General features: G+C 57.6%; 58 protein-coding genes (2 of these 58 running past the window's edge). 32 read left to right on the top strand and 26 right to left on the bottom strand.

The genetic code is table 11. The annotated features are described in order from the left end of the window. Positions 1–1,541, bottom strand: the 5' portion of a protein-coding gene (locus Q9R35_RS06370) for an ABC-F family ATP-binding cassette domain-containing protein (protein WP_311219559.1). The gene continues 73 nt to the left of window position 1, outside the view; 1,541 of the gene's 1,614 nt are visible here — the first part of the coding sequence; the start codon lies at positions 1,539–1,541; its stop codon lies off the left edge, out of view. 489 nt (positions 1,542–2,030) lie between these two features. Here Q9R35_RS06370 and Q9R35_RS06375 point away from each other — a divergent pair, with 489 nt between their 5' ends. After that, positions 2,031–2,672, top strand: coding sequence for a DsbA family protein (locus Q9R35_RS06375; protein WP_109088860.1), 642 nt, complete (start codon positions 2,031–2,033; stop codon positions 2,670–2,672). An 85-nt stretch (positions 2,673–2,757) separates the two neighbouring features. Here Q9R35_RS06375 and Q9R35_RS06380 read toward each other — a convergent pair whose 3' ends face one another. Further along, positions 2,758–4,557 (bottom strand): autotransporter domain-containing protein, encoded by a 1,800-nt coding sequence (locus tag Q9R35_RS06380; protein WP_311219560.1) that lies wholly within the window; start codon positions 4,555–4,557, stop codon positions 2,758–2,760. Positions 4,558–4,819: 262 nt separating this feature from the next. Further along, a complete protein-coding gene (locus Q9R35_RS06385; RefSeq protein WP_042483063.1) occupies positions 4,820–5,470 on the bottom strand; it encodes a carbonic anhydrase in 651 nt (216 codons plus the stop codon). Between the two features lie 108 nt (positions 5,471–5,578). Here Q9R35_RS06385 and cynR point away from each other — a divergent pair, with 108 nt between their 5' ends. Continuing rightward, positions 5,579–6,466, top strand: coding sequence for a transcriptional regulator CynR (cynR, locus tag Q9R35_RS06390; protein WP_042483066.1), 888 nt, complete (start codon positions 5,579–5,581; stop codon positions 6,464–6,466). 45 nt (positions 6,467–6,511) lie between these two features. Here the strand turns inward: cynR and Q9R35_RS06395 are convergent, their stop codons facing one another. Next, positions 6,512–7,048 (bottom strand): ureidoglycolate lyase, encoded by a 537-nt coding sequence (locus Q9R35_RS06395; RefSeq protein WP_042483068.1) that lies wholly within the window; start codon positions 7,046–7,048, stop codon positions 6,512–6,514. A 222-nt stretch (positions 7,049–7,270) separates the two neighbouring features. On the opposite strand from Q9R35_RS06395, the gene ccmA reads away from it, so the two are divergent. The 10 genes from ccmA to Q9R35_RS06445 are packed head-to-tail and all read left to right on the top strand — an operon-like array spanning position 7,271 to position 14,489. Beyond that, positions 7,271–7,891 carry a cytochrome c biogenesis heme-transporting ATPase CcmA gene (gene ccmA / locus Q9R35_RS06400; protein WP_063688745.1) on the top strand — a complete coding sequence of 207 codons (621 nt, stop codon included), beginning with the start codon at positions 7,271–7,273 and terminating at the stop codon, positions 7,889–7,891. Continuing rightward, positions 7,885–8,553: a heme exporter protein CcmB gene (ccmB, locus tag Q9R35_RS06405; RefSeq protein WP_311219561.1), complete on the top strand. Its 669-nt coding sequence runs from the start codon at positions 7,885–7,887 to the stop codon at positions 8,551–8,553. Before ccmA ends, ccmB begins: the two co-directional genes overlap by 7 nt. A 5-nt stretch (positions 8,554–8,558) precedes the next feature. Beyond that, positions 8,559–9,290, top strand: coding sequence for a heme ABC transporter permease CcmC (gene ccmC, locus Q9R35_RS06410; RefSeq protein ID WP_042483075.1), 732 nt, complete (start codon positions 8,559–8,561; stop codon positions 9,288–9,290). Further along, entirely contained in the window at positions 9,290–9,475 is a 186-nt protein-coding gene (gene ccmD, locus Q9R35_RS06415; protein ID WP_081045431.1) for a heme exporter protein CcmD, read from the top strand. The genes ccmC and ccmD overlap by 1 nt, the downstream gene beginning before the upstream one ends. Continuing rightward, complete coding sequence (gene ccmE / locus Q9R35_RS06420; RefSeq protein ID WP_311219562.1) at positions 9,468–9,917, top strand: cytochrome c maturation protein CcmE; 450 nt, start codon at positions 9,468–9,470, stop codon at positions 9,915–9,917. The genes ccmD and ccmE overlap by 8 nt, the downstream gene beginning before the upstream one ends. Then, positions 9,914–11,881 (top strand): heme lyase CcmF/NrfE family subunit, encoded by a 1,968-nt coding sequence (locus Q9R35_RS06425; protein ID WP_311219563.1) that lies wholly within the window; start codon positions 9,914–9,916, stop codon positions 11,879–11,881. The genes ccmE and Q9R35_RS06425 overlap by 4 nt, the downstream gene beginning before the upstream one ends. Further along, positions 11,878–12,408 (top strand): DsbE family thiol:disulfide interchange protein, encoded by a 531-nt coding sequence (locus tag Q9R35_RS06430; RefSeq protein WP_042483080.1) that lies wholly within the window; start codon positions 11,878–11,880, stop codon positions 12,406–12,408. The genes Q9R35_RS06425 and Q9R35_RS06430 overlap by 4 nt, the downstream gene beginning before the upstream one ends. Next, positions 12,405–12,878: a cytochrome c-type biogenesis protein gene (locus tag Q9R35_RS06435; protein ID WP_063688736.1), complete on the top strand. Its 474-nt coding sequence runs from the start codon at positions 12,405–12,407 to the stop codon at positions 12,876–12,878. Before Q9R35_RS06430 ends, Q9R35_RS06435 begins: the two co-directional genes overlap by 4 nt. Continuing rightward, positions 12,875–13,750, top strand: coding sequence for a c-type cytochrome biogenesis protein CcmI (gene ccmI / locus Q9R35_RS06440; protein ID WP_042483085.1), 876 nt, complete (start codon positions 12,875–12,877; stop codon positions 13,748–13,750). The genes Q9R35_RS06435 and ccmI overlap by 4 nt, the downstream gene beginning before the upstream one ends. Before the next feature lies 1 nt (position 13,751). Further along, complete coding sequence (locus tag Q9R35_RS06445) at positions 13,752–14,489, top strand: cytochrome c biogenesis CcdA family protein (protein ID WP_172400420.1); 738 nt, start codon at positions 13,752–13,754, stop codon at positions 14,487–14,489. Positions 14,490–14,553: 64 nt separating this feature from the next. Here the strand turns inward: Q9R35_RS06445 and Q9R35_RS06450 are convergent, their stop codons facing one another. The 4 genes from Q9R35_RS06450 to Q9R35_RS06465 all read right to left on the bottom strand — a co-directional run bounded on the left by Q9R35_RS06450 (position 14,554) and on the right by Q9R35_RS06465 (position 17,417). After that, positions 14,554–15,303, bottom strand: a complete 750-nt coding sequence (locus tag Q9R35_RS06450; RefSeq protein WP_311219564.1) for an SDR family oxidoreductase — start codon at positions 15,301–15,303, stop codon at positions 14,554–14,556. Positions 15,304–15,418: 115 nt separating this feature from the next. Continuing rightward, the gene (gene ada, locus Q9R35_RS06455; protein ID WP_063688730.1) at positions 15,419–16,483 is read right to left on the bottom strand and encodes a bifunctional DNA-binding transcriptional regulator/O6-methylguanine-DNA methyltransferase Ada; all 1,065 of its coding nucleotides are present in this window, start codon (positions 16,481–16,483) and stop codon (positions 15,419–15,421) included. 227 nt (positions 16,484–16,710) lie between these two features. Then, positions 16,711–16,905 (bottom strand): heavy-metal-associated domain-containing protein, encoded by a 195-nt coding sequence (locus Q9R35_RS06460; RefSeq protein ID WP_022983238.1) that lies wholly within the window; start codon positions 16,903–16,905, stop codon positions 16,711–16,713. Positions 16,906–16,979: 74 nt separating this feature from the next. Continuing rightward, the gene (locus tag Q9R35_RS06465; RefSeq protein ID WP_063688727.1) at positions 16,980–17,417 is read right to left on the bottom strand and encodes an Ivy family c-type lysozyme inhibitor; all 438 of its coding nucleotides are present in this window, start codon (positions 17,415–17,417) and stop codon (positions 16,980–16,982) included. Between the two features lie 325 nt (positions 17,418–17,742). Here Q9R35_RS06465 and Q9R35_RS06470 point away from each other — a divergent pair, with 325 nt between their 5' ends. The 7 genes from Q9R35_RS06470 to serA all read left to right on the top strand — a co-directional run bounded on the left by Q9R35_RS06470 (position 17,743) and on the right by serA (position 25,041). Continuing rightward, complete coding sequence (locus Q9R35_RS06470; RefSeq protein ID WP_042483093.1) at positions 17,743–18,912, top strand: ABC transporter substrate-binding protein; 1,170 nt, start codon at positions 17,743–17,745, stop codon at positions 18,910–18,912. Between the two features lie 20 nt (positions 18,913–18,932). Continuing rightward, positions 18,933–19,853, top strand: coding sequence for a branched-chain amino acid ABC transporter permease (locus tag Q9R35_RS06475; protein WP_022983237.1), 921 nt, complete (start codon positions 18,933–18,935; stop codon positions 19,851–19,853). Between the two features lie 3 nt (positions 19,854–19,856). Beyond that, complete coding sequence (locus tag Q9R35_RS06480; protein ID WP_042483097.1) at positions 19,857–20,819, top strand: branched-chain amino acid ABC transporter permease; 963 nt, start codon at positions 19,857–19,859, stop codon at positions 20,817–20,819. Continuing rightward, positions 20,816–21,637 (top strand): ABC transporter ATP-binding protein, encoded by an 822-nt coding sequence (locus Q9R35_RS06485; protein ID WP_063688723.1) that lies wholly within the window; start codon positions 20,816–20,818, stop codon positions 21,635–21,637. The genes Q9R35_RS06480 and Q9R35_RS06485 overlap by 4 nt, the downstream gene beginning before the upstream one ends. Continuing rightward, the gene (locus Q9R35_RS06490; RefSeq protein ID WP_009462239.1) at positions 21,630–22,334 is read left to right on the top strand and encodes an ABC transporter ATP-binding protein; all 705 of its coding nucleotides are present in this window, start codon (positions 21,630–21,632) and stop codon (positions 22,332–22,334) included. The genes Q9R35_RS06485 and Q9R35_RS06490 overlap by 8 nt, the downstream gene beginning before the upstream one ends. Before the next feature lie 272 nt (positions 22,335–22,606). Continuing rightward, positions 22,607–23,608, top strand: coding sequence for a cytochrome-c peroxidase (locus tag Q9R35_RS06495; RefSeq protein WP_042483105.1), 1,002 nt, complete (start codon positions 22,607–22,609; stop codon positions 23,606–23,608). A gap of 224 nt (positions 23,609–23,832) precedes the next feature. Continuing rightward, on the top strand, positions 23,833–25,041 hold the full coding sequence (gene serA, locus Q9R35_RS06500; protein ID WP_042483108.1) for a phosphoglycerate dehydrogenase: 1,209 nt from the start codon (positions 23,833–23,835) through the stop codon (positions 25,039–25,041). Positions 25,042–25,223: 182 nt separating this feature from the next. Here the strand turns inward: serA and Q9R35_RS06505 are convergent, their stop codons facing one another. Next, positions 25,224–25,676 (bottom strand): Rrf2 family transcriptional regulator, encoded by a 453-nt coding sequence (locus Q9R35_RS06505; RefSeq protein ID WP_045930876.1) that lies wholly within the window; start codon positions 25,674–25,676, stop codon positions 25,224–25,226. Positions 25,677–25,678: 2 nt separating this feature from the next. Continuing rightward, positions 25,679–26,083 (bottom strand): group III truncated hemoglobin, encoded by a 405-nt coding sequence (locus Q9R35_RS06510; RefSeq protein ID WP_311219565.1) that lies wholly within the window; start codon positions 26,081–26,083, stop codon positions 25,679–25,681. A gap of 344 nt (positions 26,084–26,427) precedes the next feature. Here Q9R35_RS06510 and Q9R35_RS06515 point away from each other — a divergent pair, with 344 nt between their 5' ends. Together Q9R35_RS06515 and Q9R35_RS06520 are read left to right on the top strand one after the other, a co-directional pair. After that, entirely contained in the window at positions 26,428–27,447 is a 1,020-nt protein-coding gene (locus Q9R35_RS06515; protein ID WP_063688712.1) for a glycosyltransferase family 2 protein, read from the top strand. Between the two features lie 124 nt (positions 27,448–27,571). Then, positions 27,572–29,242: a glycosyltransferase family 39 protein gene (locus Q9R35_RS06520; protein ID WP_233249624.1), complete on the top strand. Its 1,671-nt coding sequence runs from the start codon at positions 27,572–27,574 to the stop codon at positions 29,240–29,242. Here the strand turns inward: Q9R35_RS06520 and Q9R35_RS06525 are convergent. After that, a complete protein-coding gene (locus tag Q9R35_RS06525) occupies positions 29,181–29,558 on the bottom strand; it encodes a GtrA family protein (protein ID WP_311219566.1) in 378 nt (125 codons plus the stop codon). The genes Q9R35_RS06520 and Q9R35_RS06525 overlap by 62 nt on opposite strands. 60 nt (positions 29,559–29,618) lie before the next feature. Between Q9R35_RS06525 and Q9R35_RS06530 the strand changes: the two genes are divergently transcribed. Then, positions 29,619–30,377, top strand: coding sequence for a ChbG/HpnK family deacetylase (locus Q9R35_RS06530; protein WP_270119029.1), 759 nt, complete (start codon positions 29,619–29,621; stop codon positions 30,375–30,377). A 9-nt stretch (positions 30,378–30,386) separates the two neighbouring features. Here the strand turns inward: Q9R35_RS06530 and Q9R35_RS06535 are convergent, their stop codons facing one another. After that, a complete protein-coding gene (locus tag Q9R35_RS06535) occupies positions 30,387–30,983 on the bottom strand; it encodes a GNAT family N-acetyltransferase (protein WP_080723722.1) in 597 nt (198 codons plus the stop codon). A 50-nt stretch (positions 30,984–31,033) separates the two neighbouring features. Here Q9R35_RS06535 and Q9R35_RS06540 point away from each other — a divergent pair, with 50 nt between their 5' ends. Together Q9R35_RS06540 and Q9R35_RS06545 are read left to right on the top strand one after the other, a co-directional pair. Further along, positions 31,034–31,375, top strand: a complete 342-nt coding sequence (locus tag Q9R35_RS06540; RefSeq protein WP_042483118.1) for a TIGR01244 family sulfur transferase — start codon at positions 31,034–31,036, stop codon at positions 31,373–31,375. An 87-nt stretch (positions 31,376–31,462) separates the two neighbouring features. Then, the gene (locus Q9R35_RS06545) at positions 31,463–31,924 is read left to right on the top strand and encodes a universal stress protein (protein ID WP_045930880.1); all 462 of its coding nucleotides are present in this window, start codon (positions 31,463–31,465) and stop codon (positions 31,922–31,924) included. A gap of 61 nt (positions 31,925–31,985) precedes the next feature. Here the strand turns inward: Q9R35_RS06545 and Q9R35_RS06550 are convergent, their stop codons facing one another. From Q9R35_RS06550 to Q9R35_RS06570, 5 genes are read right to left on the bottom strand one after another with little or no spacing between them, the layout of a single operon-like run. Then, complete coding sequence (locus tag Q9R35_RS06550; protein ID WP_045930881.1) at positions 31,986–32,237, bottom strand: formate dehydrogenase subunit delta; 252 nt, start codon at positions 32,235–32,237, stop codon at positions 31,986–31,988. After that, complete coding sequence (gene fdhD / locus Q9R35_RS06555) at positions 32,234–33,100, bottom strand: formate dehydrogenase accessory sulfurtransferase FdhD (RefSeq protein WP_311219567.1); 867 nt, start codon at positions 33,098–33,100, stop codon at positions 32,234–32,236. Before fdhD ends, Q9R35_RS06550 begins: the two co-directional genes overlap by 4 nt. A gap of 32 nt (positions 33,101–33,132) precedes the next feature. Beyond that, on the bottom strand, positions 33,133–36,054 hold the full coding sequence (gene fdhF, locus Q9R35_RS06560) for a formate dehydrogenase subunit alpha (RefSeq protein WP_042483129.1): 2,922 nt from the start codon (positions 36,052–36,054) through the stop codon (positions 33,133–33,135). A 13-nt stretch (positions 36,055–36,067) separates the two neighbouring features. Further along, positions 36,068–37,636: an NADH-quinone oxidoreductase subunit NuoF gene (locus Q9R35_RS06565; RefSeq protein ID WP_063688702.1), complete on the bottom strand. Its 1,569-nt coding sequence runs from the start codon at positions 37,634–37,636 to the stop codon at positions 36,068–36,070. Next, positions 37,633–38,139, bottom strand: coding sequence for a formate dehydrogenase subunit gamma (locus Q9R35_RS06570; RefSeq protein ID WP_063688699.1), 507 nt, complete (start codon positions 38,137–38,139; stop codon positions 37,633–37,635). Before Q9R35_RS06570 ends, Q9R35_RS06565 begins: the two co-directional genes overlap by 4 nt. Before the next feature lie 201 nt (positions 38,140–38,340). On the opposite strand from Q9R35_RS06570, the gene Q9R35_RS06575 reads away from it, so the two are divergent. The 3 genes from Q9R35_RS06575 to mobA all read left to right on the top strand — a co-directional run bounded on the left by Q9R35_RS06575 (position 38,341) and on the right by mobA (position 41,374). Next, a complete protein-coding gene (locus Q9R35_RS06575; RefSeq protein ID WP_042483138.1) occupies positions 38,341–39,447 on the top strand; it encodes a substrate-binding domain-containing protein in 1,107 nt (368 codons plus the stop codon). 74 nt (positions 39,448–39,521) lie between these two features. After that, positions 39,522–40,766 carry a GTP 3',8-cyclase MoaA gene (gene moaA, locus Q9R35_RS06580; protein ID WP_226791466.1) on the top strand — a complete coding sequence of 415 codons (1,245 nt, stop codon included), beginning with the start codon at positions 39,522–39,524 and terminating at the stop codon, positions 40,764–40,766. After that, complete coding sequence (gene mobA / locus Q9R35_RS06585) at positions 40,763–41,374, top strand: molybdenum cofactor guanylyltransferase MobA (RefSeq protein WP_042483141.1); 612 nt, start codon at positions 40,763–40,765, stop codon at positions 41,372–41,374. The genes moaA and mobA overlap by 4 nt, the downstream gene beginning before the upstream one ends. A 79-nt stretch (positions 41,375–41,453) precedes the next feature. On the opposite strand, the gene glp is transcribed toward mobA, so the two are convergent. From glp to Q9R35_RS06620, 7 genes are all read right to left on the bottom strand, one after another. Continuing rightward, entirely contained in the window at positions 41,454–42,659 is a 1,206-nt protein-coding gene (glp, locus tag Q9R35_RS06590; protein ID WP_311219568.1) for a gephyrin-like molybdotransferase Glp, read from the bottom strand. Positions 42,660–42,759: 100 nt separating this feature from the next. Further along, positions 42,760–43,290: a molybdenum cofactor synthesis domain-containing protein gene (locus tag Q9R35_RS06595; protein ID WP_311219569.1), complete on the bottom strand. Its 531-nt coding sequence runs from the start codon at positions 43,288–43,290 to the stop codon at positions 42,760–42,762. Beyond that, positions 43,283–43,762 carry a molybdenum cofactor biosynthesis protein MoaE gene (locus tag Q9R35_RS06600; protein ID WP_270119048.1) on the bottom strand — a complete coding sequence of 160 codons (480 nt, stop codon included), beginning with the start codon at positions 43,760–43,762 and terminating at the stop codon, positions 43,283–43,285. Before Q9R35_RS06600 ends, Q9R35_RS06595 begins: the two co-directional genes overlap by 8 nt. A 1-nt stretch (position 43,763) precedes the next feature. After that, the gene (moaD, locus tag Q9R35_RS06605; protein ID WP_042483151.1) at positions 43,764–44,021 is read right to left on the bottom strand and encodes a molybdopterin converting factor subunit 1; all 258 of its coding nucleotides are present in this window, start codon (positions 44,019–44,021) and stop codon (positions 43,764–43,766) included. A gap of 19 nt (positions 44,022–44,040) precedes the next feature. After that, positions 44,041–44,544, bottom strand: coding sequence for a cyclic pyranopterin monophosphate synthase MoaC (moaC, locus tag Q9R35_RS06610; protein WP_009463872.1), 504 nt, complete (start codon positions 44,542–44,544; stop codon positions 44,041–44,043). A gap of 80 nt (positions 44,545–44,624) precedes the next feature. Further along, a complete protein-coding gene (locus Q9R35_RS06615; RefSeq protein ID WP_311219570.1) occupies positions 44,625–45,263 on the bottom strand; it encodes a response regulator in 639 nt (212 codons plus the stop codon). Further along, positions 45,256–47,226, bottom strand: a complete 1,971-nt coding sequence (locus Q9R35_RS06620) for a PAS domain S-box protein (RefSeq protein WP_052362913.1) — start codon at positions 47,224–47,226, stop codon at positions 45,256–45,258. Before Q9R35_RS06620 ends, Q9R35_RS06615 begins: the two co-directional genes overlap by 8 nt. Before the next feature lie 115 nt (positions 47,227–47,341). On the opposite strand from Q9R35_RS06620, the gene Q9R35_RS06625 reads away from it, so the two are divergent. From Q9R35_RS06625 to Q9R35_RS06645, 5 genes are all read left to right on the top strand, one after another. Then, entirely contained in the window at positions 47,342–48,325 is a 984-nt protein-coding gene (locus Q9R35_RS06625) for a TRAP transporter substrate-binding protein (protein WP_063688686.1), read from the top strand. Between the two features lie 119 nt (positions 48,326–48,444). Beyond that, positions 48,445–49,080 (top strand): TRAP transporter small permease, encoded by a 636-nt coding sequence (locus Q9R35_RS06630; protein WP_042483164.1) that lies wholly within the window; start codon positions 48,445–48,447, stop codon positions 49,078–49,080. Then, entirely contained in the window at positions 49,077–50,402 is a 1,326-nt protein-coding gene (locus Q9R35_RS06635; RefSeq protein ID WP_042483167.1) for a TRAP transporter large permease, read from the top strand. Before Q9R35_RS06630 ends, Q9R35_RS06635 begins: the two co-directional genes overlap by 4 nt. Before the next feature lie 368 nt (positions 50,403–50,770). Next, the gene (locus Q9R35_RS06640; protein ID WP_009463866.1) at positions 50,771–51,280 is read left to right on the top strand and encodes a peroxiredoxin; all 510 of its coding nucleotides are present in this window, start codon (positions 50,771–50,773) and stop codon (positions 51,278–51,280) included. A gap of 165 nt (positions 51,281–51,445) precedes the next feature. Beyond that, positions 51,446–52,954 carry an MFS transporter gene (locus tag Q9R35_RS06645; protein WP_199265417.1) on the top strand — a complete coding sequence of 503 codons (1,509 nt, stop codon included), beginning with the start codon at positions 51,446–51,448 and terminating at the stop codon, positions 52,952–52,954. 101 nt (positions 52,955–53,055) lie between these two features. Here the strand turns inward: Q9R35_RS06645 and Q9R35_RS06650 are convergent, their stop codons facing one another. Together Q9R35_RS06650 and Q9R35_RS06655 are read right to left on the bottom strand one after the other, a co-directional pair. Next, positions 53,056–54,075: a BMP family protein gene (locus Q9R35_RS06650; protein WP_311219571.1), complete on the bottom strand. Its 1,020-nt coding sequence runs from the start codon at positions 54,073–54,075 to the stop codon at positions 53,056–53,058. 164 nt (positions 54,076–54,239) lie between these two features. After that, on the bottom strand, positions 54,240–54,324 hold the 3' end of the coding sequence (locus Q9R35_RS06655; protein ID WP_042483175.1) for a hypothetical protein. The gene runs 767 nt beyond the window's last position; 85 of the gene's 852 nt are visible here — the last part of the coding sequence; its start codon lies off the right edge, out of view; its stop codon occupies positions 54,240–54,242.

Here is a 54,324-nt window from a genome sequence, read left to right on the forward strand (position 1 = left end):
GCATCGTCATGCGACACCACCATCAGCGTGCCTTGGTAGCTGCTCAACATGGTTTCCAGGGCCAAGGTTGAAGGCAGATCCAAATGGTTGCTGGGTTCATCCAGAAGCAGCAGTTGTGGCGGAGGATCAGCGTACAGCACGCAGGCCAGGGCGGCTTTCAGGCGTTCGCCACCGCTCAAGGCACCGCTGGGGCCGGTGACTTTTTGGGCATCCAGTCCCAGTTGCGCCAGACGCATGCGCAAGTCGCCCTCGCTGCTTTTGCGGTTGACGGCCTGTATCTGTTCCAGCACGGTTTGCTGTGGATCCAGATCGGCCAAGCCCTGATCCAGATAAACATGTTGTGGCATTACTATGCAGTGGCCAGCAAGGGGCTCCAATTGGCCTGCAATGACCTTGAGCAGCGTGGATTTGCCGCAGCCGTTCGGACCTATGACTCCTACTCGTTGCTGGCCGCTTAACAGCAGTGTGACCGGGGCTTGGTTGGCCGGAACATAGGGGAGCTTCACCTCATCCAGTTCCACAACGCGCTGGCGGGTCAGCGGCATCAAGGGCAGGGCGTGAAGATTGATAGCGGTGTCCTGCTCGATCAACTCGGCTGCCTCCTGTACGCGTTGTGCCAACTGCTTTTGGGCCGTCACGTGTTGCTGACGCAGTTTGCCGGTGGTGGCTTCACTGCGACCCTTTTGCCTGTCCAGCAGAATCTTGGCCTGATTGGCTTGCTTGCCCTGTTGATTCCCGCGTGCCTGTCTACGCTCTTGCCGTTGGCGTTGCTCTTGCATGGTGCTTTCTGCACGCTGACGTTCCAGTTTGCGGTGCTCCAGCTGGTCCAGGGCGTTTTGCTGCTCCAGGGCTTTCTGCTCGGCGTAGTGGCTGTAATTACCGCCATAGCTACGCAGCCCCAGGGAAGACAGCTCCACAATGCGCTCCATCGTGTCCAGCAGTTGGCGGTCATGGCTGATGACCAGCAGGCCGTGGGGCCAGTGTCGTAACTGCTCAATCAGGGCAAGCCGGTTGTCGCGATCCAGGTGGTTGCTGGGTTCATCCAGAATCAGGAAATCGGCCTGAGACAGCAAGGCATTGATCAGCGACAGCCGCATGGCCTGGCCGCCGCTTAATGTTTCGGCAGGTGTCCCGGCAGTCAGATGACCCAAGCCATTGCGCTCCAGCGCTTCCTGTAATTGCTGCCGAATATCCCAACGGTCTTCGATCAGATTGAAGTCTTCCATGGCGCTACTGCCGGCTTCAATCCGGGTAAGTGCGTCCAGCGTTGGCCCGACACCCGCCAGATCAGCGACGCGCAGGCCGCTGACAGACGCCACTTGCTGTGCCAGATAATGGACTTTGCCGGAGCGCAGGCAACGGCCACTGCTGGGCTGGAGTTGCCCGGCCAGGATTTGAGCCAGAATGGTTTTGCCCACGCCATTACGTCCGACCAGGCCGGTGCGCCGCGAGTCGAAGGTTTCGTTCAGTTGGGAAAACAGAGTCTTGCCCTGCGGCAAGGTATAGGACACGCCTTCCAGCGTCAGATAAGGATTCGTCATACGTGATGCTTCCATTAATGCCAAGAACTCCCCCTGCGTTGTGGGGGCTGGTGGAGACTGGCCGTCTAGGGGACGGCGGCATTAGTGGCGCATTGGACGAATACCTCACGGGAAATGAATCGAAGCCACACTATAAAAGCATTGTGCCGGGAAGGTAAAGTCGGCTGGGCTTCTCAAGGAAGCGATGAAGGTCGTGTGATTCCATCACAGGAGCGGGTTTGGGCTCAGAAGCCTGGGCTTGTCTCACGGTTGTGGGGTCGTGATTTACAAGCTTCAGCGCGGTGAGGTCTGTACTGCTGCAGGTCGCTTGAAATACCGAGCCGCGAGAGATGGCCACCCAGCAGGAAATGAAGTTTATTTCCTGACGTTTATTCAATAAAGTGGAGTCCTCGGCTTTTCATCCTCTGTATCGCTTCATGTCTGGAGGATAGAGCCAGGACTGCCTTTTCTCTCCCAATCCGGGAAGCCGCACCATTTTGAAGGAATGTCATGAACACATTCAATTTACCCGCTCGTTCGATTGTGTATGTGCAGGATGTGTATTGCGGTTGGTGCTGGGGTTTTGCCGAACGCATGGTCGAGTTCGAGGCGGCCAACAAGCATCGCATTCCTTTTACCGCTGTCTCGGGTGGCTTGTTCGTGGGTGACCGGGCTGCGCCCATGTCCCGCTACCCTTATATTTCCGAATCCAACGAGCGCATCGCGCAAATGACGGGGGTGACGTTTGGGGCTGCTTATAAAGCCTTGGCCGAGGAAGGGACCACGGTTATGGACTCTTTGGATGCGGCGACAGCCTTGGCGGTGCTGCGAGCGCAAGATCCGGAGCAGGCCATTCATTGGGTGCACGAATTGCAGCAGGCTTTCTACTTGAACGGACGCAGCTTGTCTGATCAGGAGGTCTGCCTGGGAATTGCTGCTGCCAATGGCCTGGATGTAGAGGCTGTGCGACGCCATTTAACTGACGGTTCAGGCCGGGAACAAGCCTTGGCTGATTTTGCCCTGGCACGGGCTTTGGGCGCGCAATCCTATCCGACCTTGCTGTTTGTGGATGGTCGAAAAGTGACAAAGCTACCGGCGGTTGGTACTCCTTTGGAAACGCTGAATCAGACACTGGATTCCTTATTGGGCTGATTAGCAGTTCGGTACATAAAGCAGATTGAAATTGCGGCATCCGGGCCAGGCCAGGATGCCGCATTGGTTTTTACTGCAAGCAGGCTTAGAAGCGGTAAGCCGTATTCAGATGCACGGCCGTTTGTGCGTTGGTGCCTTTGCCTACTTGGGCGCTGATACCGGCCCCCAGCGTCCAGTTATTGCTTAACTGGCCCACGGTTCCCAATTCTAGCAGACCTGTGTCACGCACTCGCTTTTGGTCGGTAGGCAGATAAAACTGGCGATTGTTGTAGACGCCATCCTGCAGGTGCGCGCCCAGTTGCTTTGCTGGTTTCTTGAACTCGTGCAGCCACTCTGCAGAGGCATACACAGCCCATTGATTGCTGAGCGCCACATTGATTTGATAGCCCAGGCCACTTTGTACAGAGGTCTGATCCTGGGCGTCGAAGCCCATGGAGGTGGACAGACCCTGCCCGTCCTCGGACAGGGATTTGATCTTGGCTTTCTGCAGACTCAAGCTCAACAGCGGACCATGGGTGACAGTACCGACCTGCCAGTCGTAGCCTGTACTTATCTTGCCACCGTATTGGCTGCCGCCCGCTTTGGCCTGGTGCTCGCGTGTGGCGGCACCAAGACGCAGGTGGCGGCGGGTTTTATTGTCCAGATCGCTGTAGAACAGCTGGGCGTTGAACCATAGATTGCTGGCTTGCCAACGTCCGTACAGGCCGGCTGACTGACGTTTTTGGCTGTAACTGCCGTTGTTGGCGGTTTTGCCATCCAGGTCCTCGTAGGACAGGTAAGCACCTGCCGTCCAGTCGTTCATGCGCTTGTCCACACCGAGCTTCCATCCCGCCTGGGTACCGTCCAGACGCGAGTTCGAGCTGCTGCCATTGCGGCTGATGGCTTCCCCCTGGAACCAGACGGACAAACCTGGGTTCCCGGACGAGCTGACAGTGTGCAGGCGACGATCAATATGCTGCATTTGCATTTGCCCGGCGGTATTGGCGGAGGAGGCCAGTACGGCTACCTGACTGGGAGCGCTCAGGACAGCATGGGCATAGTCAGCAATCGTTCTATGGCCGCCTGAACTGGGGTGTACGCCGTCGGCAAACAGATAGTGTTGATCTGCTCCGGCTGCGACCAGATCGGCGGGGGTGCACAGGCGGGAGGAAACACTGCCGCAGGCGGCAGTGTTGACGTTGCTAAAGCCATAGGCTTGGGGATCTGCGGCCACTTCATGCAAGAGCGCCGAGACATTCAAAGGAATGATGTTGGCTGAGCTTGTTGCCAGTTGCTGGGTGAAAGCCTGGTTGTAGCTGTCACTGAGCAAGGTGGCGATACCTGCGCTGATCGGTGAGCCGGAGAACTCCGGAGTCATGCCCAGGTCAGGGATGTTGGGGACCAGAATATAGCGCGCGCCTGCTTGCGATAGCGCGTTGACAAGGGCAGCTTGATTGCCGACGGAATCAGCCACGATCTGAGACATATTGAACGGATCTTTTACGGCGGCAAACAAGTCATTCGCGCCACCCCAAACGGTGTACAGGGCCTGCCCGTCCAAACGCCCGTTGCTCATGGCCAGCAGTTGGTTGGTCTGGGTTGTCATGGCGGGCAAAGGTGGATTGGTGGGGCCGGGAGGGCTGCTGGGGTCCAGCAGCTCATCGACGGCCACGCGAGCACCACCGACAGCATAGTTGCTGCCGCCCTGGCTGCTAGGTGAGGCGTCGGTTTCCAGCTTTTGAGCCAGAACCTGGGACCAGACCTGGCCAGGATTGGTGGTAAAGCGCGAGCCGAACTGTCCACTGTCAGTCAGGCTGTCGCCGATGAAGTAGGTATTGGAGAACGCTTGGGCTTGTGTCCCGGCATGCAGGGTCATCAAGGCCAAGGCAAGACATGTTTTTTTCATTGCGCAGTCATTAAAAAGGCGTTCCCCAAGCAGCACCTTTTGAACAGCCCTTTGCTTTTTGTGTCGTGGCGTTCAAGGTCAATCAGCATCTCGGATGGAACAGGTGGATGAAAAGATCATCGGATCAGGACCATCATAGTCAGGAGGCGTTTATTTCTGACACAGACAGGCACAGGATTGTGCGGTCAGGATAAACGCGGGCAATGGGCAAAAAAAAAACGCCATGCAGTTGCATGGCGTTTTGGTTCAATCCTGATTGGGCTTAGCCGCGGACCAGGGGGGCGACACAGACATTGGGGTTGTCGGCCAAGGGCACAAACTTCATGCTGCCACCGTCATAGGCGTCGATGGTGCCAGACTCAATGTCGTAGACCCAACCATGCAGCGTCAAGCGGCCTTCGGACATGGCCAGGCGCACGGAAGGGTGGGTCTGGATATTGGCCAGTTGGGCAACCACGTTTTCCCGCACCATGGAAGCAATGCGATCTTGCTCGCTGGCGTGCGTGCGGGCTTCATTGACCAGACGTGCCGAGTCGGCATAACGCAGCCAGTGCTCCACAGCAGGCATGTGATCCAGGCACTGACAGGAGGCAATGGCGGTCATGGCGCCACAGTCGGAGTGGCCGCAGATCACGACATCGGATACACGCAGGGCGGACACGGCGTATTCCACGGAGGCGGTCACCCCACCGGGTTCTGGACCGTAGGACGGGACGATGTTGCCAGCGTTACGAATCACGAACAGATCGCCGGGTTCACGTTGTGTCACCAGCTCTGGGACCAGACGGCTATCGGAGCAAGAGATAAACAAAGCGCGGGGGTTTTGTTGTGTAGCCAGATTTTTGAAGAGCTTGGCGCGCTTGGGGTAGGCTTCCCGTTGAAATTTCAGGAAACCGTCGATAATGTCTTTCATCCTTGTCCTTGTAGTTCGGCTTGGATAGAAGATTAACTCTTCAAGGTCATAAGGTAAAATACCGATTTCTGATGCTTTTCATTGGCTTTGCTTATACGAAGGCCCCTTATGCTCTTGCGCCATCTTAATTACTTTCTGGCGGTTGCCCAGTATCAAAGCTTTACCCGCGCCGCGCGTGCCTTGCACGTGTCTCAGCCGGCCCTGTCGCAACAGGTGCGTCAGCTTGAGGAGCATTTGGGCGCGCAATTGTTTGACCGCACCGGGCGTCTGGTGCGTTTGACCGATGCCGGTGAGGTCTATCTGCGTTATGCCCGGCAAGCCTTGCAGGATCTGGAGGAAGGGCGGCGGGCCTTGCACGACGTCAGTGATCTGAGTCGAGGCTCCTTGCGGGTGGCGGTGGCACCGACCTTTACGTCCTACCTGATTGGTCCTTTGGTGGAGGCCTTCTACCGGCGCTATCCCAATGTGCGTCTGGTGATTCAGGAAATGTTGCAGGAGCGCGTGGAAACGCAGCTGGTCGAGGACGAGCTGGATATTGGTATTGCGTTTGAAAAGCCTACCTCGGCTGCAGTGGAGTTCCAGCCTTTATTGGTGGAGACGCTGGCCCTGGTGATGAGCCGTACGCACCCCTTGGCCGAGCGGCGCAGCATTGATAGGGATACCTTGACGCGTGAATCTCTGGTCTTGCTGACCCCCGAGTTCGCCACGCGCGGACAGATCGAACGTCATTGTCGTCAGCATGATCTGGACTTGAAGGTATCGATGGAGTCCAACTCGCTCAATGCGGTCATTGAGGTGGTGCGGCGCACAGGTCTGGCGACCTTGTTGCCCGCTGCCATTGCCAGCAATAGCGAGTATTTGGTAGCGGTGAGTCTGGACCCGGCACCGCCGCAACGGCGGGCCATTCTGATGCAGCGCAAAGGCGCATATCAATCTGCTGCGATGCGCGCCTTTATTGAGCTGGCGCTGAAATACGGCGCGGCATCGACGTTTTAATACGGGTGTCCGGCAGAGCGGTAGTCACGCTCTGCTGCGGGCACTTTACAGCGCCACCACCACACTTTGTTCCAGCGGACGCAACTCGCTTTCCACAGCAGGTTTGCCCTCGTTCAAATGGGCGACCAGATCTACCGTGGTAGAGATACGCGTCAACATCAAACAGGCCACTTCACCCCCGGCAACACGGCTGCTATGCCAGCAACCGGGACGCATGCATACACCTTGCCCTTGAGGGATGCGGAAGGCTTTCAGGGTGGACAAGTCCGGGCCGCCTTCTGGCTTGCTCTCGGCCACGATATGGATCACTTCACCGGTCAGCGGGATCAGTGCCTGTTGTGTCAGCAGGTGGTTTTCCAGCGTCGTGATGTTGCGATCCTGAATCCGGTAATTCACCCACAACACTTCGGTCTGACCGCTTGGACCTGTGTCAAACGCATGTTCATGCCAGAAATCGGTAGCGGCATTGCTGAAGGCTGCCGTCGCAGGCGCCGTGGCCAAACCTTTGCCCAGCATCCAGCCATAAGGGGCAAAAGCCTCGGGGCTCAGGGGCTGGGGAGTCAGGGTGATTGGGGTGCTCATGGTTTATTGCTCAAAGAAAGTACTAAGGCAGCATCTTATCAAGAATGTAGCCTCGAACCCGGATTGGCCTAGATCAATAAGCTTGAGTTTCTCGTGGGTATTGTGGAACTAAGTAAAACATCCCCTGTCTTGAAGAGGGCTCGTCTTTACTTAGCGAGCTAAGCAAGCCGCCTTTTTTCATGGGCGGCTTCGCTCTGTTTGCTTTCTTGACAAGGGGTTGCTGTGCTTCAAGCTGTTTCGCTGACCTGTAGACGGGGCCAGCGTCGTGTGTTCTCCGAGCTGAGCCTAAGGCTTGAAGCTGGCCAATGCTGTTTGGTCAGTGGGCCCAATGGCAGCGGCAAAACCAGCTTGCTGCGCATCCTGGCCAATATCGCCCAGGCCGATGAAGGTCAGTTGATCTGGCGCGACCGCCCCGTGCAAAGCAACGATAGCGATTACCGACGACAACTGGTGTACGGCGGACATGCGCCAGGGCTTAATGGCAGCTTGTCGGTGCAAGAGAATCTGGACAGCCTGCTCATGCAGGATCGTGTGCCGCTGGAACGGGAGGCCTGTGATCAGGCGCTGCTGGCAGGCGGTTTGCTGGCTTACCGTCGCGTGCCTGTACGGCAGTTGTCGGCTGGACAACGCCGCCGCGTGTTTCTGGTGCGCCTGTCCCTGAGCAACCGACCCTTGTGGATTCTGGACGAGCAACTGACTGCGCTGGATAGCGCTGGTCAGAAGTTTCTGGGCGAGTTGATTGCGCAGCATCTGCACAAGCAGGGCGCTGTCATTCTGACCAGCCACCAGACCTTGCCCTGGGATTTGGAGGTGCAGCATCTGGATCTGGGGCAGGCATGTTGAGCCTCTTTTTAGCCTTGATGAAGCGCGAGTGGCGCCTGGCGATGCGTCGCCCCGGCGACGTTCTGATCCCTCTGGTTTTCTTCCTGGTGGTGTGCAGCCTGTTCCCCTTGGGCGTGGGGGCGGATGCGGCCTTGCTGTCCAAGATGGCCCCCGGTGTGCTGTGGGTGTCGGCCTTGCTGGCCACCATGCTGTCGTTAAGCCGCCTGTTTGAGCAGGACGAGCAGGACGGCGCGTTGGAGCAGGTGCTGTTTTCGCACTTGCCGTTGAGCCTTTGGGTCTTGGGCAAGGTGTTGGCGCATACCTTTTTGACAGGGGGGCCTTTGCTGTTGCTGGCGCCGATTCTGGGGCTGCAATTCAGTCTGCCTACGTCCAGCCTGGGTGTGCTGATGGTGTCTCTGGCGCTGGGCCTGCCCGTTCTGACCTTGCTGGGGGCGATTGGTGCGGCCTTGGTACTGGGTCTGCGCTCAGCCGGGGTCTTGCTGGCTTTATTGATTTTGCCCTTTTACGTTCCCGTGCTGGTCTTCGGGGCGGGGGCGGTGCAAGCGGTTCAGGCCGGATTGGGTGCGCAAGCGCATCTGTCCGTTCTGGCCGCTTTTTTACTGTTGGCTTTGTTCTTCGCGCCACCTGCTACGGCGGCGGCGCTGCGCCTTGCTCTTGAGTAAATTCCATGAACTTTTTGTATCGCTACGCTGCCCCGCAGAATTTTTACTTCCTGGCCGGACGCATTGTGCCTTGGGCATCCGCTCTGGCTCTGCTGCTGTTCGTAGTTGGGGCGTATGTAGGTTTTTTCCTGGCTCCAACTGATTTCCAGCAAGGCGAGGGCTACCGCATCATTTTTCTGCATGTGCCGGTCTCATGGATGTCCATGCTGATCTATCTGGCCATGGGCTTCTGGTCCTTGATCTGCCTGGTTTTCAATAGCCGCACGGCGGCCATGATGGCGGCCGCGCTGGCACCGACCGGAGCCATCTGTACGGTCTTGTCTTTAGTCACGGGGGCTTTGTGGGGCAAACCCATGTGGGGCGCCTGGTGGGTCTGGGATGCTCGTCTGACTTCCGAGTTGCTGCTGCTGTTTCTGTACATGGGTTTCATGGGATTGCGCGGTGCCATCGATGACCCGCGCCGTGCCGATAAAGCCGCTTCCATCCTGGCCTTGGTCGGGGTGGTGAATGTACCCGTTATTTATTTCTCGGTGCAATGGTGGAACACCTTGCATCAGGGGGCTTCGGTATCGCTGACCAGCTCGCCGTCCATGGCCACCGTCATGCTGACGGGCATGTTGCTGATGAGTCTGGCCATGTGGTGCTACAGCATTGCCATCGCACTGTACCGGGTGCGCAATTTGATTCTTGAACGTGAGGCGCATACCGCCTGGGTTCGCAACTTGACGGAGGGCTGATGATGCATTGGTCGAGTGTGGGCGATTTTTTCGCTATGGGCGGCTATGCCGTGTATGTGTGGGGCTCGGTGCTGGCCTGTACCGTGTTGATGCTGGGCGAAGTGCTCAGCGTCCGGGCAGGGCGGGCACGGGCCTGGCAGCGGGTACGTGACGAGCGCGCCCTGGGGGATAGTCGTCATGACTAAGCGACAGAATCGTCTGGCCCTGATTCTGGGCGCCCTGGTCGTGCTGGGGGCAGCGACGGCCCTGATCTTGAACGCTTTTCAAAGCAGTCTGGTGTTCTTCTTTACCCCCACGGAAGTCAGCCAGGGACAAAGCCCCGAGAACCGGACTTTCCGAGTCGGTGGCATTGTGCAGATGGACAGCATCCGTCGTGGTGGCAATCAAGGTATGGCTGTGAACTTCGTGGTGACGGACGGCGCGGCCCAGGTGCCTGTCAGCTACACCGGAATTTTGCCGGACCTGTTTCAAGAAGGGAAAGGCGTGGTGGCCCAAGGGCGCTTGAACGAACAGGGGCATTTTGTGGCGGAAGAAGTGCTGGCCAAGCACGATGAAAACTACATGCCACCGGAGGCCATGCATGCCATGGAGCAGGCCGAGCGTGCGAAACAAGGAGCTCAGCCATGATCCCGGAGCTTGGGCACTTTGCCCTGATTCTTACCTTTGTGCTGGCGCTGGCCCAAGGCATTGTGTCCTTGTATGGGGCCTGGCGCGGCAATCTGGCCTGGATGGCCTTTGCCCGTCCAGCGGCCCGCTGGCAATTCGGTTTGGTGACCTTCAGCTTGCTGTGTCTGGCCTGGTCTTTTGTCAGCTTTGATTTTTCTGTGGCCTATGTGGCACAGAACTCCAGCACCAAACTGCCTTTGTTCTACCGCATTGCCGCGGTGTGGGGCGGGCATGAAGGCTCGCTGCTGCTGTGGATGTTCATGCAAACGGGCTGGGCTTTTGCCGTCAGTGTTTACTCGCGCTCCTTGCCCGAGGCCATGCTGGCTCGTGTGCTGGGCGTACTGGGTCTGATTACGGCCGGTTTCCTGCTGTTTGTGCTGATCAGCTCCAACCCCTTTGAGCGCATGTTCCCGATTCCGGCAGAAGGTCTGGATCTGAACACGCTCTTGCAGGATATTGGCCTGATTGTTCATCCGCCCTTGCTGTACATGGGTTATGTGGGTTTCTCGGTGGCCTTTGCCTTTGCGATTGCTGCTTTGCTGGCAGGCCGTCTGGATGCCAGCTGGGCGCGCTGGTCGCGCCCCTGGACAACCTCGGCCTGGCTGTTTCTGACCCTGGGTATCGCCGTAGGTAGCTGGTGGGCCTATTACGAGCTGGGTTGGGGCGGCTGGTGGTTCTGGGACCCGGTGGAGAACTCCTCCTTTGTGCCGTGGTTGGCGGGCACCGCCTTGATTCACTCTTTGGCGGTCACGGAAAAGCGCGGCAGCTTCAAGAACTGGACGGTTCTGCTGGCAATCAGCACCTTCTCGCTGTCCATTCTGGGCGCTTTCCTGGTGCGCTCCGGTGTGTTGACTTCAGTGCATGCATTTGCCACTGACCCGGCACGTGGTGTGTTCATTTTGAGTCTGTTTGCCGTCATTGTTGGCAGCTCTCTGATCCTGTTTGCCTGGCGTGCACCGCGCGTTGGGGCAGGTGGGCAGTTTGCCGTGGTGTCTCGTGAGTCCTTGCTGCTGGTCAATAACGTTTTACTGGTTGTGGTGACGGGCACGGTCTTGCTGGGGACTTTGTATCCCCTGATTATGGATACGCTGGGCCTGGGCAAAATTTCCGTGGGGCCACCTTATTTCAACAAGGTATTTGTGCCTTTGATGATCCCGGCCCTGGTTCTGATTGTGTTTGGCGTCATGGCGAATTGGAAGCGTGCCAGCATGATGGATATGGTGCGCCAACTTGCCCTAGTGATTGTGTTCAGCGTCGTGCTGGGTGCAGCCATTCCTTTGCTGTACGGCCAGTGGCAGGGTACAGCCGCTTTGGGAGCCGGTCTGGCCATGTGGATTGTGCTGGGCAGCTTGTTTGATGTGGTCAAGCGTGTGCGCGCTACGCGTTCCGGTGTGTTCTCTCAGCCGCGCAGCTGGCTGGGCCAGCATCTGGCTCATATCGGCGTGGCTGTCTTTGTGCTAGGAGTGACCATGGTCAGCCACTACGAGACAGAAACCGATGTCTTGTTGCAGCCTGGCCAGACGGCGCAGGTAGGCGCGTATGACGCGCGCTTCCAGGGCGTACGCATTGTGCCCGGCCCGAACTACTCGGCCGAGCGTGGCACAGTGGAGCTGCTGCAGGACGGCAAAGTGGTGTCGACCTTGTACCCGGAAAAGCGTACCTATCTGTCCTCGGCCTTGCCCATGACGGAATCGGCTATCAATGCCAATGGTTTGCGTCATATTTACGTGGCGCTGGGCGACAACTTCGACCAGGGCGGTTGGAGTGTTCGCCTGTACTACAAGCCCTTGGTGGACTTCATCTGGCTGGGTTGTTTGTTGATGGCCTTGGGCGGTGCTTTGGCCATCAGTGATCGACGCTATCGCGCCAAGCAAACCCGCGCCGCCGTTCAAAACAAAGCCATGAATACGCAGGTGCAGGCATGAACCGTTTTACCGTCCCTTTGATCGGCTTTGTATTGCTGCTGGTGTTTTTGGGCATTGGCTTGACCTTGAAGCCTAGCGAAGTGCCTTCGCCCTTGGTTGATAAACCGGCCCCGGCGTTCAGCCTGCCTCAATTGCACAATCCCGAAGCCCGTTTTTCGGGGGAGCAAATGAAGGGCCGTGTCTGGCTGCTGAATGTGTGGGCCTCCTGGTGCTACCCGTGTTTGACGGAACATCCTTTTATCAAGGAACTGTCCACCAAGCACAAGGTGCCGGTGGTGGGTCTGAACTACAAGGACGTGCCCGAGGAAAGCCGTGAGTGGTTGCTGCGCAATGGCAATTCTTACGAGGTCTCTGTCATGGACCGGGATGGTCGCGTGGGCATTGATTTCGGTGTGTACGGTGTGCCGGAGACCTTTGTGATCGACAAGCAGGGCATTGTGCGCTTCAAGCATATAGGCCCCGTGTCGCGTGAATCCATGGAGGAAACCTTGTTGCCCTTAATTCGTCGTTTGGAGCAGCAGCCATGATGATGCGTCAATGGATGGCGGCATTAGCTACCAGCGTGTGGCTTTTCATACCCTCTGCCCAGGCCCAGTCGGGGGCGCAAGGGGAGCAGGAGTCGGTAATGCTGGAAATTGCTGCTGAGCTGCGTTGTCTGGTGTGCCAGAACGAGTCTATTGCAGCTTCGCGTGCCGAGCTGGCTGTGGACTTGCGCCATCAGATCATGGAGCAGTTGGGGCAGGGCCGTAGCCCGGATCAAATCCGCTCGTATATGGTGGACCGCTATGGCGACTTCATCTTGTATCGCCCGCCCTTCAAGTCCACTACTGCACTGCTCTGGCTGGGACCAGCCCTGTTGTTGCTGACAGGCTTTCTGGTCTATGCCTTTACCCTGCGCCGTCGACGCCGTGCGGGTGATGAAACGGCCCTGACTGATGAGCAACGCCGCCAAGCCGATGCTCTCTTGCAAGGCTCTTCTCGGGATGAACAATCGTGACTATTGTTTTTTATATTGTGGCCGCGCTGCTGGTCCTGGTGTGTGCGCTGTATTTGATGTTGAGCGTCAAACGCAAACCCGCCTTGCAGCGTGTGGTTGAACACAAGCAGGCGAACCTGGCGATCTTGCGCGAGCAGTTGAAAGAAATCGAGCGAGACAAGCAGGCTGGTGTCTTGTCCGCTCAGGATTTCGAGCAGGCGCAGATGGATTTGCGTCAGCGCGTCCTGGAGGAGAACGAGGGATTGAAAACGGAGTCGGTGCAACAAGCCGGCGCACCAAAACTGGCCTGGACCTTGATGGTCAGCATCCCGGTTGCGGCCATTGCTTTGTACTTTTATCTAGGCAACCCGGTGATGCTGGACCCAGCCGCCGTGCAGCAACAAGCCAATGCGCAGCCCGTGGATATTGAGGCCATGGTGGCCCGTCTGGAACAACGTCTGAAAGAAAACCCGGATGATCCTGGCGCCTGGCTGATGATGGCCCGCTCGCACCGTTACTACGGTCGTCATCAGGAAGCGGCAGAGGCCTATGCCAAAGCCATGCCGGTGGTGGACGGAGATCCGACTGCCCTGGCTGAATATGCCGAGTCCATGCTGCTGGCTGGAGTCGACACTCTGGATGGCTTGCCCGGCCGTTTGGTCAAGCGTTCCCTGGACCTTTATCCGGAAGAGCCTTTGGGCCTGATGCTGGCAGGAGCTGCCGCCTTGCACAAGGAGCAGTATCCCGAGGCAATCGATTATTGGCAGCGTTTGCTGGCGCAATTCCCGGCGGATTCGGAAACTGCCAAAGTGGTGAATCAGGGCTTGCAGTTGGCGCGTGAGCGTATGCGTATGCCAGCGAACTCGGCACCGGAACCTGCCGCGGCCCCCTGATATGGAAATTGTGTCTTTGGATTTGGGGCTGGTCGCCCTGATAACGGCTTTTCTGGCGGGGATGGCGTCGTTTCTGTCCCCTTGCGTCCTGCCTTTGGTGCCCGGCTATCTGTCGTATCTGGCCGGGGATGGGCAAGCCTATACGCAGGTCAAGCGTAGCCAGTTGCTAGGCCGCAGTGTTTGTTTTGTTGCTGGCTTTTCGCTGGTGTTCATTGCACTGGGGGCGAGCCTGTCGTACCTGGGCCAGTTGTTGATGGCGTATCGCTATCAGCTCAATCTGGCAGCAGGCGTGATGGTGGCCTTGGCCGGTTTGAGTGTGATGGGTGTGCTGCGCATGCCCATGAGCCTGCAACGCTACTATCGCTTTGAGTCCGGCAAGGCGGCTGGTCCTGGCGGTGCAACGGTGATGGGCCTGGCCTTCGGCTTTGGCTGGACGCCGTGTATCGGCCCGATTCTGGCTGGCATTCTGATGATGGGGGCCAGTACCGCCAGCGCAGGCAAAGCCAGTATTCTGCTGTCCGTTTACGCCTTGGGCCTGGGCGTCCCTTTTATTCTGGCTGCCTGCTTTGTGACGCCGTTTTTGCAACGCATGACGCAAATCAGGAAGATCGGGCGCTATGTGCGCTGGGGTGCGGGACTGGTATTGATAGTGATGGGCTGGGCCATGGCAACGGGCGAGCTGGCACGTTTTGCTATCTGGGTTCTCAAGACGTTCCCGGTTTTAGGGCAGTTGGGCTAATAAGCGTCAGTATTTTTCGGTAGGCGCTGCGGTGCTTTATCTGCTGTCAGGAAGCACCGCCTTGTCATTTCACGGCCGCATTGCCGCCATCGGCAAACAGGGCAGAGCCAGTAACAAAACTGGACAGGGGGCTGGCAAGAAAAAGTGCAGCGGACGCAATTTCTTTGGGCTGGGCGATTCGCTTCATGGCGTGCAGTCCTGCCGCCCATTCCTTGGTGCTCTGATCTCCGGCGATATCGGTATCGGTTCCGCCCGGTAACAGCGCATTGGCCCGTATTCCTTTGGCTGCATAGTCCGCTGTGATGCCTTTGACCAGTCCCATGAGTGCCGCTTTAGCAGCACCATAGGCGCTCATGCCGGGCAGGCCGACACTGGTGCCGACAAAGCTTGATGTGAAAACGATCGAACCGCCACCGCGCTTGAGCATGGCTGGAATCTGGCTACGCGCACCCAGAAAGGCTGCTCCAAGATTGGTATCCAGTGTTGCTTGCCATTCTTCCAGCCTCATCTCGGCCAGCGGCTTGAGGGCACCGACAATACCGGCGTTATTGATTGCAATATCCAGCCCGCCAAATCTGCTGGTCGCGGTGTCGATCAACTGCTCATGGGTTTCAGCCCGTGTAACGTCGCCCGCCACAAGCTCAGCGCGGCCGCCATGCTGCCGGATTTCCTTGGCGACGTCCTCAAGCAAAGCGCTGCGCCTTGCTGTCAGGACAACAGCTGCTCCGTGCTCGGCAAACATCAATGCCGTGGCGCGGCCAATGCCGGAGGATGCGCCAGTAACCAGGGCAACCTTGCCATCAAGTAAAGCCATGAGTGAAATCTCCTGTGGTCCCATTGAGAGTTCACATCGTAGTTATCCTGGCCTGACAGGGAACTCCGTTTCTTGCCCTCAAACCTGTTCTTGAGCTTTGGGCCGCCAGCCGATCTCAGTCTTGCACTTCACGGCGCAGCAGTTCACGCTTGCGATCTATGCCCCAGCGGTAGCCGGCCAGATCGCCATCGCGCCGCACAACGCGATGGCATGGGATGGCGACGGCTATGTGGTTGTTGGCGCAGGCCTGGGCCACGGCGCGCACTGCTTTGGGCGAGCCTATGCGTTCAGCAATCTCGGTGTAGCTGACGGTGGTGCCTGGCGGGATCTCGCACAGTGCGCGCCAGACACGTTCCTGGAAGGCCGTGCCTTGCACATCCAGCGGCAGGTGCAAGCCAATGGAAGGGGTTTCGATAAAGCCTACGACCTGGGCGATCAATTGTTCGAAATACCCGTCGCTGCCAATGATCTCGGCTTTGGGAAACTGGTCCTGCAAATCGCGTACCAGTTGTTCGGGGTCCTCGCCCAGCAAGATGGCGCAGATGCCGCGCTGGCTCTGGGCGACCAGAATCGCCCCCAATGAACACTGGCCCACCGCGAAACGGATAATCGCACCGGCACCACCGGCCCGGTAGTCGCGTGCACGCATGCCTAACAACTGTTCAGAGGCTTCGTAAAAGCGGCTGTTGGAGTTGAAGCCGCTGTCGTAGATCGCACTGGTGATGGACGTGTCCGGGCTGCTCAGTTCTTCGCGCAGTCTGCGAGCCCGATAGGCCGAGCTGTATGCCTTGGGCGTCAGGCCCGTTTCCGCCTTGAAAAGACGGTGGAAATGAAAGGGGCTTTTGCCTACCTCGGCCGCCAGCTGCTCCAGCGATGGCTGCGTCTCCGAAGTTTCGATCAGGCGGCAGGCGCGCGCTACGATGGCGGCCCGTTCGGCTGCCGCACTGGTCTGATCGCCATGAAGGCGACGGCTGTAGCGATAACCCGCTGCTTCAGCGTCCTGGGCTGAATCGAAAAACTCGACGTTCTCGCGCTTGGGAAGACGCGTTGCCGAACTGGGCTGGCAGTACACGCCTGTGGTGCGTACCGCATAGACGAATTGACCGTCGGCAGCGGGGTCTCGTGCTTGCACGGCTGCCCAGCGCTGATCCTCGGTTTCGTACGCACGCTTTGTAGTCATGGGGCATATGTCCTGACATCATTCATTACGAAGCCAGAATACGCTGGTCTTTCATCGCAAGCACTCCGATTCTTGCGGCCAATATTGGCAGGTCTGACCGGTATTGTCTCAGAGGTGGGCAGCGATTGCCGGTATGCTTGTGCCCGCCAAGTCCGCCATAGAAAAAGGCCGGTATCAACCGGCCTTTTACGCTCTGCTGGATTAACGCCATGAAAGGCGTTGCAGGCTTACAGGGCGCTGGGGGTGTAACCCGCTTCTTCAATCACTTTCAGGGCTTGCGCGCCATCCAGACCTTGAACGGTAACCTGGTGTTTTTCCAGATCCGTGCTGACAGTGGCTTGAGGGGCGACAGCCTGAATGGCTTCGGTGATGCTGCGCACGCAGTGGCCGCAGGTCATGTCGGGTACGGAGAAGGTGGACATAGCTGACTCCTTTGATAAAAACAATGGAGTCAGCTTAAGGCTTGCCACGGGGGCAAGGTCAAGCGCTGTTTTCTTTAAAACAGGGCTGGCGACATCAAACGGATCTGATCAAACTCGGGATTGCCTAGCCATTGAATCTGGCTGCTGGCCAAACCTGGGCCTGATTCCTTGTTTTCAACAAAGGCACCGTAGGGGATGGTCTGTTTTTGTGTGTCCAGCAGGACAACGTAGCTGGAACTGGTGCAGTCATGGGGCTTGCAGCCCTGGAACAACTGATAGTCGCGGCCATCCAGAGAAACTGTTTCGCCTGGCGAGGCTGTACCAAAGTCTTTAACCCAGCTGGCGTGTTTGGCTACGTCCTGCATCAGGCTTTGATACTGCTGGGCCACTTGCTTGTTGGACTTGGCCAGGTCAGCCAGATAAACGGATTCCGAGGATTGTGCATGGCCCAGGAAGGGAACGAGCAACGCGCTGCCAAGGACCAGACGGCACAAAGAATGGGAAATACGCATGGGATCTCCAATAATGAGGCGAGCCCCCAGTTTAGCAGCGCGTCCGGCGCGGCATTGTTAACAAAATCAAGGAAAACCTGCATAAACGGCTCTTCGTACAGTCGTTATAGTGCTTATCCGTCCATGGGATTGGCAGGGGGCTTTGTTTCCGGTCGAATTACCAGGACATTTGAGGGGTGTAGGTAAAAACCACAGCTTGCCAGCAAAATTGTTTCATAACTAAACTATTTATAAATGAATGGTTGGCATAGTTGAATTTGTAGTTCGATCTGCTGTGCATCTTAATTAAAGACAGCCTATAAGCGCGGTGGCGCAAGGAGATAACATGAAACGTATTGCATTGACTGTGGCTTTGGCTGCGGCTTTTGGCGGTTCTCTGGCTCACGCCGAGACCATCAAAGTGGGGATGGCAATGGACACATCCGGTCCGTTCGCTGCCGTTGGTGGTGAGGTTCGTGATGGCTTTAATCTGGCCATCAAACAACTGGACGGCAAGCTGGGTGGTTTCCCGGCCGAGTTCATTCAACAGGATATGGCCGGTAATCCCGACCAGGCCCGCCAATTGGTCAATCGCTTCGTGCAGCGCGACAAGATCGACTTCTTTACTGGCCCAGTGGGTTCCAACGTAGCTCTGGCAGTGGCTCCCGCTCTGTTCTCGGCCAAAGTGCCTTACCTGACCAGCAATCCGGGTCCCAGCCAATTGGCCGGTGCCGGTTGTAATCCGTACTTCTTTGGCGTGTCCTACCAGAACGACGCCTTTGACGAGGCCGCCGGTAAAGTGGCTGCGGATCGCAACTACGAAAAAATGTTCATCATTGCCCCTGATTATCCAGCCGGCAAGGATCACCTGAACGGCTTCAAGCGTGGTTACGGCAAACCCGTCAACGACGAGCTCTACACCAAGCTGGGCCAGATCGACTACTCGGCTGAACTGGCACAGATCCGTGCGGCCAAGCCGCAGGCCGTGTTCTTCTTCCTGCCCGGCGCCATGGGCATCAACTTCATCAAGCAGTTCGTGGCTGCTGGCCTGAACAAGGATGTGGTCTTGCTGGGCCCGGCCTTCTCGGGTGACGAGGACATCATCCCCGCCGTGGGCGAGCCTATCCTGGGCATGTTGAACACCGCCCAGTGGTCGCCTGACCTGGATGTTCCCGCCAACAAGACCTTTGTGGAAGAGTTCCGCAAAGCCTACGACGGCCGCTATCCATCGGTTTACGCTGCTCAGGCTTATGACGTGATTCTGGCTATCGACGCTGCCGTCAAACAGGTTGATGGCAAAGTGTCCGACCGCGAAGCGGTGCTCAAGGCATTGAAAGCCGCCGACTACAACTCGGTTCGTGGCCCATTTACCTACGGCAACAACAACTTCCCCGTGCAGGCTTACTACCTGCGTGAAGTGGTCAAGGATCAGGACGGACGTCTTGTGAACCGCATGGTCAGCAAGGTGTTTGACTCCTACCAGGACGTCTACGCCAAAGAATGCAAACTTAATTAAGATTCACAGGTGGTAAAAGCATGTCGCTCATTCTGATTAGCGAGCAATTGCTGAATGGTTTGCAGTTTGGTTTGATGTTGTTTCTGATTGCCGCGGGCCTGACTTTGGTCTTCGGCATTATGGATATCATGAACCTGGCCCACGGCTCCCTCTATATGGCGGGAGCCTATGTGGCCGCGGAAACCATGCAGCGTACAGGGTCTTTTACCGCCGCCATTGTGGTGGCGGTGGCAGTGACAGCCCTGGTCGGTATTGCCCTGGAAATTCTCATTCTGCGCAAGCTGGTCACTCGTGATCACCTGGCTCAGGTATTGGGAACCTATGCCGTTATTTTGATCGCCAATGACGTGGTCAAAATGATTTGGGGGCCAACCCCCGTAATGTTGAATATGCCTGCCTTGTTGTCCGGGCCGGTAGAACTCTTGCCTGATTTCCTCTATCCCGCCTTCCGTCTGATGATTATCGCGGTCGGTCTGGTGATGGCGCTGGCCCTGTATGCCTTCGTGACCAAAACACGGGCTGGGGTGCTGGTGCGAGCAGGTGCCTCCAACCGACAAATGGCGACCCTGATGGGGGTACGCGTTCCCATCCTGTTCCTGGGTGTGTTCACTCTGGGAGCCGCTTTGGCAGCGCTGGCCGGTGCCTTGTTGGGTCCGATTACCGCGGTCCAGATCGGTATGGGCGAGGACATTCTGATCCTGGTTCTGGTCTGCATCGTGATTGGCGGGATTGGTTCGATTCGTGGCGCGTTTGTAGGGGCCTTGCTGGTGGGTATGGTCGATACTGCTGGCCGTGCATTCCTGCCCATGCTGCTGCGTAACGTCTTCCCGGCAGATGTAGCTTCCAGCGTGGGTCCTACGATTGCTGCCATTTCGATCTATGTCCTGATGGCTGTTGTTCTTGTTTTCCGTCCTTCGGGCCTGTTCCCGGCGCGAGGTTAATGTATGTCTACTTCGCGTATTTTTTCGGTCCTGGTGCTGGTGGCCTTGCTGGCTTTCCCATTGATTGCACCGATGTATGGACTTGAGTTCTACATTTCCTTTGTGCGTCGTATCTTCATCTACGCCCTGGCCGCCAGTGCCCTGAATCTGGTGCTGGGCTATGGCGGGATGGTGGCTCTGGGGCATGCCGCGTTTTTCGGAGCAGGGGCCTACACCGTGGGCATCCTGGCCACCGAAGGCGTGCAAAGCGGTCTGATTGCCTGGCCTGCCGCCATGGTGATCTCCGGCCTGCTGGCTTTCCTGACCGGCGCCGTGTCGCTGCGTACCCGTGGTGTGTACTTCATCATGATTACGCTGGCCTTTGCCCAGATGATCTTTTATCTGTTCATTTCCTTGCGCCAGTACGGTGGCGAGGACGGCCTGAACATGTACAGCCCTTCATCCTTGCCCGGTATTGATCTGAGCAATGAGCTGAGCTTTTACTACCTGGTTCTGGCCATTCTGGTGGCGGTCCTGTTCCTGTTCAACCGTCTGGTCAATGCCCGCTTCGGGCAGGCCCTGATGGGCACTCGTGAAAACGAAAGCCGCATGACAACTTTGGGCTACCCCGTCTACCGTATTCGTTTGACGGCCTACACCTTGAGCGGTGCCATCATGGGACTGGCAGGTGCCTTGCTGGCCAACCATAACTTGTTCGTCTCGCCCAGCCTGATGAACTGGACCCAGTCGGCTGACCTGATCATCATGGTGCTGGTTGGTGGTATTGGCTTGCTGTATGGCGGGGCCCTGGGCGCTTTTGTGATGTTGGTGCTGGAAGAGTTGCTGCGCAACTGGACCGAGTACTGGCACATGCCTTTGGGTATTTTGTTGCTGCTGGTGGTGTTCTTTGCACCCAAGGGCCTGGCCGGATTGGTACGTATCCGCTCGGCTGCTGATCCAGCTACTACCGCCAAGGAGCAAGCATGACGAACACGATAGCAGCCGCCTCCAAGGCGGGCAGCGGTACGGCCGCTTTGCAAGCACGTGGTCTGATGAAGCGCTTTGGTGCCTTGCAGGCGACCAATGATGTTTCTTTGGATCTGGTGCCCGGTGAAATCCATGGCCTGATCGGCCCGAACGGGGCGGGCAAATCCACCTTGATTCACCTCTTGTCGGGCACCTTGAGCCCGGACTCGGGTCAGCTCTTGCTGGGTGGGCGTGATGTGACTTCCTTGTCGGGTCATGAACGCGTTGCTGCTGGCCTGGCGCGCTCCTTCCAGATCACCAATATCTTCAAGAACTACACCGTGCTGGATAACCTGGTACTGGCTCTGCAGGCATGCAGCGGCAGCAGTTTCCGCTTCTGGCGTGCTCGCCAGGCGGAAACCGAGCTGTACGAGCAAGCCCGTGCCCTGGCCGCCGAATGTGCCATTGATGCCTCCTTGCTGCACACCCAGGCCGGTGTCTTGCCGCACGGCGAACAACGCAAGGTGGAGTTCGCCCTGGCTTTGGCCAGCCGTCCGCAAGTTCTCTTGCTGGATGAGCCTATGGCCGGGATGGGGCCGGATGAAACGCTGCGTCTGACTGAATTGATTGAGACCATGCGTGGCAAAGCCACCATGTTGTTGGTCGAGCACGATATGGAAGCGGTTTTCCGTCTGGCTGACCGGATTTCTGTATTGGTGGCAGGTCACATCATTGCGACCGGTACGGCTGCCGAAATCCGCGATAACGAGGCTGTGCGTCAAGCCTATCTGGGTGACGATGACACGCCAGTTCCAACCAAGGTAGAAAGCCATGCTTGAAACGACTCAATTACAAAGCGGCTATGGCGCCAGCCAGGTGCTGTTCGGGGTAGACCTGTCCATTCGTAGCGGACAGGTCGTGACTGTGCTGGGCCGTAATGGCATGGGCAAGACGACCTTGCTGAAAACCATTCTGGGCCAGTTGCCGGTGCGTGGCGGCGATGTGAAGTTCGACGGCCAGTCCATTGCGGGCTGGAATCCGGACCGCATCGCCCGGGCCGGGATCGCCATTGTGCCCGAAGGGCGGCAGTGCTTTCCCAACCTGACCGTGGCCGAGCACTTGACGGCCTTTGCCTGCAATCGCAACCCCAAAGCCAACAAGACCTGGACGCCCGAGCGTGTCTATGACTTTTTCCCGCGCTTGCGCGAGCGTGCGTCCAATATGGGCAACCAGCTCTCGGGCGGTGAACAGCAAATGCTGGCCATTGGTCGTGCACTGGTTACCAACCCCAAGCTGCTGATTCTGGATGAGGCCTCCGAGGGTCTGGCCCCCAAGGTGCGTGAAGAAATCTGGAATTGTCTGGCCGTCTTGCGTGAGGAAGGGCAGACCATCTTGCTGATCGACAAATATGTCGAACGCCTGATGGCCTTGTCGGATCACCACATTATTCTGGAACGTGGCAAATTGGTCTGGCAGGGGAACTCCGAAGCGTTGGGAGCTGATCGCACCTTGTGGACACGTTATTTGGGCGTGTAAAAAGCACAATTTGCAATAATCCTGACGTGCCGCCTGCTTGATCGCAGGCGGCATTTTTTATGCCTTTCGTCAAGGCGCTCCAGGGGAATGTTGCGGAGTAGTTGCACTTTCTTTTGAAAGTTCCCTAAGGGTCTCAGGAAAGATTCTTTCCTTGCGATGTATCAATGTGTAATGAAATGGCATTCCTTACGATGTCCATAAGGCCAGCAGGGTTATGGGTCCTACCCGGACCTCACTGGCAGGAAGCTCTGTCATCCCATAAGGAAGTTGTTATGAAATTACGCCTGTTCACTCTCTCTGCTCTGGCCGCCGGTTTACTGCTCGGCAGCGCCGCGCAAGCCCAGGAAAATGAGCCTGTACAGCCGATTCCCGCCGCTGTTGTTACAGACCCAGCACGTGTTGAACTGGGTAAAAAGCTGTGGTTTGAACCCCGCTTGTCCCGTTCGGGCTTTATCTCCTGTAATTCCTGTCACAACCTGAGCATGGGCGGTACCGACAATATCCGTACCTCCATCGGTGACCGCTGGCAGGAAGGCCCCATCAACTCGCCTACGGTCTTGAACTCCAGCCTGAACCTGGCCCAGTTCTGGGACGGCCGCGCCAGCGATTTGAAAGAGCAGGCCGGTGGCCCGATTGCCAACCCCAAGGAAATGGCGTTCACGCACGAACTGGCCATGGAGTTCCTGAGCTCCATCCCCGAGTACAAGGCCGAGTTCAAGCAAGTCTTTGGCAAGGCCGACTTCGGTATTGATGAAGTTACCTCCGCGATTGCTGCCTTTGAAGAAACCCTGGTTACACCCGATTCGCGCTTTGACCTGTGGTTGAAGGGCGACAAGAAAGCCATTACCGATCAGGAACTGGCCGGCTACCAGCTGTTCAAGGGTAGTGGTTGCGTGGCTTGCCACAATGGCCCTAACCTGGGTGGTACGTCCTTCCAGAAAATGGGTCTGATCGAGCCTTACCAGACGAATAACCCTGCCGAAGGCCGTGCGGCTGTGACGGGCAAGGATGCCGACCGTTTCAACTTCAAGGTACCTACCTTGCGTAACGTCGAGCTGACCTACCCCTACTTCCACGACGGTGCGGTCAATACTTTGACCGAAGCCGTGGATACAATGGGTCGTCTGCAGTTGGGTCGCAGTTTCACCGCAGAAGAAAATGCCCAGATCGTCGCGTTCCTGAAAACGCTGACGGGCAAACAGCCTGAAATCATGCTGCCAATCCTGCCTCCGTCGCGTGACAACACGCCTCGTCCAGTGCCATTTGGTTCTTGATAACAGTCTGTGCAGGCAGCAAGCGCTTTTAAGAGCTTGAGCTGCCTTTGTATGACCCAGGTCTTGGATGTTGTTTTCTGAGCCTGGGTTTTTGTATTTGGCATTGGATTCATCGTCCTGGACTGCCAGTCAGGCTTGAATCCCCTGCTGCTATTGTTGATGCTCGATCAGGCGGGCTAAAAAAATAGTACCATTTAGATACTATTTCAATGACTGGAACCATCATGAGTCGCATTGTCCTGTTTGAGAACATTCATCCTAGCGCCCGTGAAGTTTTTGAGGCTGCTGGTTTGACCGATATTCAGACCTACAAGGGAGCCTTGTCGGGTCAGGAGCTGCTGGACGCTGTCAAAGGCGCCGAAGTTGTCGGAATTCGTTCCCGTACCCAGTTTGACAGCCGGGTGCTGGAGCACGCAGACCAGCTCAAAGTACTGGGATGTTTTTGTATTGGTACCAACCAGGTGGATCTGGACCAGGCCCAGAACCATGGCGTACCAGTCTTTAATGCGCCGTTCTCCAACACCCGCTCCGTTGCCGAGCTGGTGCTGGGCGAGGCCATCTTGTTGCTGCGTCGCATCCCCGAGAAGAACCTGCGTGTACACCAGGGTTTCTGGGACAAGAGTGCCGATGGCGCTTTCGAGATCCGTGGCAAGACCTTGGGCGTGATTGGTTACGGCAATATTGGTTCTCAGGTCGGTACCTTGGCCGAAGCGCTGGGTATGCGCGTGCTCTACCATGATGTGGAATCCAAACTGCCGCTGAGCAATGCCCGTGTCTATGGCAGCCTGAAGCAAATGCTGGCCGAGTCCGATGTGGTCACCTTGCACGTGCCAGGCGGGCAGGGCACGCATAACATCATGAATGCCGAGACGATCGCAGCGATGAAGCCAGGTTCCATCCTGATCAACGCATCGCGCGGCACCGTCGTGGATATTGATGCCCTGCATCAGGCCTTGGTCAGCGGCCATCTGGCAGGCGCTGCACTGGACGTGTTCCCCACTGAGCCGAAAAGCGTGGACGAGCCCTTGAAGAGCCCCTTGATTGGCATGCCCAACGTGATTCTGACGCCGCACATTGGCGGTAGCACCCAGGAATCGCAAGAGAATATTGGCCGTGAAGTGGCCGAGAAACTGGTCAGCTACTTGCGTAGTGGTGCTACCAAGGGCGCAGTGAACTTCCCTGAAGTGTCGTACTACGATATCCAGGGGGCTGTGCGCCTGTTGCATGTTCATCGCAACGTTCCCGGCGCGATGGGTGGCTTGAACAATATTCTGGCCCAGCACGGTATTAACATCACCCGCCAGCAGCTGCAAACGCAAGGCGAGCTGGGTTACGCCATGACGGACCTGGATCGTGTGCCCGAGCAAGGCTTGCTGGACGCTGTGCGCGCCCACCCCGGTACTGTCCGTAGCGATCTGATTTTCCCGGCTTAAAGCGGGTAGTCAGACCCTGAACAAACGGCCCCGGATTCAAAAGAATCCGGGGCCGTCTGCTATCCGTCCGTCTGCTATCCGTCCGTCTGCTATCCGTCCGTCTGCTATCCGTCCGTCTGCTATCCGTCCGTCTGCTATCCGTCCGTCTGCTATCCGTCCGTCTGCTATCCGTCCGTCTGCTATCAGGCCGAGTGCATCGACTTGGTGGGCCAGGCAATCGTCTGTTCTGGGCTGCTGCCGGGAACAATAATGTCGCGCAAGGTGTAGTTATCCAGATAACTCAGGAACTGGACCAGCGCCTGTTTAAGGATATTGCTCAGGTTGCATCGACCGCTCAGGATGCAGTGGGTGCCACTGCCCAAACATTCCACCACTGCCAGATCCGTTTCGGTATAGCGCACCAGCTCGCCCAGGTTGATGTCTTCGGGCGCACGCGCCAAACGCATGCCGCCATTTTTCCCGCGCTGCGTCTGAATCCACCCGCCCTTGGACAGCAGGTGGGTGACTTTCATCAGGTGGGCTTGGGAAATCTGGTGGTACTGGGCAATTTCCGCGATGGTACAGAGCCTGTCTTCGTTCTGGCCCAGATACATCAATTGACGCAGGGCATAGTCGGTAAGGTTGGTCAGGCGCATGATCAGGGCAGTTGCAGCTCGCTGGCCACTTTGGTGGGGTTGTGCTGGAACTGATAGCCAAACCAGAAGCTGCGGGCGATACGCTGGGCGTATTCCAGCGCCAGTTCCGCCATGGCCTGGTTTTCACGTTCCTGACAAGTTTCCTTGAACAGACGCAGCCATTGTTCAAAGTGGCTGGCCTGAATATGCTGGAGCGACAAATGCTTGGCCATGGGGTTGCCATTGAAGCCATCGGTCTTGAGCAGCAGGGACGACCAGAACTCTTCCATGACACCCAGGTGCGTATCCCAATCCTTGATGCGGTCGGAGAAAATCGGGCCAAGGACATCGTCCATGCGGATGCGATCATAAAAGTCCCAGACCAGGTCATGAATTTCCTGGCGGGTACACAAAGCATTGAGAGCCATAATATTTTGAATTTAAAGATATATATTTTATCTATCTTATTGGTATGACTCACCGGGGTCAAGCCGGAAAGAAAACCGCTGCATCGAGAACGGTTCCACACTGAATTTCACGCAGATTCAACGCTTGCTTTTCTACACTGGCCGCATGTTTCAGAATATGGATGTTGTATTTTAGATGTTCAGCTCAAGTGCTCGACTTGCAAAGGAAGCGCGAGTCTTGAATTGTGCTCTTTTATGGAAGACAAGTATCACGGAAGGCAAATTGCACTAGGCGGTCTGGCAGGCTACGATTACTTTTTGTTGGCTAGACCTCGCTTTTGTTACAGCTTCGTGCTCAAGGAATAATGATTAAAAAAAGACAGGCCCAGACGCTCTCTTGTGTCATCCCTGGTTTGAATGAAGCAGAGAACCTGCCCGCATTAATGCCGGTCTTGGTGGCGAAGTTGTGCGAATTGGTCCCGGATTTTGAAATCATTTTCGTTGACGATGGCAGCACTGATGCCACGCCTTTGGTTATTGAGCAATTGCGTCAAACCTATCCTCAATTGGTGTATCTGCAGTTATCGCGCAACTTCGGCAAAGAAGCGGCGTTGACGGCAGGCTTGGAAGCCAGTCGTGGGCAGGTGGTCGTGTGCATGGATGCGGATTTGCAGCATCCTCCTGCCTTGATCGAAGCTATGCTGGAGCGTTGGTCTACGGGGCTGGAAATGGTTTATGCCGTGCGGGAAACCCGCGACGACGAGACCTGGATGAAGCGGGTGGGCACCAGCTTGTTTTACAAGTTGATGCGTACGTCCAATGGCTTGCGTGTGCCGCGTGATGCAGGCGATTTTCGCTTGATGGATCGCTGTGTAGTGGATGCCTTGATGGCCTTGCCCGAGCGTAGCCGCTTCATGAAGGGGCTATTCGCCTGGGTGGGTTTTCCGTCCGAGCCTATTTACTACTCGCCATCCGAGCGTTTGCATGGAGTTAGCCGATTTCGCCCCACCAAGTTGTTGCGTTTCGCGGTGGACGGTTTGACGGCTTTCACTACCTGGCCGCTTCGTTTGTTGAGTTTCTTGGGCGCGGTGCTGGCCATGCTGTCTTTCAGCTACGGCTTGTTCATTATCTTCAAGCATTTGCTGTATGGAGATGCTGTCCGCGGCTGGGCTACCTTGATTACGGTGGTACTGTTTTTTGCGGGTGTGAATATGCTCTCGTTGGGGGTGGTGGGCGAGTATGTCGCCAGCATCTTTGCCGAGGTCAAGCACCGGCCCCTGTATCTGGTGCATCGTCGCCGGGGGCAGGGTTTGGCTTCGGGGCAGCCGCCTGCACCAAGCCAGGGTCAAGACAGCACCCAGAGCCAGACGCAGCAACAGGACTGAGAGCCAGTCCGGTCGTTTAATTGCCGTTTTGCTCTCAAGTGTAATTGAACGCTACATCGATATTCTGAATCGTTTTGACAGCCACGACGGTGGCTGCCTAACCCCTTTGGTTTGGCTATAGACGATGAGTATCGAAAATTCTTTTCCCCCTGCTGGCGTAACCGTGCCACTCGGGCACGCGCGGGGTCCAGCCTATTGGCTGAGTCTGGGCGTACAGCGCCTGGGCACACTTTCCAGCCTGTCCGTGGGCTTGCTGGCGCTGCTGTGGTTTGCACTGACCCTGGGGGTCTATCCTCTGTTGATTCCGGACGAGGGGCGCTATGTCGGCGTGGCCTTGTCCATGCTGGAGTCGGGTGATTATCTGGTGCCGCGGCTGGATGGCCTGCCGTTTTTTCATAAACCCCCTTTGCATTACTGGCTCACTGCCTTGAGCCTGAAAGTGCTGGGTGTGAATTTTGTAGCCGCTCGTCTGGTGCCTGCCTTGATGGCAGCCTTGCTGATTGCCGGTATGCATGCCTTCCTGAAGCGTCATGCCAGCTTGCAACATGCGGGCTGGACAGCCTTGATTCTGCTCAGCAGCCCCTTGCTGTTTGGGGCCTCCCATTACGCTAACCTGGACATGACGGTGGCGGCCTTGATCAGCAGTTGTGTGCTGCTGGGTGGCCACGCTGCCTTGCAGGTGGAGCAGGGGCATTCCTATCGTTGGGCCGTGATGGGCCTGTATGCCACCGCCGGTTTGGCCTTTCTGGCAAAAGGCTTGATCGGGATTTTGATTCCCGGCGGCATTCTGGTGTTCTGGTTGCTGGGCCGAGGGCAGTGGCGTATCTTGCTGCGTCTGTTTTCCTTGACCGGCCTGGGTGTCCTGTTGCTGGTTGCCACGCCCTGGATGTGGGCCATGCAGGCGCGCTATCCGGGCTTCTTTGACTATTACATCGTCTACCAGCACTTCCAGCGTTTTCTGGAAACCGGTTTCAACAACCCTCAGCCTTTCTGGTTCTACTTTGCCCTGATGCCCGTTGCCACCTTGGGTTGGACGCCACTCTTGCTCAAGCGCCTTCGTGGTTCTGCCAGTACTGCCGATGGTCTGGGAGCGATACGTGGCTTGATGCTGTCTGCCCTGCTGACCGTGCTGATTTTCTTTTCCATTCCTGCGTCCAAGCTGGTGGGCTATGTCTTGCCTGCGATTGGTCCTTGGGCGTTCTTCCTGGCCGATGTGGTGATTCGTCGCAGCCAGCGGGATGGAGAAGCCAAGGTAGAGCGCTTGGCCGTCTGGAGTCTGGCCGTTTGCGTAGCGATTTGCGCGATTGCCGTGGTGACGATGATGCTGCGCCCACAGGTCAACAGCCAGGCCCTGGGTCGTGTGCTGGCCAGTGAATATCAAAAGGGCGATCGGGTCGTCTTTCTGAATAACTATCGCTATGACCTGGGCTTTTACGTTCCGGGCCTGCAGAACATCAGCGTCGTGGGGCGCTGGGATGATCCGGAGATCATGCGTACCGATAGCTGGCGTAAAGAGCTGCTGGAAGCGGCCCGTTTTGAGCCGCAGCGTGGGACGATGACCTTGATCGACCGGGAAACCTTGCGTCAGCAGCTATGTCGGGACAGCAAGGCGGTGGTCTGGCTGATCGGTTCGCCAGATGCCGTCCGTCAAAGTCAGGTGCTCAATCATGCCCAGCGCCTGTATGAGGATCAGCGTATCGCGCTGTGGCGCTTTGATCATGATGAGTACGAGCTTATGTGCGGCGAAACGCCCAAAGTCGCCCCGCCAGAAACGTCAGCACAGCCAGGCCGATAAGAATCAGGCCCAGCAGCAAGTCGTAGCGCAGACCGGAGTGATTCAGCAAAAACGCATAGCTGGCTTCGTTCACCGCGAAGCCAGCGGCGGACACCAGAAAAAAACGTGTCAGCGCGGGCAGAAAACTGGCATTCTGGGAACGGAAAGTCAGCCAGTAGTGGCCGCCAAAAGACACCAGAAATGCAATCAGCCAGCCAAAAAGATTGGCCAGCAAGGGCGACAGACTCAGCGTTTGCACCAGGGCGATTACAATGCCCCAGTGTGTGAAGGCGGCCAGGGTGCCGACCAGAATGAACAGAATGATTTGACGAGACATAAAGCGGAGCGAGCAGTGGCCAAGGACAGGCAGATCAGTATATGCGCGGATGATTTTGGGATGGCCCCTGCCGTGGACGAGGCCATACTGAAATTGGCCCAGGCCCGACGCCTGACAGGAACATCCTGCCTGGTTGATGGGGACAGTTTTGTGCAAAATGCACCAGCACTGCGCCAGAGCACGCTGCAAAAAGGTTTGCACCTGAATTTTACCGAGTTTGCCTCCCAGAAGGGCGTGTATGCCATGCCGCTCAAGCAGGTGATTATCCGTAGCCTGTTACATCGTCTGGACAGTCAGAAGGTCAAGGACAGCGTGGCCCGTCAACTGGACCGTTTTGAAGAGGTGATGGGGCAGGGTCCGGACTATATAGATGGGCATCAGCATGTGCATCAACTACCCATGATACGCGAGGCCTTGCTGGTGGAAATGGAGCGTCGTTATGCCGCTTCCATGCCCTGGCTGCGCTATACCGGCGCCCAGCGTCTGGCCACGGGTTTTGCGTTTAAAGACCGATTCAAGGCGCAGATTATTGCCGGGCTAGGTTCCAGAGATTTGCTGCGTCTGGCCAGAGCCAAGGGCGTCACCATGAATACCAGCTTTACCGGGGTGTACGACTTTCAGGGTGGCAAGGAGCGCTACAGCGCCCTGGTCAAGGCCTGGCTGGCCGTGATGCAGCACGGGGATAGCATGATGTGCCATCCCTCCCTGAGCAGCGTGCAGGACGATCCTGTGGGCTTACAACGCCTGGCGGAGTATGAAGTGCTGGCAGGTTCTGACATGCAGCAGTGGCTGGAGCAGTACAGCCTGCGTATTGCCTGAGAAAGAAGATTAAGCCGATTGGGCAGGCTGGCTTTGGCTGCCTTCGCCCAGACTGCGCTGCATGATGACCACATCAATCCACTGCTGGAATTTATAGCCCACGGCTGGCTGAGTACCCACATGGGCAAAGCCCAGCGAACGGTGCAGGGCAATCGAGCCACGGCTGTCATGGCCGGAGATGACGGCCACCATTTGCCGCCACGGGCCTTTCTCGCACTCCAGCAGCAATTGTTCCAGCAAGGCCTTGCCCAGACCTTTGCCAATCTGACCTTGAGCCAGATAGATGGAATCTTCTACCGTGAAGCGATAGGCAGGGCGGGAGCGGTACGTGCCTGCATAGGCATAGCCCACGATCTGCCCGTCCAGTTCCGCGACCAGCCAGGGCAAGTTTTGCTCGCGCACTTGTATATAGCGGGCACCCATTTCCTGTTCGTCGGGCGGGCTTTGTTCAAAGGTCGCCGTGCTGTGCAGCACGTGATAGGCATAGATGCTTTGTACCGCTGCCATATCGCCCAAGGTCGCGTGACGTATCAGCAAGGCGCTGGCGTGATTGCCTTGTGGCAGGGACGCAGAGAAAGGGGCTTGCGTACTCTCGGGGGGGAACATACTATTTTTCCTTTGAACTGATTTAGTTTATCCCGATTTCAGGAGTTTCTATGTCCTTCCCACACCAGTTTTTGACCGAGCAATTGGCCGTCGCGCCGCAGTTATCGGGAGAGGACATGCAAGCCGTGGCCGATGCCGGTTTTAAAAGCGTCATCATCAATCGACCCGACATGGAGGGTGGTCCCGACCAGCCTCTGTCGGCAGACGTGATGCAGGCCGCTCAAGCCGCAGGCTTGCAGGTGGAATATCAGCCAGTGGTGGGTAGCGCTATTACTTCTGCTGATGTTGCCCGTTTTGGTCAATTGCTTGAAGCTTTACCGAGCCCGACTCTGGCCTATTGTCGCACCGGTACTCGTTGTGCTGTATTGTTCCGTGCATTGAACGAATCCTGACCTGGCTCAAGGTTCAGGTCTGTACTAGCTTGTCCTGTGCCTGTATGCAGCGGTAAGCTATCTGTCTCCATTCAAAGGGGTTATGCCATGTTCAAGAAAATTCTGATTCCAACTGACGGTTCCGAGCTCTCCTCCCAAGCGGCCAACAAAGGCGTGACTTTTGCCCGCCAAATTGGTGCCGAGGTTCTGGCTTTGCACGTGACGCAGCCTTTTGCTGCCACAGTTGGCTTTGATGGTATGGCTGCTGCGTACGCCATCACCGACGAGGACTACGACAAGACCGCCAAAGAACAGTCGCAGAAATACCTGCAACAGATTCTGGACCGTGCCGAGACTGCTGGCGTCAAGGCAACCGGTAAATCCGTATCGAACTTCAACGTGGCCGACGGTGTGGTCCAGGTTGCCGAGCAAGAAGGTTGCGACCTGATCTTTATCGGTAGTCACGGCCGCAGTGGTCTGTCCCGCCTGTTGCTGGGTAGCGTGACCATCAAGGTGCTGAATATGGCCAAGAACACCGTGCTGGTGTACCGCGTCAAAGAAAACGATTAATCGTTTTTCAGCCCAAAGAAAAAACCCGCCTAGGCGGGTTTTTTTGTGTCTGCGGCAAGGCTTATTGGCTGCGCGGTTCCAGTTGCTGTTTATGGGTCACGACTGCCTGCAGAACAATAGGCAACAGCTCGCCATCTTCGCTTTTACCGCTAGGGTTTTGCGCTACAAAATCCAGCAGGGAGCGGCGCATGCGTGGGTCCCAGAACTTCTGGATATGTTCCGCAATCTCGCGCAGTCCTTGTTCCCGATTGCTCAGGATTTCAAAGAACTGACCGATCTGGTTGGCCATGGGAATCAAAGGAACAATGTTCATGGTGATGTGGCCGAGCGTGACTCGGCAGAATTCAGGTAGTGGGGATGGCTGTACAGCGTGAAGCTGCGGTCACGGGCAAAGGCGGCCAGCATGACACCCAGTTCATCGGCAATCTGCACGGCATAGGCGGTGGGGGCGGAGACCGCCACCACAAAGTTGATGCCCATGGCAGCGGCCTTCTGGACCATCTCGAAACTGGCACGGCTGGAGATCAGCACTATGCCAGAGCGGGGATCAATATTGTTGCGCAGCATGTGGCCTAGCAGCTTGTCCAGCGCGTTGTGGCGGCCTACATCCTCGCGCACGGCCAGGATATCGCCTTGCAGATTGCACCAGGCAGCGGCGTGGGTAGCCCCCGTCAGTTGATGCAAAGGCTGGCTGGAGCGCAAGGCATCCAGCGCCTGGAAGATGGCGGCGGCATCGGGGCTGTGCTCGGGGGCGTCCAGACGGGGTAGCTGGCGGCGTACCTCGTCCAGGCTTTCCAGACCGCACAGGCCACAGCCCGTACGACCGGCCAACTGGCGGCGACGCGCCTTGAGCTGATGCTGGCAGGCACTGGCAATCTCGATTTGCAGCAGGCTGCCGCGCTCGCCTTCCAGCACATCCACGCCGCGTATATCGTCAGCTGTACGAATAATGCCCTCGGTCATGGAGAATCCATAGGCCAGATCTTCCAGATCACTGGGGCTGCACAACAAGGCACTATGGCTGATGCCATTGAATTCCAGGGCAACGGCCTGTTCGCGCGCCAGCGCATCCTGATCCTCTTGGGGCAGGGTGTCAGCTTGTGCTTCAGCTGGGGTACGCGCCTGCCGCCATACGGTGGCAGGGGCGCTGGCATCACGAAAATCTGCCTGGCTCACGTGGGCAACTCCTTAGGGCCTGTTTAGACGCATCATACTTTCGCGACGGCCTCGTCAGGCTCATGCTGGTGGCTGTGATCCGCATGGGCCAAGTCTTCGGCCGATAGGGTCTCGCCTTGCAGGAGACGCTGCTGAATATCGTGGAAACGGTTCCAGCGATTTTGCCAGGCCGACTCGGAGGTCACGCGCTGAATTTGCACGGCCGTCACCTTGTACTCGGGGCAGTTGGTTGCCCAGTCCGAGTTATTGGTGGTGACCACGTTGGCGCCCGACTCGGGAAAGTGGAAAGTAGTATAGACCACCCCTGGCTGCACCCGTTCGGTCACTGTCGCCCGCAAGGCAGTCTCGCCCGCACGGCTCTTGACCGAGACTTTGTCGCCACTGCGAATGCCACGATCTTCAGCATCTACCGGGTGAATTTCCAGCAAGTCCTCTGCATGCCAGGCCACGTTGTCGGTACGGCGGGTTTGTGCACCCACGTTGTATTGCGACAGGATGCGGCCGGTCGTCAGCAGCAAGGGGAACTTGCGGCTGCTGCGCTCTTCGGTAGGCACGTACTGGGTCAGCATGAAGCGACCCTTGCCACGCACGAACTCGTCGATGTGCATGGTGGGGGTGCCTTCAGGCGCTTGCTCGTTGCAAGGCCATTGCACGCTGCCACCCAGTTCTTGGATGCGATCGTAGGACACGCCGGTAAAGGTCGGTGTCAGGCGGGCGATCTCGTCCATGATCTGGCCGGGATGCTCGTAGCTCATGGGGTAGCCCAGAGCCCGGGCCAGGGCGCAGGTGACCTCCCAGTCAGCCATGCCCGCCTTGGGCTCCATCACTTTGCGTACGCGGGAAATACGGCGCTCGGCGTTGGTGAAGGTGCCATCTTTTTCCAGGAAGGACGAACCGGGCAGGAACACGTGGGCGTACTTGGCGGTTTCGTTCAGGAACAGATCCTGCACTACCACACACTCCATGGCGGCCATGGCGGCGGCCACGTGCTGGGTGTTCGGGTCGGACTGAACAATGTCCTCGCCCTGGCAGTACAGCCCCTTGAAGCTGCCACTCAAGGCGGCGTCAAACATATTGGGAATGCGCAGGCCGGGTTCGGATTGCAGGGACACGCCCCAGGCCTCTTCAAATTGCTGACGTACGCTGTTGTCGGAGACGTGACGGTAGCCAGGGAACTCGTGCGGGAAGGAGCCCATATCGCAGGAGCCTTGCACGTTGTTCTGACCACGCAGCGGGTTCACACCCACGCCTTCGCGGCCCACGTTGCCGGTTGCCATGGCCAGGTTGGCAATGGCCATCACGGTAGTGGAACCCTGGCTGTGTTCAGTCACGCCCAGACCGTAGTAAATCGAGCCGTTGCCGCCGGTGGCGTACAGACGGGCTGCGCCACGGATGTCGTCGGCAGATACACCGCAGATCTCGGCCATGGCTTCTGGCGAGTTCTGGGGCTGGCTGACAAAGCTGCGCCATTCATTGAAGGCAGCGGTATCGCAGCGCTCGGCCACATAGGCCTCGTTCACCAGATTTTCAGTGACGATAACGTGGGCCATGGCGGTCAGCATGGCGGTGTTGGTGCCTGGACGCAGGGGCAGGTGGTAGTCGGCCTGGATGTGCGGCGAGCTGACCAGTTCGGTCTGGCGCGGGTCGATCACGATCAGGCGGGCACCTTGGCGCAAGCGGCGTTTCAGGCGCGATGCAAATACGGGGTGGGCGGCGCTGGGGTTTGCACCCATCACGATCACCACGTCGGTGTGCATCACCGAGTCAAAGGTTTGCGTACCGGCGGACTCACCCAGGGTCATCTTCAGGCCGTAGCCGGTAGGGGAGTGACAGACGCGGGCGCAGGTGTCCACGTTATTGGTACCAAAGGCGGCACGAACCAGCTTTTGCACCAGATAGGTTTCTTCGTTGGTGCAACGCGAGGAGGTGATACCGCCCACGGCGTCACGACCGTGCTGATCCTGAATGCGACGGAACTCGGACGCGGCATAATTAATGGCCTCGTCCCACGACACTTCCTGCCAAGGGTCCGTAATGCTCTTGCGTATCATGGGGCTCAGGATACGGTCCTGGTGAGTGGCGTACCCCCAGGCGAAACGGCCTTTCACGCAGGCATGACCACGGTTGGCCTTGCCGTCTTTCCAGGGCGTCATGCGAATGACCTTGTCGCCTTTCATCTCGGCCTTGAAGCCGCAACCCACACCGCAGTAAGCGCAGGTGGTGATGACGGCGTGTTCGGGTTGCCCCAGATCGATGACGGATTTTTCCATCAGGGAAGAGGTCGGGCAGGCCTGGACACAAGCACCACAGGACACGCAATCGCTACCCAGGAAGCCATCGTTCTGACCGGCGGTGACGCGCGATTCAAAACCACGCTTGTCGATGGTCAGTGCAAAGGTGCCCTGAACTTCCTCACAGGCACGTACGCAGCGATTGCAGACAATGCACTTGCTGGAGTCGTAGGCAAAGTAAGGGTTGGAGTTGTCGGTGCTGTCGTCCAGGTGGTTGGCACCATCAAAGCCATAGCGCACGCTGCGCAGGCCCACCACACCGGCCATGTCTTGCAGTTCGCAATTGCCATTGGCAGGACAGGTCAGGCAGTCCAGGGGGTGATCGGAGATGTACAGCTCCATCACATTGCGGCGCAGCTTGTGCAGGGTGTCGTTTTCGGTTTGGACAACCATGCCTTCTTCCACCAGGGTGGTGCAGGAAGCAGGGTGGCCGCGACGGCCTTCAATGTCCACCAGACACAGACGGCAGGAGCCAAATGCTTCCAGTGAATCGGTGGCGCACAGCTTTGGAATATTGATACCGGCCAAGGCGGCCGCGTGCATCACGGAAGTGCCAACGGGCACTTCAATCAATTTGCCGTCAATGGTCAGGTTGACCATCTCGGTCTGGGTCGAGGCTGGGGTGCCCAGGTCACGTTCGCGTACGGCGACTGTTTCTTTCATGGTGATCTCCGTCTTAGACCTTGGCAAGGTCCTGCTCGGTTTGCGGGGCCAGTCCAAAATCCTGGGGGAAGTGTTCCAGCGCGGACAGGACGGGATAAGGGGTCATGCCGCCCAAGGCGCACAAGGACCCGGAGAACATCGTGTCGCACAGGTCGCGCAGCAGCTCGACATGGTTGTCCATATCTTCGCGGCGACGGATCTTCTGGATGGTCTCCACGCCACGCGTAGAGCCAATGCGACAGGGGGTACATTTGCCACAGGATTCGATGGCACAGAACTCCATGGCGTATTGCGCCATGTGGGCCATGTCTACTGTGTCGTCAAAGGCCACCAGACCACCGTGACCGACCATGGCATTGATCTTCATGTAGGCTTCGTAGTCCAGCGGGACATCCCACTGGTGTTCGGGCAGATAGGCTCCCAGGGGGCCACCGACTTGTACTGCACGCAAGGGACGACCGCTGGCGCTGCCGCCACCGTAGTCGTACAGCAATTCACGCAGGGTGACGCCAAAGGCTTTTTCCACCAGGCCACCGTTTTGCAGATTGCCGGTCAACTGGAAGGCCAGCGTGCCACGCGAGCGGCCCATGCCGTAGTTCTGGTAGTAGGCACCGCCCTTGGCCAGAATCACCGGCACGGAAGCCAGCGACACCACGTTATTGATGACCGTAGGCTGACCAAACAAGCCCTTGATGGCAGGCAGAGGCGGTTTCACACGCACCACACCGCGCTTGCCTTCCAGACTGTCGAGCAGAGCGGTTTCTTCGCCACAGATATAGGCACCGGCTGCCTTGCGTACTTCCAGGTCGAACTCGCAGCCGCTGCCCTGAATGTTCTTGCCCAGCCAGCCTGCTGCGCGCGCCGCCACAATGGCTTCGTTCAGCGCCTGCACGGCCAGCGGATATTCGGAGCGTACGTAGATGTAGCCATAGGTCGCTCCGACGGCCAGACCGGCAATTGCCATGCCTTCAACCAGGCACAGCGGATCGCCTTCCATCAGTATGCGATCAGAAAACGTGCCCGAGTCGCCTTCGTCGGCATTACAGACAATGTATTTCTGCTGTGCCGGGGTGTTCAGTACCGTGTTCCATTTGATGCCGGTCGGGAAAGCGGCACCGCCACGACCACGCAGGCCGGAGTCTGTGACTTCTTTCACAATGGCGGCTGGCTCCATGGCCAGCGCTTTGCTCAAACCTTCAAAGCCACCACAGGCCTGATAATCGGCCACGCTGACCGGATCAATAATGCCCACGCGAGCAAAAGTCAGGCGTTCCTGATTCTTCAGGTAGGGGATGGCGTCCGTCAGACCGTGGCACAACTTATGTGCACCGCCTTGCAGGAAACCAGCGTCGAACAGACCGGGCAGATCTTCAGTCTGGACAGGGCCGTAAGCCACACGGCCTTCTGCCGTTTGCACTTCCACCATGGGCTCCAGCCATAGCAAACCGCGCGAGCCATTGCGCACAATCTGCACATCCAGACCGCGCTCCTGAGCCTGGGCCGCCAGTTGCTGGGCAATCTCATGGGCGCCCATGGCGACCGCCGCGGTGTCGCGCGGAACGTAAACGGTAATGGTGCTCATGACTGCGCCTCCTGGCTGCTTAGCAGGGCGTCCAGTTTTTCGGGGGTGACGCGTGCATGGGGTACGCCGTCCAGCATGACAGCGGGGGACTGAGCACAGAGGCCCAGACAGTAGACAGGTTCCAGAGTGTACTGGCCGTCGTCGCTGTTTTCATGGAAGTCGCAGTTCAGGCGGCGACGGGCATGAGCCGTCAGCTCCAGTCCACCCCGCGCCTGACAGGCTTCTGCCCGGCAGATTTCCAGGGTATGAGTCGCGTGGGGCCGGGTGCGGAAGTGGGCGTAAAAAGAGATAACGCCATGGATTTCCGCACGGGACAGGGCCAGTTGTTCGGCCAGCACCGGCACCACGGACTCGGGAATACAGGCAATCCGGTCCTGAATCGTGTGCAAAATAGGCAACAGGTTACCCTTCTGGCCGGCGTGCTCCTGCACGGCCTGCAAGGCGACCTCTTCAGGAGTCAGACCGGACAGGTCCTGCTCCTGGTGATGAGGGGTTGTTTGCATGTCCTGTGTGCGCGGTGCCCGGATAGGGAGCCTGCGCCTCCATGTTTTTTATGCACAGCTGTGCATATTATTTGACAGTGTTTTCCCTTGTAATCTAACCACTTAAGTCCATAACTTCAATAAGCAATATTTCGCATATATAATGTTTGGTACATGCAGCACAAAACATAAATACGAAAACATACTGGTCTACAAAAACATATGACCAAACAGAAATTCAAAGCCCGGCTGCGCTCTGAATGGATTCTGGAAAATGCAGACGGCGTGGAACTCCCCATGGGGGATGTGCTGCGTTTGTTGGGTGCCATCGAGCGACTGGGGCACTTGGCGGGAGCCAGCAAGGAATGCCAGTTTTCCTACAGACATGCTTGGGGCTTGTTGCGCAATGCCGAACAACAGTTTGATGCGGCCTTGCTGGAAACGTCCCGGCGCAAAGGTACCAAGCTGACCGAGTTTGCCCAGCGTTTGCTGTGGGCAAACCGGCGTCTGGACGCGCGCTTGACGCCGACCCTGGAAAGCATGGCTTCCGAACTGGAAGAGGAGCTGGGCCGCTTGTATGCTCAGCCTCTGGATCGTTTGCGCTTTCAGGCCAGTCACGGATTTGCGATTGAAGGCTTGATGCGCTTTGCCAACGAACACGATGGCTTGCCGCTGGAACTGCGCTATCGCACGGCGATTGAAGCGCTGGCTTCGCTGGAGCGTGGGGACTGCGATCTGGCCGGTTTCCAGGTTCCGGTAGGCGAGTTCGAGGTGGCTGCCATGCGCCGTTATGGGCAGTGGTTGTCTCCCGCACGTCATCGGCTGATTTTCCTGTCTACACGCCGAACCGGCCTGTTTGTGGAAAAGGGCAACCCCAAGAACATCACGGGCATGGCGGATTTGCTACGGCCCGATGTGCGCTTTGTGAACCGTCAGATGGGGTCCAGTACCCGCTTTCTGGCCACCTTGCTGCTGGGTCAGTTAGGGGTAAACACGAATGCGGTGCTGGGCTTTGAAACAACAGAATTGACGCATATGGCGGTGGCGGCCCACGTCGCCAGTGGCATGGCCGATACCGGCCTGGGTGTGGAAACAGCGGCCAGCCGATGCGGGCTGGAGTTCATTCCCCTGGCGCAGGAGCGTTATTTCATCGCGGTCGAGCAAGAAGCGCTGGATAAGGCTCCTATGCAGCAACTGATGAACGTGATTGGCGGTTCCGCGTATAGTCAATTCATGGAAGATCTGGTGGGTTACGACCCACGAGGTTTAGGGCAGATCATGACGCTGGAACAGGCATTCGGCCAGGCCGCCGACATGCTCTGGCGTTAGACCCCTTCGCTTGACGAAAACACACATACACCATGAGACGGGGACAACCCTGTCCTTGAAAGAAAGAGAACACCATGAGAGATGATCATGGGCCAAAACGTGAACCGCTGTCTGTAGACGAGGTTCAGGCCAGGCCATATCAAGAAGTGGCTTCCCCAGGCTCCGAGGCTTCATCTGCGGGGCGGACTGACGCGGCGCCTGCTGGATCGGGGCTTGTACTGTCAGGCATCGAACAGGGGATTCAAACGAGTGCTGCTGAACCTGCGCGCCGTCCAACGGTGCGCATTGCTGCTGTGTCCGGGCAACCGCTGGACAAGCGTCACCGTCCGTTTCACGATCTGCGTATTTCCCTGACCGACAAGTGCAATTTCCGCTGTACCTACTGTATGCCCAGGGAAGTGTTTGGCACGGACTATGAGTTCCTGCCTCACTCTTCCCTGCTTAGCTTTGAAGAGATCGAGCGTGTGGCACGGCAGGCGGTTTCCCTGGGCGTGCGCAAGCTGCGGCTGACGGGTGGCGAGCCACTATTGCGTCGAAATATTGAAGTGCTGATTGCCATGCTGGCCAAGCTGCGCACACCGGAAGGTGATCCGGTAGAGCTGACCTTGACCACCAATGGCACCTTGCTGGGCCGCAAAGCACAGGCGTTGAAAGACGCGGGCTTGAATCGCGTCACCGTCAGCCTGGATGCTTTGGACGATGCCCGCTTTACGCAACTTAGCGACAGCGGCGTGTCCGTGTCCACTGTGCTGGATGGCATTGCCAAGGCGCAGGCCGTGGGTTTGAGTCCAGTGAAGGTCAATATGGTGGTGCGCAAAGGCCTGAACGATGACCAGATTCTGCCCATGGTGGAGCACTTCAAAGGCTCAGGTCAGATTCTGCGCTTTATTGAATATATGGACGTGGGCAACAGCAATGGCTGGAATCTGGAAGAAGTCGTCAGTGGCGCGGAGATTGTGGAACGCATCCAGTCCTGTTTCGATCTGGAACCGGTTGCCGCTCAGTATCGCGGCGAAGTCGCCAGCCGCTGGCGTTTCAAGGATGGCACGGGTGAAGTCGGCGTCATTACCAGTGTGACGCAACCCTTCTGTGGGGACTGTTCGCGCATGCGTCTTTCTCCTGAAGGACGTCTGTTTCTGTGCCTGTTTGCTTCCCAAGGTTATGATGTGCGGGCGCAATTGCGCTCGGGTGCTTCCGACGAACAGTTAGCCGCCTATATGCACGGTGTCTGGACGGGACGGCAAGACCGATATTCCGAGATTCGGGGTGAGCAAACCACGAGTCGTGACCGTATAGAAATGAGTTACATCGGCGGATGATAAGCACACAGGACATTAGCGGTATTGTGCTGGCGGGCGGACGGGCTCGGCGTTTTGATTTGTCGGGCCAGATCGATAAAGGCTTGCTGCTGTTGCAGGGCCAGCCCTTGGTCCAGCATCTGGTGCGTCGCCTGCGTCCGCAGGTGGGGACTATTCTGATCAGTGCCAATCGCAATCCTGAACAATATGTCCATTGGGGCCGTGTAGTACCGGATGCGCTGGAGCTGGAGGGCTACCTGGGCCCGCTGGCGGGTTTGGCCAGTGTGCTGGATCAGATCAACACCCCATGGGCCTTGTCCTGTCCGGTGGATTTGCCCTTTGTACCCGTGGATCTGGGCAAGCGTCTGATCAAGGCTGTTGAGGAGCAGGGAGCCGTGGCTGCTTACGCACAGGCAGAGCGCAGTCACCCTTTATGCCTGTTGATACGCACGGATCAGGCTGCGGGCCTGAAAGAATACCTGCTTAGCGGCGAGCGCCGCGTCATGAGCTGGCTGGAAAGCATAGGCGCGGTGGAAGTGGACTTCCGCGATGCGCCGGAACATGCCTTTTTCAATATCAATACGCCGCAGGATCTGGATCAGGCCCAAAGCTGGTCCGTTAGCCCCTGATTGGACAGCACATAGAAAAAACCGCCCTGGAAGGGCGGTTTTTGTATGGTAAAGCCAAAGCGTGAATAAAGGCCCGAGCTTATGCCTGCCACTGGCTGTATTCGTACAGACGCACCACATCGCCGGGGGCGATATGAGAGTCAGCAGGGATACGCGCCAGCGCTTGTGCCCAAGGCAAGGAGCTGATGACGCCCGAACCCTGATTGTCGAAGGGGCGTACCAACAGGCGGCCTTGCTTGTCGTTGTCCACTTGCACGCGGATGAATTCTTCGCGGTCACCTTCAAAGTGGCGTTCACCTTGCAGCACCCCGTAGCGCGTGGTGGGCAGCACCTGCTGGCGGCCTTGCAGACGACGAATCAGCGGTGACACCATCAAGGAAAACACGGCGTAAGAGGACACCGGATTGCCGGGCAGGCAGACCAGAGGCTTGTCGGCGATGTAGGCCAGTGCCAGCGGTTTGCCGGGCTTCATGCGCACTTTCCACAGATCCAGCTGGCCGCCTATGCCTTCAATGGCGGGCTTCACAAAGTCTTTTTCCCCGACCGAGACACCGCCTACGGTCAGAACCAGATCACAGTGTTGCAGCAGTTCTTTCAGGGCGTCCTGAATGGCTTCCAGTGTGTCTTTGGCGTGCACCGCATGAACCGATTCCACACCCAGCGCTTGCAGCTGCGCACGCAGCATGGGCGCGTTGGAGTTGTAGATCTGGCCGGCTTTCAGGGGCTGACCGGCTGGGGTCAGCTCGTCGCCTGTGGTCAGAATGCCGACGGTCAGCAGTGGGTAGACCTGCAATTGGGCATGGCCTTGCGCAGCCAGCTGGGCAATATGGGCCGCTGTCAGCTTGGTGCCTGTCGTGATCAGCACTTCACCTATGCGCATGTCCTCGCCCCGGCGGCGGATGTTCACGCCAGCCACGGGCATTTCCAGAATGCGCACGCCGTGTTCGTCTTCCTGACAGTTTTCCTGAATCACCACCGTATCCGCACCGGGCGGCAGCATGCTGCCAGTAAAGATGCGAATCGCCATGTTCTCTTTCAGCGTTTCAGGAATATCGCCGGCATAGCAGCGCTGCTGAATGGGCAGTACCTTGCCGTCGGCAATATCAGCCAGACGCAGGGCATAGCCGTCCATGGCGCTATTGTCGGCAGGCGGCATGTCCAGCTGGGCCTGAATATCCTGGGCCAGAATGCGTCCCAGGGCTTGCGACAAATCGCAGGTTTCGGTTTGGGTAGGAACTTGCCCTGCCTGGGCCAGCCTTTGCTGTGCTACGTCAAATTCGATCATAGGATGGATAAATTCGATAAAACAATTCGTGGCTCAGGGCGTCAGAGCACGGTGGAAAAGAGGGCGTTCCGGAGCTGGCACTGCCATGCCTTTGCAGGCATCAGGGCTTGGGTGGCTCCAGATACTCAGAGGCAAAATTGCAAGGGTGATGGCGGCTGTCCAACTGCTCTTTCAGGATCTTTTCCCAGGCCAGCTTGCAGGCACCGCCCGAGCCGGGAATGCAAAACAGCAAAGTCCGGTTGGCCGTTCCTGCCAGCGCATCGGATTGCAGGGCAGAGGAGCCAATATCCTGGTATGACAAGTAGCGGAACTGTTCGCCAAAGCCGGTAATAACCTGATCGAGCAAAGGCGTGACCGCCGCAATCGTGGATTTCTTATGGCTGAAACCGGTACCGCCATTGCAAATAATGACATTGATTTCCGGGTCCAGAATCCATTGGCTGAGCAGGGCGCGGATGGCGTAGATATTGTCCCTGCTGATGGCGCGCTGCACGCAGTAATGGCCGCTGTCAGTCAGGCTGGCCGCCAGATAATCGCCGGAGGTGTCATCATCCGGGCCACGGCGGTCCGAAATGGTCAGCACAGCAGCGTTCAGGCGAACAGCGGGTAAATCGGTCTTGGCTTTAGACATGCTTGTCGGTGTCCGCAGAGGTATTCCAGGAGTCCGTTTTCTGGGCGTCGCTGTCGCGCTGCTGTACCCAGAAACGCTTGCCGTCGGCCAGAGTTTCGCGCTTCCAGAAAGGGGCGCGAGTTTTCAGCACGTCCATGATGAATTCGCAGGCGCGAAAAGCGTCGCCACGGTGGGCGCTGGTCACGCCGACATAAACGATTTGTTCGGTCAGATGCAGTTCGCCCACACGGTGTACGACCAGCGTATCCAGAATGGGCCAGCGTTGGCGGGCCTGGTCACAAACCGCGTCAATCTCGCGCTCGCACATGCCGGGATAGTGTTCCAGGAACAGGGATTCGGTGGCGGTGCCATCGGCCTGATCGCGCACATAGCCGGTAAAGGTCACCATGGCTCCTGCCTTGCCGCCAGCCGTGGCGCGCAGCTCGGCGTTCAGGGCGGCAACATCAAAATCTTCGGTCTGGATGCGAATCATCTCAACCTCCGGTGACCGGCTCGAACACAGCTACTTCATCGCCGGGGCGGACGGGATCGGTGGGCTTGGCGTGGAACTGGTTCACCGCGACATGCAGGCGGCCTGCCATATCGCTCAAATTCGGGTGGCGCTGCAGCAGTGCGTCCGTCCATTGCTGGACGGTGCCTTCCTGAGGCCATTCCCAGTTTTCCTGGCGCTGGCCTGTGCGTTCGGCCACTTGGGCGAAGTACAGGACGCGCAATGTTAAAGGGCTTGTCATGCTATCTCCGTGAAAGGGCTTAGAGCTGAGCGGTCCAGGTCCCGCTTTTGCCGCCGGTTTTCTCCAGCAAACGAGTCTGTTCAATCACAATGCCTTTGTCGGCCGCTTTGCACATATCGTAAATAGTCAGGGCGGCAATGGAGCACGCCGTCATGGCTTCCATTTCGACGCCGGTGGTGTAGCGGGTGCGGCAGGTGGCCAGCACCGCAATGGTGCCTGCGGCGGCGTCGCTCTCAAAATCAATGCCGACAAAATCCAGGGGCAGGCTGTGGCACATGGGAATCAGCTCGGCACAGCGTTTGGCGGCCAGCACACCGGCCACACGGGCGGTGTTGAGCACTTCGCCCTTGGCATTGTGCTGGGCCGACAGCAACTGGTACGCAGCGGGACTCAAGCGCACCACGGCGCGGGCCGTGGCCGAGCGGGAGGTGGCGGATTTGTGACTGACATCGACCATCTGAACTTTCCCATCTTCATCCAGATGGGAAAGGTGCAAATCTGTGTTTTCGGTAGTGGTGCTCATGATCGCTCCGGGGACCGGGCCTAGTGCGCGGTTCTAATTGTTTATGGTTGCATTATATACACCCGGTGCGCGGGCCCTGACTAAGGCCCCGGTGGGTTGCGGTCTTCGCGCAAGCGGGCCGGGTCCAGCAGTCGCGCCAGTTCGATCAGGGTGCGGGACTGCATTTTTTCCAGTGCCCGGGCGCGATGAACCTCTACCGTGCGCATGGTGATGTTCAGGTCCTGGGCAATCTGTTTGTTCAGTCGTCCTTCCAGCGCCAAGGCCAGCACTTCGCGCTCGCGCTGGGACAGGGTGTCTAGTCGCTCTTCCAGCGCCTGTTCATTGTCGCGCTCTGCCTGGCTGGCCTCGTAGCTGCGCAGCACATCCAGCACACGGTCCACCAGATCGTTATCGTTAAAAGGCTTTTCGATGAAATCCGCCGCGCCTTGTTTCAGCGCGTTTACAGCCAGGGGCAGGTCACCGTGGCCGGTCAGGAAAATAACGGGCAGAGGGGACGGGCGTTCGCGCAATTGCTCGAACACTTCCAGGCCGGACAGCCCATCCATACGTATGTCGAGCAGGATGCAGCCCTGGGTTTCGGGACTGAGGGCATCCAGAAAGGCTTCGCCACTGTCCCAGAGTTCGGTATTGACCTGACGAGTGGAAAAAAGCCAGGACAGGGCATCGCGGATGGCCGGGTCGTCGTCCACGATGTGGACCAAAGGAGCGCGCTTAGTCATGTTCGATCAAGGGTAAGGAAAACAGGAAGGTAGCACCGTGGGGAACCCCGTTTTCAAACCAGAGTTTGCCATGGTGCAGCTCCACAATGGAGCGGCAAATATTCAGGCCAATGCCCAGGCCCTGGGCTTTGGTGGTGGTAAAGGCCTGGAACACTTCGGCCATGATGGTCGCCGCCACGCCAGGGCCCTGGTCAGCCACCATCACCAGAACCACGCCATTGCTGGCCTGCATGCTGACCTCCAGTATGCGGCGCTCCGGTTCCAGGCCAGACATGGCTTCGGCGGCGTTGCGCAGCAGGTTGAAAATCAGTTGCTCCAGCAGCACCTTGTCTCCCATGACGGGCAGGTCCTCGGGGTGGGAGGGCACGATCAGCTGAATCTGATGATGACGCAGGCCTGCTTTGGCCATGGCCAAAGCACCTTGCAAGGCATCAGGTAAATTCAGGGGGCTGAGTTGTGGATCGCGCTTGCGCACAAAGTCGTGAATGCGGTGGATGATCTGCCCGGCGCGGCGAGTTTGTTCTGCCAGGCTTTCCAGGCCACGACGCAGCTGTTTCGGGTCCAGCGGCTCATTACCCAGCAGATTCAGGGAACCGGCTGCATAGCTGGCAATAGCTGATAGCGGCTGGTTCAGTTCATGGGCCAGCGTGGAGGCCATCTCGCCCATGGTGATGAGCTTGGCCGTGTGGTGCAGTTGCTCGGACTGGGAGCTGGCCAGGGCTTCGGCCTGCTTGCGCGAGCTGATGTCGATGATGGAACTGATCCAGCCCACGTGCCGCTTCTGGGCGTCAATCAGCGGGGACTCGAAAACCTGCACATCGACCCGCGAGCCATCCGGGCGCTGGAACAGCGTGTCAAAGACCTGCACGGAGCGGGAGGACTTCAGGCGATCCCGGCGCTCCAGCGTTTCATCCATCATCTCCGGCACCCACCAGGGCATGGGCGGTGCCAGACCAATAATCTCTTCACTGCTGCGGCCCACCAGTTCGCAAAACGCCGGATTCACATACAGCACCTTGCCATCCAGGTCGCGGGCGCGCATGCCGGTCACCATGGAGTTCTCGATGGCACTGCGAAAGGCTTGTTCCTGCATCAGTGCCAGTTCAGCGTCGCGGCGCTTGCGGGCGTAGTGATGTTGCATGGCCAGGTTCACCACAGCCAGCAAGGCCAGACCGGCAATCACAGTCAGCAGCAAGGTGAAGGTAGGGATGCTTGTTTGCGGATAGGGCGTCATCAGCAAACGTACGCCATGCAGTGGCGGGTCTACCGACATGGCGTAACGCAATTCGTTTTGCCCCGGCTCGCCTTTGGAGCGTGTGGCAAGCGTCTGGTCGCTTTGGTCGATCAGGGAGACGTGATATTGCTCGGCAATCCACCAGGGCACGTTTTCCATCAGGATGGTGGCCAGGGAAAAGGTGGCGCGCAAGGTGCCGACGATATCGTTTTCTTCGTAAATGGGCACGACGAGATCCAGCACGCTTTCCTGATGCTCGTTGGAGTAGTAGGCAGGTAGCCAGGTGGAGGTGCGCGGCGTGCTGACGTGGGCTGCTATCCGGGTGTCGGCACCGGGTGGCCGCACCAGCAAGGTGGTGCCAAAGCGATCTTGTACCGCGACTTTCAACAGGTCCGGATGGATGGTCTTGAAGTGCTGTAGTTGTGTCAGTGCCGTCTGGGTCGTGACGGGCTGGGAGTGGACTTCAATTTCGCTGGCAATGCGGCTTAAATTGTTCTCGTGCGAGCGCAGTTGAAATGAGAGGGATTGTTCCACCCACAAGGCATTGCGTATCAGCTCGTTGGACTGCTCGTCATCGCGTTCCTTATTGACCGCCCAGGCAAACACACCCATCAGCAGCACGATGATCAGAATGGCCAAAATAGGCACATAGGTGCTGATGGGGTGGGCTGCCAAGGTGCGCGAGGCCGCTTGGCGTATGAATCCGGAAGGACGGGCAAGACGCATCATGACAAAAGGTTTCGGATTTCCACAATAGATAATTCGGGACCGCTTTTTTAAGCTACACGCTTTCAAGCAAATCAATCAATAACACGTGTCGGTTCCCCACCGACCGGAGGCAAACATGAAAAAGACCCTTGTGGCCAGCTTGCTGGCTTCCGTATTCCTGTCCGCGCCTGTTCTGGCCAACCCCATGATCATCAAGTTCAGCCACGTTGTGTCGCCAGATACACCCAAGGGCAAGGGCGCTGTGCGCTTTAAGGAACTGGCCGAAAAATACACCGAGGGCAAGGTGGTTGTCGAAGTCTACCCGAACTCGCAGCTGTACAAGGACAAGGAAGAACTGGAAGCCTTGCAACTGGGCGCCGTGCACATGCTGGCTCCGTCGCTGGCCAAGTTTGGCCCGCTGGGCGTGCGCGAATTTGAGGTGTTCGACCTGCCTTTCATTTTCAAGGATCGTACCGATCTGCGTAAGGTTACCGAAGGTCCTGTGGGCCGCATGTTGCTGGATAAGCTCGAGCCCAAAGGCATCAAGGGCCTGTCCTACTGGGACAACGGCTTTAAGGTCATGAGCGCCAACAGCCCCCTGAAAAGCGTGGACGACTTCCTGGGTCTGAAAATGCGCATCCAGTCCTCCAAGGTTCTGGAAGCCCAGTTCAAGGCTCTGGACGCTGTGCCTCAGGTGATGGCGTTCTCCGAGGTGTACCAGGCCCTGCAAACCGGCGTTGTAGATGGCACCGAGAACCCGCCGTCCAATATGTACACCCAGAAAATGCACGAAGTGCAAAAGCACGCCACCGTGTCCAATCACGGTTACCTGGGCTATGCCGTGATCGTGAACAAGAAGTTCTGGGAAGGTCTGCCTGACGATATTCGCCAGGGCATGGAAAAAGCCATGGAAGAAGCCACGGTTTACGCCAACGACATTGCCGAACAAGAGAACAACGATTCCATGAAAGCCATGGAAGAATCCGGCAAGACCCAGTTCTATCAGTTGAGCGATGCCGAGCGTGAAGAATGGGTCAAGCAGTTGCGTCCCGTTCACAAGGAAATGGCCTCGCGTATCGGTCAGGACGTGATCGACGCCTTCTACAAGGCGACCGAATAAAGTCGGTTTTCTCTGATTGTCTTGTACAGGTCTGATTCAGACCTGTTCTCTCTTTCTTCCCGCTACTGAGCTGTGCCTGCCCGTGATCCGGGTGGGCCGGTTGTAGTCTGGAGCTACCCATGTTTTTACGATTTCTGGACCGCTTTGAGGAGACCTTCATCTCGCTCCTCATGGTGGCCGCCGTAGTGCTTATTTTCGTAGCGGTCTGCCAGCGCTACTCGGTCAGCCTGCTGGCTGATTTGGTGTCCTGGTCGCGGGCCCATGGTTACGAATCGCTCATGGCCATGGCTCGTTCAACCTATCGCAGTGTGGCCGGCATCAATTTGCTCTGGGCACAGGAGCTGTGTATTTACCTGTTCGTCTGGATGGCCAAGTTTGGTGCTGCTTATGGCGTGCGCGTGGGTATTCACGTAGGTGTGGACGTGCTGGTCAACTCGGTGGGTCCGCGTTGGCGTCATCTGCTGGTGGTGATTTCCCTGTTTGCAGGCGCCTTGTTCACCGCCATCGTCGCCTGGATTGGCGGCAGCTTTGTCTACGGCATTGCCCAGACGGCCCAGGTATCGGCTGACCTGGAAGTGCCCGTATGGATTGTGTATCTGGCCGTTCCTGCTGGTTCCTTGCTGATGTGCTTCCGCTTCCTGCAAGCCTTGATGAATTTTATTCAGACTGGTCATTTGCCCCATCACGAACCTGCGGCTGATCTGATCGCTGAAACAGAGCGCGGTGTGTCTGAATCCGAAGGAGCGCGCGCATGACCGCCCTGATTATTTTTGCTTTGCTGGCTATCCTGCTTTTGACAGGTATGCCCGTGTCGATTGCCCTGGGTCTGACAGTGATGGGCTTCCTGTTCACCATGACCGAAGTGCCCATGGACAGTATTGCTCTCAAGCTGTTCACCGGGATTGAGAAGTTCGAGATCATGGCGATTCCGTTCTTCATTCTGGCCGGTAGTTTCCTGACGCATGGCGGGGTCGCGCAGCGCATGATTCGCTTTGCCGCTTCCATGGTGGGCCACTTGCCCGGCGGCATGGGTTTGGCAGCCGTGCTGGCTTGCGCCCTGTTCGCCTCTATCAGTGGTTCTTCGCCTGCCACGGTAGCGGCCATTGGTTCCATAATGATTCCGGCCATGGTTAAACAAGGCTACCCCGTGCAATTCGGGACCGGCATTGTGGCGACTTCCGGCGGTCTGGGTATCTTGCTGCCACCCTCGATTGTGATGGTGATGTATGCGGTAGCCACCAGCGGCATGATGGTAGAGGGTCCAGATGGCGTAAAAGTCGGGACGGCCTCGATTGGTCAGCTGTTTATTGCGGGTGTGGTACCGGGCCTGATCCTGGCTTTCCTCTTGGGCGCGACCACCATGTTCCGCGCCTGGAAGCTGGACTACCCCCGTATGCCGCGAGCTTCGTTCAAAGAGCGCTGGCGTGCCTTCATGGACTCCATTTGGGGCCTGATGCTGATCGTTATCGTGATGGGTGGTATCTACTCCGGTGTGTTCACGCCTACCGAAGCGGCAGCCATCAGCGCGGTCTACGCCTTTGTGATTGCGGTCTGGGTCTATAAGGATGTGAAACTGCGTGAGGTGAAACGCATTGTGCTGGAATCGGCAGCCATGAGTGCCATGCTGCTGTACATCATCACCAATGCGGTCATGTTCGCTTTCATTCTGACCTCCGAGCAGATTCCACAGGCCATTGCAGAATGGATTGTGTCGCAAGGCATGGGCCTGATTGCCTTCCTGCTGTTCGTGAACGTCCTGCTGCTGGTGATCGGCATGGTGATGGAACCTTCGGGTCTGATCCTGATCATGGCCCCCATCCTGTTCCCGGTTGCCATGAAGCTGGGCATGGACCCGGTTCACTTTGGCATCATGCTGGTGGTGAATATGGAGATCGGGCTGGCGACACCGCCGGTGGGCTTGAACCTGTATGTGGCGTCCAGCATATCGAAGTTGGGCCTGACCGAAGTTACCAAGTCCACGATGCCTTGGCTGCTGACCGGTTTGGCCTTCCTCCTGATGATTACCTTCATTCCAGAAATTACGCTTTGGCTGCCCCGCATGATGGGATGGCTGTAGAAGCCCTGATCGCTATCCGCGAGCAGGGCGAGGTGAGCCCTTGATGTGGCAGTACGGCTTTATGCAATCTGCGTAAAACGTGAATCACCTTGAAGGCCGGGCAAAAAGCCCGGCCTTTTTTGTGGGTGCTCGGTTTGGGTACTGGTAGCTTTTTTGAGTGCCGGAACTGGCTGATTCCAGAGTCCTCTATAACTTACTGCCTATGTGTCCTTGTCTGATTGCCCTCCAGTGCTGCAGGGTTTTCTCTGGCTTTGTAGGCAAGTGAAACGTACTGATAAGTATTATTTGCCTATTAGACAAGCCAGTCTATTAGTATCATAGGTAGTTCGGGCCGCCATACTGGCGGTATTTATTCATACGGAGACCTTATGTCCATTTCAGTCGGTGCGCGCGTTCCAGACGCGACCCTTAGCGAGTACATTGAAACCGCCACAGAAAGCTGCCCTATGGGCCCCAACAACTTTCAGGTGGCTGATCTGGTTAAAGGCAAGAAAATTGCCGTGTTTGCCGTTCCCGGCGCTTTCACCCCCACCTGCTCCGAGCAGCACCTGCCAGGCTTTATCGCCAAGGCAGACGAGTTCAAGGCCGCTGGTGTGGATGAGATCTGGTGCGTGGCTGTGAACGATCCTTTCGTGATGGGCGCTTGGGGCAAGTCCCTGAACGTCAATGGCAAAGTGCGTTTGCTGGCTGACGGCAGCGCTGTCTGGACCAAAGCATTGGGTCTGGAATTTGACCTGACGTCCAAAGGCCTGGGCGTGCGCTCCAAGCGTTTTTCCGCCTTGCTGGAAGACGGCGTTGTCAAACAATTGAACATTGATAACGACGGCGGCCTGCATACATCGGATGCAGACACCCTGTTGAAACAGGTAAAGTCGTAAGTATCTGATCCCCCGCCTGTCCGGCGTGGCGAGGGATAGAAGGATGACAAAGCGCTGGCTGCAAGCTGGCGCTTTTTTTTACCGTGCTCATGCCGCAAAATCCAGGCCGGAATCTGGGCAATGGCGACAGTGAGGGCGGTGCTGCCGTTTTTTTAGGATGTGTGGATGCTGTCATCGGTGGGTGCGTTTTCGTCCCTGTACTTTGCGACCCTGATGCTCTTGCTCAGCTCGGGCCTGTTCAATACCTTCATGGGGGTGCGCCTGACGGCCATCTCGGTGTCAGAGGTATGGATTGGCGGGCTGATTGCAGTGTATTACCTGGGCCTGGTATTTGGTGCTCGTATGGGTCACCGCCTGATCATGGGCGTGGGCCATATTCGGGCATACGCTGCCAGTGCGGCCATCGTCACCATCTGTGTGCTGGTTCAGATTCTGGTCGATTCCATGTACGTCTGGTTGCTGCTGCGGTTTTTGGCGGGTGCGGCCATGGTGGTGCAGTTCATGGGCATTGAAAGCTGGCTGAACGAGCAAAGCGACAATAGCCAGCGTGGCACCATCTTTGCCATTTACATGGTGTTCTCCAGCCTGGGCACGGTGCTGGGGCAGTTGTCGCTGACCCTGTTCCCGCATCTGAATTTCGAGCCGCTGGTCTTTGTGGCGATCTGTTCGGCCTTCAGCCTGGTGCCGGTGGCGATTACCCGCCGCAGCCATCCGCCTTTGCAAGTGCCTGCGCCCATTAATGCGCGCTACTACGTGGACCGCGTGCCCCTGTCCATGATGGTGTTGCTGGTGGCCGGTATGCTGACCGGGGCCTTTTACGGATTGGCGCCGGTGTATGCGGTGCGCGTGCATTTAAGCAATGAGCAGGCTGCCTTGTTCGTCGCGGTGTCGGTGGCAGCCGGGGTGCTGGCCCAGTGGCCGGTGGGGTGGCTGGCGGACCGCATGAGTCGTGTCAAGTTGATCCGCATTAACGCGATCTGTTTGCTGGCCTTGGCCATTCCTTTGTGGGGCTGGTTCGAGGCACCATTCTGGTTCTTGCTGATTTTTTCGGCCCTGTTCGGAATTCTGCAATTTACGCTGTATCCCCTGGGGGCGGCGTTCGCCAACGATAACGTGGACCCGGAGCGGCGGGTTGGCTTGAGCGCCATCCTGTACATGGTGTATGGCCTGGGAGCCTGTCTGGGGCCGCTGCTGGCTGGCGGCCTGATGTCTTATATCGGCAGCAACCTGTACTACATTTTCGTGGCTGCCTGTGGTTTGGCACTGGTCCTGCTGGTCCGTCCGCAAAAGGTACTGGGCGATCACTTGAGCCAGGATGCTCCTACGACCTTTGTGCCTATGCCTGACAGCTTGCAAAGCTCTGCCGCGGCAGTGGCACTGGACCCACGCGTCGATATCAGCTCTGACGTGTCGCACGACCCTGTGTTCGAGGATCTGCCGCCTGTTGAAGAGCGGGTGCCTGCGACGACGGAAAGCACGGCTGCGGAGCGCAAGGCGGAGGATGAGGCCGCAGAAGCGACACTTGCCGAGGACGACAAGGGGGCAGATCCTGTCGCTGGAAGCTCCGGGGGTTCTGTAGGCTTGGATGATTCTGGGAAACCGGCCGATGGGGATAGCTCGGGCGGTGCGGAAGACGCAGGGAGCAAGCGGAAACCGTCAGATCCAGCCCCTTGAACAGTCGCCAGAATCGAGCCTGTTTTCGTGGCGCTTTACGACCATGATTCACTCGTAAAAAAACCCAGGCCTGGCCTGGGTTTTTTATCTTTGCCCAGATCTTAAATCTGGAATTCAGGCCCGCTAAACTCTGCTTCAACCTCAATCTTGCCAGCCAGAATATCCTGCTGCAGCGCTGCAATACGCTGACGCACGGCATCCGGTGTGTCCGGAGCCATGATCAAGCGCACGGCGTCGGGTTGCTGCAGGCCAACCTTGAAGATCTTGCCGGACTCAAACTTGTTTTCGCTCAGATCCTTGCAGGCTTCAAACACGCCAATACCCACATCCGCCCAGGCCGAACCCACAAACACATCAGGTTCGCGAGCGACCCAGTCAATCACATTGCCAATTTCCTTGATGCCCAGCTCACGGCAAGCCTGGGTGGTGCCACTGCGGCCCTTGTTCAGCATGGTGTAGATAATGTCCGCACCGGCTTTGGCCTGCGCCTGGGTGACGCGGGCGGCCAGTTCAATATCATCCTGATTGCCGGAGAAGTTCGTCAGCAGCTTCACATCCGGATTGGCGTGCTTGACGCCAGCGGCGTAGGAAGCGCGGGCGCGCAAGCCAGGTGGCACCCGTATGCCGGACTGGTGGGCTACCACGCCGGTCTTGGTCATCAGGGCGGCGTAGGCGCCGGCCAGCCAGGCGGACTCTTCCTGACGCACGTCATAGCTGCTCAGATTGCTGGCGGTGACAGCCCCTTGCGTGATAACAAAGCGGGTTTCCGGAAACTCCTTGGCCACCGTCAGGGCGGCGTCGGTATTTTGACCGCCGTGGGCGATCAGCAAGGCGGGCTTGTATTGAGTCGCCAGTTCGCGCAGGGCGGCAATTTGCGCCTGAGTTTCGTTGGCTACCTGGTCTTTGTAATGGCCGGTAATGGGCAGTTGGTCCGTGGCTTTCTTGAAGCCTTGATAACCAGCTTGCATGAAACCGTTGTCATCAATGTGGCCACAAAACAAGGCAGCGACTACGGGCGTGTTGGCCGCCAGTATACTGCGGCTTAGCCAAGGGGCAGCCAGCGCGCCTGCTCCTGCGGAAGCGGCGGCCAGCAGTAATTGGCGACGGGTAAATCCGGTCATGATCATGTCTCCTGTGTAGTTTCCGACGTGGGCGTCGGTAAAAATCGTTTTTTTCTAATCTACAGGAGATGAAAAGCAGCGGTCCCCGAAGTTTTAAATGTCAAATATAAGAATTCGCTTGTAGTGCGCTTTTGCGGGCGTGTATGAGACACGACCGGAACTGTTTAACGCGGAATCAGGGCCACGATCGCGCCTATTGCCAGGGCAACCCCCACCATATTGAGTGCGCTGAGTTTTTCTTTGAAGAAG

Origin of the sequence: Alcaligenes sp. AB3 (assembly GCF_031844565.1) — a bacterium.
In the GTDB taxonomy this organism is placed as follows: domain Bacteria; phylum Pseudomonadota; class Gammaproteobacteria; order Burkholderiales; family Burkholderiaceae_B; genus Alcaligenes; species Alcaligenes faecalis.

Excerpts from the sequence above, each read along its gene's own strand:
- Q9R35_RS06575 (WP_042483138.1), top strand. The coding sequence starts at position 38,341 with ATGACCAAACAGAAATTCAAAGCCCGGCTGCGCTCTGAATGGATTCTG.
- Q9R35_RS06540 (WP_042483118.1), top strand. The coding sequence starts at position 31,034 with ATGTCCTTCCCACACCAGTTTTTGACCGAGCAATTGGCCGTCGCGCCG.
- Q9R35_RS06475 (WP_022983237.1), top strand. The coding sequence starts at position 18,933 with ATGTCGCTCATTCTGATTAGCGAGCAATTGCTGAATGGTTTGCAGTTT.
- ccmD (WP_081045431.1), top strand. The coding sequence starts at position 9,290 with ATGATGCATTGGTCGAGTGTGGGCGATTTTTTCGCTATGGGCGGCTAT.
- Q9R35_RS06630 (WP_042483164.1), top strand. The coding sequence starts at position 48,445 with ATGTTTTTACGATTTCTGGACCGCTTTGAGGAGACCTTCATCTCGCTC.
- Q9R35_RS06470 (WP_042483093.1), top strand. The coding sequence starts at position 17,743 with ATGAAACGTATTGCATTGACTGTGGCTTTGGCTGCGGCTTTTGGCGGT.
- moaC (WP_009463872.1), bottom strand. The coding sequence starts at position 44,544 with ATGAGCACCACTACCGAAAACACAGATTTGCACCTTTCCCATCTGGAT.
- ccmC (WP_042483075.1), top strand. The coding sequence starts at position 8,559 with ATGAACTTTTTGTATCGCTACGCTGCCCCGCAGAATTTTTACTTCCTG.
- Q9R35_RS06490 (WP_009462239.1), top strand. The coding sequence starts at position 21,630 with ATGCTTGAAACGACTCAATTACAAAGCGGCTATGGCGCCAGCCAGGTG.
- Q9R35_RS06565 (WP_063688702.1), bottom strand. The coding sequence starts at position 37,636 with ATGAGCACCATTACCGTTTACGTTCCGCGCGACACCGCGGCGGTCGCC.
- ccmE (WP_311219562.1), top strand. The coding sequence starts at position 9,468 with ATGACTAAGCGACAGAATCGTCTGGCCCTGATTCTGGGCGCCCTGGTC.
- Q9R35_RS06435 (WP_063688736.1), top strand. The coding sequence starts at position 12,405 with ATGATGATGCGTCAATGGATGGCGGCATTAGCTACCAGCGTGTGGCTT.
- Q9R35_RS06625 (WP_063688686.1), top strand. The coding sequence starts at position 47,342 with ATGAAAAAGACCCTTGTGGCCAGCTTGCTGGCTTCCGTATTCCTGTCC.
- Q9R35_RS06495 (WP_042483105.1), top strand. The coding sequence starts at position 22,607 with ATGAAATTACGCCTGTTCACTCTCTCTGCTCTGGCCGCCGGTTTACTG.
- Q9R35_RS06640 (WP_009463866.1), top strand. The coding sequence starts at position 50,771 with ATGTCCATTTCAGTCGGTGCGCGCGTTCCAGACGCGACCCTTAGCGAG.
- ccmB (WP_311219561.1), top strand. The coding sequence starts at position 7,885 with ATGTTGAGCCTCTTTTTAGCCTTGATGAAGCGCGAGTGGCGCCTGGCG.
- mobA (WP_042483141.1), top strand. The coding sequence starts at position 40,763 with ATGATAAGCACACAGGACATTAGCGGTATTGTGCTGGCGGGCGGACGG.
- Q9R35_RS06505 (WP_045930876.1), bottom strand. The coding sequence starts at position 25,676 with ATGCGCCTGACCAACCTTACCGACTATGCCCTGCGTCAATTGATGTAT.
- Q9R35_RS06595 (WP_311219569.1), bottom strand. The coding sequence starts at position 43,290 with ATGTCTAAAGCCAAGACCGATTTACCCGCTGTTCGCCTGAACGCTGCT.
- Q9R35_RS06425 (WP_311219563.1), top strand. The coding sequence starts at position 9,914 with ATGATCCCGGAGCTTGGGCACTTTGCCCTGATTCTTACCTTTGTGCTG.
- moaA (WP_226791466.1), top strand. The coding sequence starts at position 39,522 with ATGAGAGATGATCATGGGCCAAAACGTGAACCGCTGTCTGTAGACGAG.
- Q9R35_RS06510 (WP_311219565.1), bottom strand. The coding sequence starts at position 26,083 with ATGGCTCTCAATGCTTTGTGTACCCGCCAGGAAATTCATGACCTGGTC.
- serA (WP_042483108.1), top strand. The coding sequence starts at position 23,833 with ATGAGTCGCATTGTCCTGTTTGAGAACATTCATCCTAGCGCCCGTGAA.
- Q9R35_RS06615 (WP_311219570.1), bottom strand. The coding sequence starts at position 45,263 with ATGACTAAGCGCGCTCCTTTGGTCCACATCGTGGACGACGACCCGGCC.
- Q9R35_RS06395 (WP_042483068.1), bottom strand. The coding sequence starts at position 7,048 with ATGAGCACCCCAATCACCCTGACTCCCCAGCCCCTGAGCCCCGAGGCT.
- Q9R35_RS06445 (WP_172400420.1), top strand. The coding sequence starts at position 13,752 with ATGGAAATTGTGTCTTTGGATTTGGGGCTGGTCGCCCTGATAACGGCT.
- moaD (WP_042483151.1), bottom strand. The coding sequence starts at position 44,021 with ATGACAAGCCCTTTAACATTGCGCGTCCTGTACTTCGCCCAAGTGGCC.
- Q9R35_RS06530 (WP_270119029.1), top strand. The coding sequence starts at position 29,619 with ATGGCCCCTGCCGTGGACGAGGCCATACTGAAATTGGCCCAGGCCCGA.
- Q9R35_RS06515 (WP_063688712.1), top strand. The coding sequence starts at position 26,428 with ATGATTAAAAAAAGACAGGCCCAGACGCTCTCTTGTGTCATCCCTGGT.
- Q9R35_RS06520 (WP_233249624.1), top strand. The coding sequence starts at position 27,572 with ATGAGTATCGAAAATTCTTTTCCCCCTGCTGGCGTAACCGTGCCACTC.
- Q9R35_RS06635 (WP_042483167.1), top strand. The coding sequence starts at position 49,077 with ATGACCGCCCTGATTATTTTTGCTTTGCTGGCTATCCTGCTTTTGACA.
- Q9R35_RS06380 (WP_311219560.1), bottom strand. The coding sequence starts at position 4,557 with ATGAAAAAAACATGTCTTGCCTTGGCCTTGATGACCCTGCATGCCGGG.
- Q9R35_RS06430 (WP_042483080.1), top strand. The coding sequence starts at position 11,878 with ATGAACCGTTTTACCGTCCCTTTGATCGGCTTTGTATTGCTGCTGGTG.
- Q9R35_RS06545 (WP_045930880.1), top strand. The coding sequence starts at position 31,463 with ATGTTCAAGAAAATTCTGATTCCAACTGACGGTTCCGAGCTCTCCTCC.
- Q9R35_RS06450 (WP_311219564.1), bottom strand. The coding sequence starts at position 15,303 with ATGGCTTTACTTGATGGCAAGGTTGCCCTGGTTACTGGCGCATCCTCC.
- ada (WP_063688730.1), bottom strand. The coding sequence starts at position 16,483 with ATGACTACAAAGCGTGCGTACGAAACCGAGGATCAGCGCTGGGCAGCC.
- cynR (WP_042483066.1), top strand. The coding sequence starts at position 5,579 with ATGCTCTTGCGCCATCTTAATTACTTTCTGGCGGTTGCCCAGTATCAA.
- Q9R35_RS06460 (WP_022983238.1), bottom strand. The coding sequence starts at position 16,905 with ATGTCCACCTTCTCCGTACCCGACATGACCTGCGGCCACTGCGTGCGC.
- Q9R35_RS06570 (WP_063688699.1), bottom strand. The coding sequence starts at position 38,139 with ATGCAAACAACCCCTCATCACCAGGAGCAGGACCTGTCCGGTCTGACT.
- fdhF (WP_042483129.1), bottom strand. The coding sequence starts at position 36,054 with ATGAAAGAAACAGTCGCCGTACGCGAACGTGACCTGGGCACCCCAGCC.
- Q9R35_RS06525 (WP_311219566.1), bottom strand. The coding sequence starts at position 29,558 with ATGTCTCGTCAAATCATTCTGTTCATTCTGGTCGGCACCCTGGCCGCC.
- Q9R35_RS06375 (WP_109088860.1), top strand. The coding sequence starts at position 2,031 with ATGAACACATTCAATTTACCCGCTCGTTCGATTGTGTATGTGCAGGAT.
- Q9R35_RS06535 (WP_080723722.1), bottom strand. The coding sequence starts at position 30,983 with ATGTTCCCCCCCGAGAGTACGCAAGCCCCTTTCTCTGCGTCCCTGCCA.
- Q9R35_RS06550 (WP_045930881.1), bottom strand. The coding sequence starts at position 32,237 with ATGAACATTGTTCCTTTGATTCCCATGGCCAACCAGATCGGTCAGTTC.
- Q9R35_RS06645 (WP_199265417.1), top strand. The coding sequence starts at position 51,446 with ATGCTGTCATCGGTGGGTGCGTTTTCGTCCCTGTACTTTGCGACCCTG.
- Q9R35_RS06480 (WP_042483097.1), top strand. The coding sequence starts at position 19,857 with ATGTCTACTTCGCGTATTTTTTCGGTCCTGGTGCTGGTGGCCTTGCTG.
- Q9R35_RS06600 (WP_270119048.1), bottom strand. The coding sequence starts at position 43,762 with ATGATTCGCATCCAGACCGAAGATTTTGATGTTGCCGCCCTGAACGCC.
- Q9R35_RS06385 (WP_042483063.1), bottom strand. The coding sequence starts at position 5,470 with ATGAAAGACATTATCGACGGTTTCCTGAAATTTCAACGGGAAGCCTAC.
- glp (WP_311219568.1), bottom strand. The coding sequence starts at position 42,659 with ATGATCGAATTTGACGTAGCACAGCAAAGGCTGGCCCAGGCAGGGCAA.
- Q9R35_RS06620 (WP_052362913.1), bottom strand. The coding sequence starts at position 47,226 with ATGATGCGTCTTGCCCGTCCTTCCGGATTCATACGCCAAGCGGCCTCG.
- Q9R35_RS06485 (WP_063688723.1), top strand. The coding sequence starts at position 20,816 with ATGACGAACACGATAGCAGCCGCCTCCAAGGCGGGCAGCGGTACGGCC.
- Q9R35_RS06465 (WP_063688727.1), bottom strand. The coding sequence starts at position 17,417 with ATGCGTATTTCCCATTCTTTGTGCCGTCTGGTCCTTGGCAGCGCGTTG.
- Q9R35_RS06650 (WP_311219571.1), bottom strand. The coding sequence starts at position 54,075 with ATGACCGGATTTACCCGTCGCCAATTACTGCTGGCCGCCGCTTCCGCA.